Raw genomic sequence first — 57245 nt, forward strand, 5'->3', positions numbered from 1 at the left:
TGAAGTATCCCGTATTGGACGCAACATGATGGATGTAATTAGTAACATCAATATGCTCTGCAATGAGAAAGGATGCAATTTTATTGCAGTCAAACAGAACTATTATTTCAAGACAAATGATCTCAACAGTAAGGTCATGTTATTTGCACATACGATAGCAGCCGAGATTGAGAGAGATTTAAACTGTGCTAGGACCAGAGAATCTTATTTGAGGGTTAAGGCAGAAAGCAATGGAGATTTTGTTTGGGGGAGACCAAAAGATTCAGGGAAAAAACTGGTAATTAATCCTTATCTATCTATTGACGATATAGCCAGACAGAACAATGTACACAGGCGGACTGTTACCCGTTATGTGAGACAGTACAGAAAGGATTTATGCTACAAGCCAAGAAATCATTATTTAACACTGGCTCAATGTTAGTTAAAGAGCAAAGAAAAACCGGCAGGAAAAACCCTGTCGGTTCTATTTTTACTCGAAAGAACGTTTATCTTCCTATAACAGGAACCACAACGATTTCAACAGTAGTTTCATCGCTAATACCTTCTTTGTCCATCACACCCTTCTTATAGATAGCGTACATATCATCTCCAAGATCTACTTCATAGAATTCATTTTCTGCTACAGATCTATAACTTACTTGTTTTTTACTAAAAGGTTTTCCAAGAAATGGACATTCACGATGATGATCCCTTTCTTGTTTCACTTCTTCTGTCTGTGCAGGAAGAAGTTCAGGTTTTATTTCTTTTTTTGCCGCTTTAGCTTCTACTCCCCAAATTCCCCAAAAGAGAATGGAGAAAAAGATCAAGGTTAATAGTTTTTTTGCTTTCATATTCATAACAGTTGTTTTTAGTTTAACACTTTAGTTTAGTCTCATTCTTTGTCTAGAGACCGGACGATACAAATTTACTTGATTTAGAAATCAAATAAAAATAGATACATTTGCTGTATCTATTCCACTAAAAAACAAAAGGCTGATCCCATTGTTCTCCCCGTTCGCAATTTCGGGGAGTTTTTTTTTGTGCTAAACCGCATAAAACACAGGAGCGACAAGGCAATTACCTTCTACCGCTCCCATATCTAATAATCAACTAAAAATCTCTTCTTATTCTACGTAGTTGGATATGAACTCAACTATTTATTCAAAAAAACGTATCGTTTTTTCATAATCTTTAGACCGGATGCTATACCCCTATTACATCTTTTAAACTGTGAGTATAAAGAGTGATGTAGTCATAATGACAGTATTTCTTTACTTCCCCACCAATTATTTTAGCAATCCTTTCCATTTCTTTTAAGCATCCTTCTTGTGTTGGACTATTATCATACAATCCTATATTACAGTAGTTATCGCTACTATGATAGTAGTCACTAGTAAGAGGATCATCATATAGGCTGCATCCTGGGCTAAAATGTCTTCCGTAAGTCCCATATAAATTAATATGGAAAGTTCCCGGATGGCAAGTAGTGGTGCCTTCTAGAGACTGCTCATCAGGATATGGATAATCAGCACTAAGCCAACCTTCCAATCCATAATTAAGATTGTATTTGCAATCGATGTCAAATTCCTTCTTTGTTCCATCCTTAAAATACACTGTGCAATATTCTTTAGAACCCGAAACCCATCCCTTTTTGCATGAAGAGACAGACACTGTTACAAGCAACAGCATCAAACTATAGAAAAGAAATAATGTTTTTTTCATACTGAGCAGTTGTTAATCGTCATTTTATTTATCATCATAGTGTCCCAATAGCAAATGAACAATGATACAATCCCCTTTAATCTCATACACCATCCTATGATGTTTACTGATTCTCCTAAACCAAACCTCCCTTCTCTCGTAATGTTTCAATTGCTCTGGCTTCCCAATTCTACTTATTTTATCACGTGGTCTATTGATATTATCGATAACAGCACAGCAATCTTTTTATTAAGAGGACTGGCCAGCCTTAATATACTCTCTGTAGTCTTTTTTCGCCCTTCGAGATAACTCTACAACAAATGCCATCTATCTACATATTCCTTGTCCTTCCATTCCTCTTCTAGGCTTCCTCATTTCTTCCTTGTAAGCTTCGTCATAGGGTATGAGTTTGCCTTCTCGTTCGTCCTGATCAGCTTCTTCAATCCACCTATCAAGATCTTCCATAGTGTACACGAGTTTGATATCATCGTCTGAATCAACGTCCATACTTCCGTCAACCTTTTTTGTTTTTTCCTTTACTGTTTCCATAGCTTATAAAGATTATAATCCAATTATCTATTTTTTTTAACCCCTGCAATATACTCTATAATTTTGTCCGTTAATCTTTAGGAGTCAAATATTCCCTTATTGTAAGAACGCTCAAGCTCTCTTCGCCCGCTTCTTCTTATTCTTCTTGATGAAAGGATTTATTTTACTCAACTGTTCAATTCTTCTCTTAGTAAGTGGATCATTCTGAATAGCTTCCTTGCGTGCTAAAATAGCATCGTGTAGGAACTTGTCCATTCTCTCTGATCGTTCTTTTATACTGGCTATATAAATGTGCCGTTACACGTGGATGGATACCAATCAGTGAAGGAGAAATCCCTCCAGATGGTTTTACTGTATATTCACCGAGAGTAAGAGAGCTGTATAATTAGGACATCTATTTATACACGGACAATCGGAACGTTCTCCGTTGCACGATGGGTCCCAGTGTCCATAACACGCTTTCCGTTCTTTACAGGGAGATTTAAACATATCAGATCAAGTACTTAACTTGGCTTTTACCATTTAATGATTAACCAGATCACCAGAATAACGAACACAACAATAATAATCCATTCCAAAAGCATAGCGATTGAGTAGTTAATTTAGGATACAAACAGCTTCTCCTCATATTTTCTTAGCATACGGTCAAACACATGACACTCTGAAGAACGAGAACAAAATGAACAACAACGGCTATCAAAGGCTTCTAGCTTGCAATTCTTCTTCTCTTCCATCATACTCTATACCTTTTTATTTTTTTTATAGTTATTTGTCGTTATGATGTACACAGAGAGCTAAAATAGGGAACTATCTTTTCCCTTTCCTAAGTCTAATCGGATCAAAGGTGTCCTCTGCATAACTGTATTTATACCTGCATCCTTTTGAGTAGTCATCATTAAGAAAGAGTTTAAGTTGCCAGGACTTAAAACGAACCTGTTGTTTCGTGTTAGGCGCGATGACTAAGGAATCCCTAAGCTTGTCAAAGTTACATTGACTGATCAACTCATTACGGGATAAGCCTCTATCTTCTTCTATTTCAATAAAATAATCGTCCATCAGCAAAAACGATATAGGGTCCATTCTATTCATTAGAATTTGTCCAAAGATCTGAAATTATTTCGCTTTTTGAAATAGACTTTGATACTTGAGGAAGGTAATGGTTAATTTAAAAGGATAGATCTAACAACAAAGAAGCGGAAAAGCTATCATAACTTCCACGCCACCATTGTCTACAATGAATGAATAAGAAACGAGTATAGAAATCTTTAAAACAAAACAAGAAAAGCCAGCAAAACTATGCTGACTTCCCCTGACAAGAGCAAAAAATAAATTTGGAAATAATTGCTAGTCCGAAGGTAATAAAAATTATCGTACTTTATTTATCATCATAGTGTCCCCAAAGTGTCCCAAAGATTAGTTACCCTTACTTTGCCTGGTTCTTCATATTTCGTATGCCATACGGTAGCGTTCATCAATTCTGCGAGACCAAACATCTCCACCCCTGTGTTTTAAAGGTTTAGGCTTTCCAATTCCATATCTTCGAGGGTTAATAGCTAAATCATTTAGCATACGTTTGATTCTATCTAAACAAGATGGATTACTATCTTTTTCATGCCTTGCTAACTCCTCTATAGTATCTGAGGACAATCTCACAATATAAGTTTTCTTACCATTCACATTACTTTTCTCTTTCTCTTGCCTCCATCCTCTCTATCATCTGGTCTATCTCTTCCATCAAGGATTTGTCATAGGGTATGCATTTCCCTTCTCGAGATGCTTGACGGGCTTCTTCTATCGATTGATGAAGCTCTTCCATTGAATACAAGTACGGATCTTCTTGTTCTGCTTCAGCATTTCCTTTCATATCTAAATCAATCGGTAAAAGATTGGGGTCAATATTCAATTGATAATCCTTATCCGTTTTTTTTTCAGTTCTCTCTTTTACTATTCCCATGATATTGTAAAGATTTTATTTAGATGAAGGTCTAAAATTCTATTGAGAAAACCCAGAAGCAAGGGATTTCAAATTTTCAAAAAACCTATAAGCTCTTATAGAAGACTCTTATAGAAGAAAAGAGTTTAGGTAAGAATAGTAAAGTTTTACTTTAGATTAAAAACTTCCAATTAAGACTACAACTTTGAAAAATAAAAGCTATGAGATTTAGCTGGTATTACTTATTAAAAGTAGCAATATGAAATATTAAAACTATATGGTTGAAAACTGTTATTTTTTTACATTTATTAAAAGATAGCGTGGTATTTGTAAGATATAGCTTCTGTATTTATGGGTATTTGGAAAAAATGGAAAGGATTATTGTTGATATTTCGTAGGAATAAAAAGTTAGGAGGAATAGAAAAGTCTAAAGGGTTCCCCCTAACCACTATAACGACTCAAGGAAAAGACAATAAGAGTAGAGATATAATTCAATCTTATATTATCAGCAGTGCGAGGAAAGATTTTTCAACCTACGAGAAAAGATCTTATCCAGCATGATGGAAATGTTCCAATCTCAAGAGAAATTGGAAGAAGACTGTTCTATTCGTGAAAATCAATATGGAGATGTAGAGATTGTCATGCCTATTCCTCCATCACGGATAGAAGAAGGGCTTAATGATTGCCATAGTCTGGTAGAACAGGTTCTTGTTGATTTGCAAAAAAAGGTCATCCGTTATGAAAATGAAGAGAGATGGACTAGTATCTCTTTCATTGAAAGTCTAGAAATCATCAAAGAAAGTCATAGAATTCAACTTCGTTTGAACAGTAAGGTTTATGGAGCTTTAATAAGTCTTTCTAGTGGTCATCGAAAACAAGAACTAGAAGGAGCAATATCATTTCGAAGTACCTATGCACAACGTTTTCATGAAATTCTCAGGGATAAAAATATTCCATTTACCTACAGTATCGAAGATTTGAGGAATCTATTAAAGATTAAAGGTAGAGAACAAGTACAAATCAATATGGATTTTCATTGCTCACGTGATAGAACCAGCAAAGAAAGAACTGGATAAGAAGTCTCCATATAGCTTTACTTATGAGCCTATTTATGAGAAACAACGCAATCAGAAAGGTAGAAAGAAGATTATCGCTATCACTTTCACTCCATCTAGTCCATCGAGACAGCAGGATATCACTAAGGTAAAAGAAGAAAGCAAGCACGACATAATGCCTTTTGCAAAGAAGGAAATAGTACCCTCCACTTCCTCTGAACAGCAAGAGGAAAGATCTGACAGTAATAGAAAGGAGGAGAAGGTCCGTGATTTCTTAACGAACACACTTCATTTTTCAGGAGAAGAAATGGATGATTCGTCAGACCGAATAATGAAAAAGGGTGGAACCATCTACCTATTTCGTCTGTTTCGTTCCTGTGGCAGAGACTCAGAAAAGACAATAGAGAAACTGAAACAGTTGCCATGAGAACTAGCGTTCCTGTATTTCGCATTTTAAGGTATCCTCCTTGCATTTTCTCTGCTTGGCAACATTTTTTCTATGTCTTCGTTACAACGACATCATCTATGAGGCTTATTTTGCGTCAAATAGGATCCTGTTCTCATATGGCATTCCTACAATAGGAATAGGACATCGATCAATCTTTTCTTTTTAAGGGGAGTCACCGAAAGTAGGGGTAATTTTTCTTTTTAGTTGTTTAGATTCCATGATTTTTGATTTTGATTATTTAAAAATTTGCTACAATCTACTTATGATTGTTTTAACTTATTATTGATATAACTTATCACTTGCAAAAAAAAACAGATGTTAGCAACTGGTATTCAGTAAGTTATATCGTTAAAGTTGAATAAAAAAATCACGGATCGGATACATTTTTTTAATATTTGTGCACTCAAATTTATTTAAATGGAAATTTCGTCATCAGAACGAGAGGGTAAAAATTTAATTGCCTTAAAACCGTCCTTGATGAATAAGGACGTTATTCAGTCGTATATCCTGACAACAGCAAAGTATAATTTTTCTATATATCAGAAGCGTATTCTGTATAGAATTGTGGAGTACTTTCAAGCTTTACTTCAAGGGAAAAAGTTGGATAAGAATTTTTCAATTGAACATGATTCTTCGGGTTTGCCATTGATTAGCATGCCTATTTCTTGTTTTAGACCAAATGTAAAGGACAAGCATTATATCCACCAAATAAAAATGGCTCTAATGGATTTGCAAAGGGAAATTATACAATATGAAACCAAAGAAAGGTGGGAAAGTATATCACTGTTAGCTTTTCCGGTCATATTACATTACAGTCGTATCGTACAGTTTCGTTTGCATCCAAAAGTTTATGAATTTGTAATGGATTTTTCCAAAGGTTATCGTAAGTATGAATTGGAAACGGCAATGTCTTTTAGAAGTGTCTATTCAATGCGGTTCTATGAACTTCTTTCTGGGCAGAAGCATCCATTGACATATAGTATAGCGAATATAAAAGCTATGTTTCGGTTAGAAAATAAATATAAAAATGTAGGTGTTTTTATTTCACGTGTTATTGAGCAGGCTCAAAAGGAGTTGGATTTGAAATCTCCATACAGCTTCACCTATGAACTGGAATATGAGGAGGAACGTAAACAACATGTGGGCAGGAAAAAAATTACAGGTATAACTTTTATACCTGTTTATCGTTCAGAGAATCGTAATAGTATATTGGAATATAAAGACCTGTGTAGAACAGTTGTTCTTTCAGATGTACTCTTGCCAGAGGAGCAGCATTTCTTTGTTTCATTAGGTTTTACCGAACAGGAACTGAAAAAGTAAGTATTACAACTTGCTTATTGATATAGAAAAAGCAAGGAGACAAGGACGAATATTGATTACTCCTGTTCTTTTGGACTATTCCAAAAATAAGAAGAACCCGAGAAGACCTATGCTCTCAAAGCTTTGAGGAATGAGATTAGGGGGTGGAAAGAAGAATTGTCTAAACAGAATCAGGATAAGCTATCTAAGCAATTACAGCGGGAGGTCAAGACATATCATCAGGATAAGCAAAGTATCCATTACTTTCTCAAAGATTATTTAGGATTTTCAGGAGAAGAACTAGACAAGGCATTTGAATATGTTTCAACTCACGGAGATCATGACTGTTTGGATGAACTGATTCATTCTTGTAATAAGGATAAGGAGAAAATGAAGGCGTCATTACAAAAAATCATTCAATCCATCGGATCAGTTGGCCAACGAAAGAAAGCACTTAAGGCTGCTCCTAAGACTGCTCTTAAAGCTACTCATGAGGTTATTTCATTAGAACAGAAAGAGGATCAGACGAAAGATGAGCTAATTGTGAAGGAAGAAACAGTGAATGAAGAACAGATAGTCATCGTTTCCAATCAAGATCAAGAAAAACAGGAAGCGATTCCGCATAATGTCGTTCAGCCTAGTGGAAGGTCGTCTTATATAGGGAAATTCATCCGAAACGGGATGAAAAGGATAAGGAACTATTTTCATATCCATTGAACGTATACAGTAAGAGAACAAAATTGCTTTTGTCCTCTGATTTTACTGATTGCCATACCTAACCTATTTTCGGCAAGTGAGGAGCACACAGGTACTGATAGACCTAACGAAAGTGATTAGAACATATGAGCTACCAACTCAAAATCGATAAGATACATCCCAATTGGAAGAAAGATCTCTCAGATCGGACATCACATGAAGTTAACTTTCTACGTTATGTCATTGATGGTTACGGCGAAGATTACTATGTCATAGGCTTTGCTGGGGAGGACAGACAGTATCGTTATCACCACGATCTCTATTCATTTAGCAGCTGCAAACCTCCATCTTTCGATATCAGAGTGATGGATGGTAATAAAGTTTTTCTTCGTGTCTTCTACGTTAACATAGAGGTAGATCCATCTAATTGGAAGGATGTGATAAAGGAATACGGCTGTTACTATAGGCTTAGTTGGTCTTTTAATATTACAGTTGAGTATAGGCTTAACACAACTCAGTTCATGGAACATGTAGAAGATTTCTCACTACGGTTTTATGATCCACTCAGCATTGATACAGGACATAGCCCAATAGACATGGCTTCCAAATGTCTTACTTTGGAACCTTTGCAGAACATATTGGAGAGCTGGGACGAAGAAAATTGGAAGCAGAAATTGTCAAAATAGGCAAAGCTTCAGTATGCTTCCTATAGGGACACTGAACAGGAAGATAGAACGGCAAAGATAGATATGGATAAGAGATCAGACAGCTCCCTACAACGGATGCAATGTTGGATGAAAAATACGGCAAGAATGGAACTCCCATGAGGGATGCTTTTAACAGGGAAGCTGATGCTTGCTATCGAGATGTTATAGCAAAAGCCGATTCTAAAAAAGAGGAATGAATTGAAAAGAAGAATGTATTAATTTCATAATAAGACAGGCAAAACAGTGTTAGCCCTATTTGGAATAACCACTACATTTCAGTTTACCCCAAAAAGATTTCCATTTGTTGGCTAGTTTTCTTACACAAATAGAACATTTTCTACATGGGATACAGGCTTTGCTCATTTTATTTATTTTTGCTTGTCAATGTACGAAAAATATTGCTTGATTAGTGGTAAAGTCTACTCTTTTTTGATAAGTCATCCACATATTTCAAGTTATCATGAGTATCAAGTAAATAGTAACAGTATGCAGGATATATTGATAACCATATTTAAGACATTGGAAGGATTCTTCTCATTTAGAGGACGAATTAGCAGAAGGGAATTCATCATGAGCTTTCTAACTACTTTTTTAGGCTTTTGTATACTAGGGAAGATCGAACCGTCTTGCATATCTGATTCTGGTCTTATAACAGAACACTGCTTTGAATCGAGGTTATCCATTCTATGGATAATCTTGTTTTGGTTCATGTTTGCCCAAAGAGCTAAACGTTGCCACGATGTAGGACACAGCGGTTGGTGGCAATTTATCCCACTTTATGAACTATGGCTTTTGTATGCAAAGGGACAGGTAGGAAAGAATGAATATGGTGAAGATCCACAAGATTTGGAAGAAGATTTGTCCTCTCAAAAAGAGGATTAAGAATAATCAAATTCCATCCAATCTAAAGTGTGATGAATTGTTTCTCTATGTTCCATCTATTCAAATGCTGTTTCAGCAGGATGTTTTGAGGTTTTTCCAAATTAGGATCATCATCTAATATTCTACGGGCTAGATTTCTTGTATAATCTAGTATATCCCCGTCTTGTGATAGTCTAGCTATTTTTAAATTGGAATCGAATCCACTTTGTTTTATTCCGTTTAAACTTCCCGGCCCACGCAGTTTTAAATCTTCTTCAGCAATAATAAATCCATTGTTGAAGTTAGTCATGATAGTAATACGTTTTCGTGCATCTTCAGATAGCTCATGATTGGTCATTAGAATACATACGGCCTGTTCTGTACTACGTCCTACTCTCCCACGTAATTGATGCAGTTGAGACAACCCAAAACGTTCGGCATTTTTTATAATCATCACAGAAGCATTCCTGACATCTATTCCTACTTCTATGACGGTTGTTGAAGTCATTATCTGCGTCTCTCCAGAAATAAATTTTTGCATCTCCTGCTTTTTCTCCTCTGGCTTCATTTGCCCGTGAACCATACAAATATTATATTCAGGAAATACCTTGCTTACCGCTTGAAATCCATCCTGTAGATTAGTCAGATCTATTTTTTCATTATACTCTATCAGAGGATAAACAATGTAAACCTGCTTGCCTTTTTGTACTTCCTTTCGCACATATTCGTAGATTTTATCTCTTTGCTCATTGTGTCTATGATAGGTATTTACAGGTTGTCTTCCTGGAGGCAACTCATCAATAATAGATACATCTAGATCTCCATAGATTGTCATTGCCAGCGTACGAGGAATAGGAGTTGCAGTCATGACTAATACATGTGGAGGAGTAGTATTTTTGTCCCACAACTTAGCACGTTGTGTTACACCAAAACGATGTTGTTCGTCCACTACGACTAATCCCAGTTTTTTGAACTCAACCTTGTCTTCAATCAAAGAATGAGTTCCAATAAGGATTTGGATGTCTCCGCTTTTCACTTTTGGAAGCATATCTTCCCGTAGCTTGTTATTTGTCGATCCGGTTAGCAAGGCTACTTTTACAGCTGATCCTTTCATCAAACGATTAATTGTCTCGTAATGCTGCATTGCTAATACTTCAGTAGGAGCCATGATTGTTCCTTGAAACCCATTGTCGGTTGCTATCAAAATGGAAAATAATGCTATCAGTGTTTTTCCACTTCCTACGTCTCCTTGTAATAAACGGTTCATTTGTTTACCACTACTCATGTCCTGCCAAATTTCATTACCTACCCTTTTCTGTGCATAGGTTAGTTCGAAAGGAAGATGATCTTTCAAGAAGTAGAAATTCTCTCCTGTCTCTTTACATCTGAACCCATCTATATGCGTCTCTCTGTGTTTAGCAATAGAGAGGATACTAAGCTGGAGATAAAAGAGTTCCTCAAATTTTAGACGGTACTGAGCCTGCTGAAGAAGATCATTTGATTTTGGGAAATGAATGTTACGTATGGCTTCATCTAAGGATATTAATTGGTATTTATCAATGATTCCTTCTGGTAATGTTTCCCAAAGAGGCTCTTTGGTGTTTTCTAATATTTGTTTTATCATTTGATTTATAACACTGGAATCCAACAAAGCTTTTTTCATCTTTGCTGTTGTACGATATACTCCCTGCATACCTTGCCACTTTTTAGTCTTTTTTTCGCAAATATTCCAAATCAAACAATACGCATAGATACATAAAAGCTCTAGCAGGAAAGCATGCCAGAAATTCGATTCTTTTGACTAGCTTTATCTATATGGACATAATTAAGACCATATCGGACAAGATTGACGTAGAACAGTAATAGAATATACAATTCTCACCTCTGACAAGCTTGGGCACAGGTCACTGATTTCGCTCGCCAAATGGAGAACCAATTCAGGAAAGAGCTTACAACAGAGCTCTTTGACGATCTTGCTAAATTGTATGTACACATATAGATAAATTTAAATTTGAATGATATGAATAGACTGGATGAGATAAAGATGAGACTTGACAACTTGATTGAAGAAGCTCAAGAGATCAAAAATCTCCTTAACGACTTCAATGACGAGATAGAGTAAGGGACTATGTCAATAAAGATAAACTAACATAAGACGATCATGAAGCTTGACGATTTCAACCTGCGTAACTTCTTCCTATGGAAGGTCAAACTTATCATGTGGCTTTACTTTTTCCTTTTTGCCTATAAAAACGTATATACTGTTGCAGGCTTATGTGATAATTCAGATGTATTTCATCATTATTATCATAATGGTCATATAGTATATGGACATTGTGGTATTTTGGAATGGGGTCATATATGTATATGTTGGGACCATAGTATTCTTTATGCTTTGATTAGGAATGGCTGGACAACAGACATGGCTCTGCTTATTTCAGCATGTCTGGCAACACTCGTGCTATACGGACTTACCTATTGCTGTAGCAAAGACAGAATTTTCAGATTGATGAAAAGAATGTCAGATTATATAGGATAAACGCCATTTGATGCATTTTAAGGCACATTATAACGATTATCTGCTTTGAGCAGCAAAAAAACATATTCAAATAACAATCGTTCACTACAGGTCGATTTTGACTATTATACATGATATTTTCTGTTGGCACTCTGTTTTTTGTTTTCTACATTCCATCACTTACTATTTTAGTAAAGCCAAGGGTATATCATTATACTACATAGTAAAATGTTGACTACTGTATGCAGGTATAGATTCCGACGCCATTAGAATGATTGGATACATAAGATGTATATCTATTTTGTCCTAGATATATTACCAAAATTATAATATGTATGCGTTATGGACTCTGTAACGTGTTTTTATGAAGGTTGACTATTCTACTTATAAGTTAAGTGTATTTAGTTTGTCGACGTTATCATTCAGCTTTAGTTCCTCTTCATTCCAAAAAGCTTCACATTCTTCAATCGTTTTGTTATGATCAGTCCAGTCAACTAAATTTCCCAATCTATGTGTTTTGTTCACTACATCTATCCTGCGATTAAGTTCAGCATACCTACTAGAAATGGAATCATTTTTATTTTTAATATTATATATCTTATTATTTATGTTTTTTATTTCTTCATCATTGAAGTCCGTGATTTCACCTCTGTCAATTCTTTCCATGTCATGTATAAATACATCCACAATACATCACATCCACAATACATCCACTTCTAGAATCAACTTCCTTATGTCAGAGAGTAATATTTGCCATCCTTTTGTGATGTCATTACTTCATTCTGAATCTTTTGTACGGATGGGATGGGTTTTCACTTTACTGTTAAAGGCATTTACCTTATCGATGTAGACATTTGATTTCGCAACAAATTTTTTAGCAAAGGTGTTCCATTCTTTAACCTCCTTATAAAGGAGCATCTATGTAAACTAGATTTATCAGTCTTGGGTTATCATCCATTTGACAATCAATAACGGTTTTCTTGCGGTTGAATTCATCAATTTTATTTTCAGAATCAAAAAAAAATGTTGGCGAGAGTACTTATTTCCCCCCCCCCCCCTATATTATTGCAATCTTTAATTTGGCAGTTTTTAAGCTCCAAAAGGAGTTTGTCTATGTCGTTCGTCAAAATGTTCATTCCCAATAGTAATTTTTTACGATCGGATAGCAAATTTTTATTTCCTGTGTGATGGAAGAAACTTCTTTTCTAATTTTGTGAACGGTGGTGGCAAAATTTTCATCGGACCGAGCAGAGACACTATTGTTTGTAGTGGGCAAGAATACTCCCAAAGGCTATAACAGAAAATAGTAACAGGATTCTATGATTTCATTTTTATCCGAAATGAGGATATGAAACATTTTTTTTCGTTTTCATAAAACTTTCTTTGATTGCTACAGGTTGGATTATTTGCTTTGTAATCTTCTAACAATCCTTCCTTCAATATCCATCACTAAGTCAGTATTTTGTTTATTCATTGTATCCCAGAAGCTAGCCACTACATTATGGACAGCTCGTTGATTAGATTTTTCTTCTATCTTGATGATCCCTTTCCTTTTGAGCCAGTTAACTGCTGTTACCCATTCTTCATCTGCAATTTGCCACATGAAGGTCTCTTCCATGAGCTTGGAACGCAGTTCACTTAGTTGATCTAGAGTATAGTTTGTTCTCTTGGCTTGATGGCATAGCCGTGCTAATGTATTATAATCAATTCCTCCTCCCTGCATAATGAATTACCTTTTTTTTGATAAAAATAATTCATTTCAAATGGAGGTTGACAGGGATTGTGTCAATTTTCTTTACTTTGTTTCAGGTCAAATTGTTTTTTTTAGAATGACTATTCTAACAATTACCCCTAATACATGAGAAAAATACCAATACAATTACCATCTTTGTTTTTATCTATTTCCTTGACAAGAACAATAGGTCCTCGAATATAACAAATATCTTTGGTCCAAGCAGAACGTTTGCACAATCAGATGATGCGTTTGAGAAGATGGCATTAAATAAATTGAAACAAGTATATGAGATCTTGACATGTGTGTATACTAAATCAAGTGAGACATATGAAGAAGCTATGGAGACAGTATAGTTAAGCAATTCAATGAGTGTGATGTTTGGGAAAAAATAACAAATCGAGCCATTGAAATTTATGAAGATTGACTTGAGCAGCATATGGAAGTACACGGAACAAGAGACATTAATGTCAGTTAGATATTGGTTTATAACAATAACGATTGAGTGATATTGCTGATTCAACGTATACAAGCCTAACATTTACCCTACAGCCTTAATTGACCTTGAAGACAAAATCAAGTTTTTTACTATAAATGAGAAATATGACTGTTTCATACGTCAAAAAGACATACCAGTAATTGCAGACGATCTTGCCAAAGTTGATAGTTTGTTAGAGTTAGACACAAAGAAGATAGAAGTCTCTCAAACAGGGTTACCGTTTTAAGTTAAATCATAATAGTAAGAAGGGATAAGAGTAGGTAGTGAAAGCTATCTGCTCTTATTTTTTTATGTATGTACAATGAGATAACGAACTATTATAACTATGAGACTAATATTATTTTTTATAACAATATTTCCATAGATATCAATTAACAGGCATGATATATATGTAAATGTAAACTTTATTGAACCAGTTTTGAGAATGTTAACAGAGTTTATATTAAAACATATTTAAATATTAAAACTATGAAAGAATTCAGCTTTGACGAATTACTAAAAGAGAATAGGTACCGAAAGAACACACGCAATGGTTAAGAGATCATGGATGTGAGTATGATGAAGATTATGCTGATATGATGGAATAATGCTACTACGAGTAATCATCATTGTTAATGCTAGTCATCATCTATCCTTTATTGTATTTATTAAGACAATTAAGTATTATGGAAGAACTAGTAAAAAATATCAACAAGCAATGTATCGGTATTACAAATGAGACGGATGATGTATTAAGATCATTATCTCATAATATGTGGATAGCTTATCCAATATTCTCAAGTATATGGAAGCTGAGTATGATATGATAAGAATAATGCGTACGATGTAGATGTATAAGAGAAAAGAGTAAACCAAATACTAACAATTTAAATTTTAAGACAATGGCAATTATATCAGAAGAAATGATTATGGATTTCGTTGGTGGATATGAAGCATTAGAAGATCTTAGTGAAAACAAAAAATACACAGCAGTAGAAGCATCTATAGACTTCTAGATCCAGATCTAATAAAGAAAATAGAAGAAGACTGTTAGTTTAAGTTAAACTTGAAATTAAGGGTGAGTGTTATGCTTGGTTTGATTTTAAAAATCAAATCAAACCAAATGAAACATGAATTTATAGCTTACAAAGGTGGAATACAATTAGAGAATGATGTAGAAGAAACAGCAATGGTTGTTAGTTGGGCAATAATCAGAGATTTAGTCGAGAATGTTAAATACGAAGAGTATGAACGTTAATACATCCTTGAATACATTAAAACACAGTACTGTATTAGGATGAAGGAAGCGGGAATGAGATTTGATATTCCTATTTATGATTTAGAAGAGCCTAATCCTATGTATGAAGAAATTAGTTCTTTAGTAGAAGACAAAAAATATGGGATAGATTTAGAAGAAATAGACGATAAAGGTAAGAGACTTATCATTCAATTAAGTAGGTATAAAACAATATTATATGTTGCAGAATATCTTGTAGATAACGTAAGCTAAAATAATTATGAAAAAGGTAAAAGACTATTGGGACGACAGAAGCTATGTATTTAATCGATCCAATTTAGATGACATGTATAAGAATAGAAAAATAGTAAAAGAGCAATATGATGCATATATTGTAATATATGCCAGAAGTGTTATGATTAGAATTAAAGAAAAGTGTTAGAATAAAACTGAGTAAATAAAATTATGGCAAAACACGAATTTATAAAGCACGTATACCAGGAATTCCAAACATATAAGGATAAGGATAAGATAGGGATGGAATGTCCTAGTCTCGTTGCTGCTATATGGGAAATATCTTGAGACCAATTGTGATAACGAAGAATATAAAAAACGCGATATGATAAACTTTATTAAAGAATATTATATTATTCAAATGACAGATCCAAGTAGCGAGACAATAGTTAATATTCCTATTGACAACGAAACGACTAAATGCATTGACAATGATTTGGATGCTAAATTGTCGCTAGGGGTGAAAAAATAAACCTATGATAAAAACAATAGAAGATGACTTGTTAGAGGCCAAAGCAATTAAGAAAGCTTTGGCTTTTGCTATGAATGAGTTTGTTGGTTTAGCAACAGAATTGGAATATAACAACAAGAGAATGGGGAGATATACAGATCAACGGGGGAAGTTGAGTTTAGAGAGAAAATAGAAGTTAAATGTGCGTAAATAAAGAAAAGATATGTTTTGGTTTTGGGAAAGAATTGAGAAGTGGCATATAGATTTCTGGTATAAGTTCAGTGAAAAGACAGGACGTGATAAATTCATTGCAATCTATGCTACAATCTATCAAGTATTGAAATTAATAATTGTAGTACCACTATGGCTAGTATCAGTAGGATGGTTTATTCAACCAATGCTAAGCGAATCAGGAGGTAACTTTGGATTTGCATTTATAGCAAATGTTGTACTATACGTGTGGACTAACTGGGTTCTATTTATACCAAATTTATAAATTATGGACTTAGGAGATATACTACTAAGACTAGGACTAGGACTATTCATGACAATGTTCTATTACAGAGCAATGATTGTAATATGGGAAACACACTGGCATGACAAATTAAGAGGTCAATATCCAGATAGAAAGAAATTCTCATGGTGGAGAGGACATTATGTATGGATTTATGAAGACAAGAAGCCATACGTAGATGAATGGGATCAATGGGAACTAGAGAACAAATAGTTTTGATTACACATGACATAATAGTTGTGTGTAGTTAAAAGCCCGACCTTGCTCGACCACCGCTGGCCAAATCCAAGGGTTATCCTATTAGGAAATTGGAGGAGTCGTATATATGCTTGCTATAGAAGAATCTCTTTTGTTTTAATAGTGGTAATAATAATATAATTCTATCAAGGAAAGTGAAAGGAAACGGAATTTAATAAACAATTTTTAAAAAGTAAAATAATGGAAGCAGCAATAAAAGAAATAAAAGTTATCCAGCTGCTCTTGCAATCAGGTGTTATAAGAGCGAATAAGAATGAGAACCCAAGACTGATGGTTCTATACGAAGATAGAAAAGCAGGAAAGAGTACCCTCTGTGCTATGATTCCTGGAGATTTGATTATTGATCTTGCGGAGGAGTACAAATACATTGATGCCATGAAGGTTCAAATTTCTTCTATAGAAAAGATTATTCAGTTGGGGAAAGAGATATGTAACAGTGAAAAGAATTTCCCTGTAATTTCCCTGTAATTGTTATCGACAATGTCTCATTACTTTATGAGCTTGTGAAGCCCTATGGGTTTGTCGCTCTATAAGAAGACAGCAAAAGAGAAATACTATCAAGGCCCTGTTGAGGATATACCCTTTGGAGGTGTATGGTATTGGCCTAGGATGGCATTTATGAAGGTACTTGAATGATTTCTAGGCCTTTGTGAAAGCCTTGTATTTGGTTGGACATATGAAAACAGGAGATGGAGAAGATGGTACAGGAGATGCGAGCATGATGACCTTGGACTTGCCAGGTCAGTTGAGGAATGCTGTTCTGGGAGCAGCAGATACTGTAGGAAGATTATACAGAAGCCGTAGACAAAATATTTTGGATTTAGATGGAAGGAGGTAATGCTTTAGTAGAGTCAAGAGCTCCTAAACTCAGGGGGAAACAGATCGTTTTGGGAGAAGCTGATGAAAAAGGTGTGATAAAACACAACTGGAGAGAGGTATTTGAATAGGCAGGATTGGTGTCCTGCTTTTTTTCCTCTATTTTTGAGGGAATTCCAAATAAAAGAAATTTACAGGATGATCATGTTAAAAAAATTAAAAGGGTATTTCTCATTTAAGGGATGTATCGGAAGAAAGGGATATATCAATAAGTTTTATTGGCTTTGGTATTATGATTGCTATCATGAATGATATTATGAATGATAATAACAAGGATAGTATAAACCTTTATTGTCAGTGGATACACTCTATTGTCTTGGAATACTCTTTCTGTATTTTATCTTTGCACAGGGATCAAAGCGTTGCCATGATCTAGAACGTAGTGCTTGGTGGCAGTTTATTCCTCTTTTTCCTCTATGGCTTCTATTTGAAAAAGGGTATGGAGACCAATACAAAAGTAAAGAACGTATTAGCAGAAAAGAATACATTGTAAGTACTCTATTTAAATTTCCTCTATTTTTGTTTGGGTTTGTGTATTAACAGAGCCATACCATAATAATTCAGGATTATTATGGATATGTTCATGGAAAACTTCATATGATAAATGCTGCGAAGATTACGATGGACTCATAAATGGCTATTAATAATGCTAGAGAATGTCGTACTATCTTTGAGTATGTAAAGAAGTCATATATGCTCCATACATATATGGATGGAGAAATAATAATGACATTCTTTAATGATTCTGCAATAGAAAATATTATTAAGCACATTTACATGTTAACAATTGTTAACATAACAACATTTGAACCAGACGCGTATGTACAAGGGAATAGAAAATTTTTTAGACAAAATATCCTCATATCAATTCCCAATTTTTGTTTTGATTGGGATAATCGCTGTCATTATTTATATTCTATTCGAATGGCTTGTTTCACTTCTCGAAATATGCATATTCACCATAGGATTCTTCATTAAGAAAATATTTAAGAAAAGATCAGGGCATTCTCTCACCAATAGAAACTCTTATGAAAGAGTAAGTAATACAAAATCCAAGAAAGAAGAAAGTTCCTAAATTACGCTTTAGAATGCGACAAAAGAGAGTTAGATGGAATGGTCGATCAAAAGACTCCTCCAGGAGATTGACCAAATCTATAAAAAGATTTATAATAATTATAAGGATTATTGGTTTCAATGCCAGATCCAAGGTTTAGGCAATCCATATCTAAGTGATGAGAACACAAAACACTACATGGAAACAAACCAGCAATACGTATTACATCCAGAAAAAGGTGTTGGCTTGATTGACTACGAATACAAATACAGCATTCCACGCTATTTTCGTAAAAGGATCTGACCAAAGGACACAATAAAAGTATGAATTTACATAATCATGTGTTTTGTATAGACAAATAGCCAGTTTTTTTACAAAAACAAATGGAATATCAGCATATTTATCTGAATGAATAGAAAAATACTTGATTGTTTGAATGATAGAACAAAAGACAAATATAGTTTTTGAACTACTAAACAAATATCATAACGCTTGGGATGAAGTTTTTATATTGTATTTGCTCAGGATTTTGAATTTGGAATCAATATCGAACCTACAAGCAATAAATCGGCTTTTCAGCTTTTTTGTTTCGGATTTTCAGGGAACCAACCTCTCTTTACACGTTTGACTTGTTGAAAAATCTCAAATATACTCCAAAACGAAGTAAATGCCAATATACCACACAATGCGGATATAAAAAAATTAGGTGTGATAATAGATGCAATTGCACTTATAATGCTTATTGCTAAAAATACACGCCAAGGCTTAATCCCCCAATAATATTCAACTTTTATTATTAACGAATGAAGTAGGCCAATAATGATAAATGTAAACAATCCAATGATGAGTCCATTAAAATTAAGTGGTGCCAAAAATTCCATTTGTTATTACTTATATCTGTGTTATAATTTCTTTTCTAAGTTATAATTTCTTTTCTAAAAAGAACTAGATTAATACAACCCAGATCTCCCTGAATAATTAAATCAAATTAAGAAATTGAAAACATTCAAATTATAATAATATTCAGGTTATTCATAACCTGTTTTCGTATGTATATACATACGAAAATAGGTGTCATATCTCCTGCATCATATTTCACTTGATAAATCTCATAATCTTCGCATTCATCATAATTTTCACTTTTACCTGATTTATTATTCCAAAATATTTTGCATATATCATATATAATGATATGATCTTGAAACCTTGTGCATCCTTTCGTTTCAAATGCAACTAATCCAATTATTACCAGGATCTCTTTATTTGTCATATTTTCTCATAAACACAATTTGTTATTTTTTAACCAAAGATTCTTAATATTACCGTTCCTAGGGTTCAACCAAAGAGTACCTTTTCGAGTCTCAAAAAGTTGACATTTTATTACTTTGACTTGCGTAGGATTTTATCAAACATAAACTTTTATTATTGTGTTAAATAGAAGCCTGAATCGTTGGTAATCAATTTGTTGACGTTTTGGTGTCTTAATACACAAAATTCAGACAATTTGTAAGGAAAAGTGGTTAGAAGGCGGATTAGCTTGACAAAGTCAAATTGGAAAATACTGGAGTTTTTGCCAAAAATCTTCTAAAAATCAAGTAGATCATCAATCATTATATATAATTGTTCTTCTATTTTCTTCTATTAGATAATTCCAAAATAAACCACATGTATTGGTATCCAAGTATTATAAGCTTGGAAGGAAGTATCACTATACTATCTTAGTAATTATAAAATTAATTACACGATATTTGAATACACGTCTTGCTTTCCTTGCTGATGAGGATTATTAATCTCGCTATCTTCTATTTCATCGATTTTGCCAATATCTACCTTCCAAGCAATCCGTTTAGATCGTTTATCAGAGTATTTATTTCTTTTATCTCTTTTTAGAGATTGTAAATTAAAGTTTGGCCTTCTTTTGTGATGTCATCTACTTCGTTCTGAAGTTGTCGAAGGTGGTAGGTAGTGAAATATTGTCCAAATCTTCATATAGATAGGAGATAGAAGTACTGTTTGTGTTAGGCAAGAATAAACTAAAGGCCATAATAGATAAGCATCCTAGAACCATAATACAAAACATGTCAATCATCGATTGGCGTTTATTACGGATGTGTGTAGCATAAGATTATAGATGATTTGAAAGGGTAGCTGTTATACTCTTAACAGACTTCAAGCTTATCGTTATAGATCTTCTACTTTGGATTATCTTCTTCAGTCGTAAGAGTAAACCATTCATCAAGCACTTTATTATAGTCAGTAGAGTCAACTAAATATCCAACTCATGGAGTTTTTCTTACTGCATATTTCCTGTCGTCAAGTTCATCAGCCCTATGGTCAATATGTCATCACTTTTGTCGTAAAAACTACCTATCTTACTATTGATATCCTTTATTTCGTTATTACAGTCAGTTATCTCATATGCTTATCAATCTTCCCAATAGCTTCATCTATGTCGTTTATCAATGCATCCGTCTCAGGTATTAACTTCTTCATACCAGATAGTACGGTTTTCCATTCCTCTGTGATTTTATCAACTTCATCTTGATATATTATGAATACATGGGAACGATTGTACTTTGCTTACAAAGATTTTTGTTTTGTCCTTGTAATTATTCCAATTTGTATCCCATTCTTCATCAAAAGCGTTCCATTTTCCAATCGCTTTGTTAAGATCTCCCATATAAACTAGATCTTGCAGTCCTGAGTTTTCATACAGTTGGTAATCAACAACGGCTTTCCTTCTATTGAAATCATCAATTTTACTTGCAGAATCAAGACCTTTGTCGCGAACAGTCTTTATTCTTTTGGCTATATTTCTTATTTCGTTGTTGCAATCTTTAATCTGGTAATTTTTAAATTTCAGAAGGACTTTGTCTATATCGTTCGCCAGAGCATTTATTTCCAATAGCAATTTTTTATGATAGGAAAGGATGTATTTTAATTCATATGTGATAATTGTCTACTTCCTCTTTAGTCCTTATAAAGGGTTGTGGCGAAGTCATCATCTGTCTGAGCAAGCGACACTATGGCTTGTGCAAAGGTTATAACAGATAAGAGTAAGAGAATTTTATATTTCATATAATGCTTTTATTCTTGCAAACAGATATATAATAAATTTAAGATTTTCATGGAACTAAACAACTTCAAGTTTACGTGGATTCATGTGAATTCATGTTAGGTATTCTTAAGCTCACAACACTAGTTATCCTGTGAATGTCTTTGTTTCGCATGTTCTATTCGATGGGTGTATGGCATTGCTGATTTGATAGACAGCAGCTATCATTGTGGACTATATGAATGTTAGGATAGAGAATTATGCTTCAGCTTCTCTTGTGGGATCCTTTCAGCTCTCCATCATAATACCGGAGCAATAGTTGTTTCTGCATTACTGGCTTCACTGAAGCTTTATGGATGGATTTACTGTTGGAATAGACGGTACGCCATTTGTCAGTGGATGAAAGGAAAGTTCAAACAAAAAAACAAACATCTACTTTGAGCCACCACAAAACTATGATTCAAACATGGGACTAATCATCGATTGATGTTCATTTCCGATATATGCCCATAGTATAGATTATAGGTGATTTGAATAGTTATCTATTTTATTAGGATGTATCCACATTGTCTTCTTGTAGGCTATTCCTTTTATTTAAAATTCGATTCACTTCCTTCTCATATTGTCAATATTCGCTTTGAAAGCTTCATATTTCGTATCGTTATTGTCATATATTCGTTTGGAAAGCTCCATATGACTGAGCAATGGTATTGATGTTTTGTTGGAGAAAAGTGTTCCAAAAACTATAATAGAGAAGACTAATAGGATTTTGTATTTCACGTTAATATTTTTATTTATTGCAAGTAAAAGTATAACAAATTAAGATTTTAATTAATTGGACACTCCGAGTTAATAATACTGTTCATTAGGAGTTTCTCCGATATCTTTGGCTAATGCTTTTGTTTCTTATCAGCCGAGAAGATACCATTGCCTATCCATTGCCGATCTTATTCCTCTCCCGTATCCTAATCTTTTTTTAGATAGTTACATTTCTCTTTGATCTCTTTTAGGGTCTCCGTCATGAAATCGTGAAAATTTCTTGTTTTTTCTTTCCTTTCACGCAAGCTACTGGCAAAAGTTATTCGTATAAGTACAAGCATACATGAGATTGCACAGAAACAGCCAGCGAAGGTCACAGCAAAAATCTCTAAATGGTTCATAGTAGTTTTAATGATTAATTTATTATTTATTCTCGATTGTAGTATGATTATAAATTGAGGAGTTGTATAATTTTGTAGTCGTGAGCCTTATTTTTTCCATTTATCTTCTCATTCATCAGTCTGAATTGCTCTGATCTGAGCTTGTTCATTAGAAGATTAGCTTTGATAGTATTCTTTTAGCTACAATGCCCTTGTGTATGGCTTTCTCATTTGCTTTCAAAGTACCTTTGTATTTTTTGTAGGAATGTGCTTTATACGGTCCTGCTTTCCCTATAAGGGAAGCAGGACTGTTACCAGAAGGGTTCGATGTCCGCTCTGCAATGCTAAGAGATAGGAAGTCCTTCAGATTGATTTATTTTCCTTCTAATAATTTCTGTTTTATCTCTTCAATATACATCGCAAGAAAACTTTCTTGACTACTTTTTTCGTCTCTCCGGTACTTTTCTATACGCTAGAAACTATATCGCCGGTGCTAATCCTTGTGTTACTTTGTTTTTGCATAATGAATTGTTGCGATGCTACAGATAATAGTTAGTAGACCTAGTCCCCACAGAGTCCAATTCAGTTTTATGGCATCTTTGGCAGATTCAATATCACAGTGTATACTGTTCAGTTCTTTATAGATCAAAGCTAGAGTGGCTTGAGAATCTTGCGAATTATCTTTTACAAGACTTTTTTCTGTAGCGTTCATCTGATCAGGGGAGGATGAACTAACGGATGGAAAAGTTGCTTCCATACCTAGAATGAGCGATAGCAACAGAAAGATTTTTTTCATTTATGCTTAAAACTTATCATTATCAGTAAATAGTCTCCTTCCATTATCTTATATACAAATGGCTTTTCTTCCATATTACATATTAATTATAAGTTGCTTGAAGTAAGGGCTTTATACCTAGTCCCATTTGGGAGATCGTCCCAGGGGACTTGTATGCAGTTATCCTCGTAAGCAGCATGTTGTGCTTCCACAATGAAGGGGTTAACAAATGGTATTCCCAAAAATGCATAACTGCTATCAAGATAAGTGTTAATTTTTTTATATTCATCTACCTGAATAATGTGAGTAATGTGAACTATGCGAATAGTGAGAGGAATGTGAGTAGTGTGAAGAATGAGAGTAATTCACTCTATCATTTTCATGCGCTACACTTGTTAAGATAATATTGTTTGCAGTTTTTTTCTTCATCGCTTTAGCCCTATTCCCTTTGAACAGGAACCCACTAATAGCAAAAGCTGCACAAACCACATAATACAGAATTCTTTTAGGTTTCATAATGGTTAATGTTTATTAGTTATAAAATCGATTAGACATTCGTTTACTCTGAAGTTAGCACAAGACCGGCACTTGCTATTAACAATATGACGTTCTTGTTTAACACCCCCTATAATTTCCGTGATTCGCTCTTGTTCTTTCATATGTATCATATATTGATATGTATACCCACGTAATGGATTCTATGCCGGGCATATCGTTAGATCCCCTTAGTATACCAAACTACAGGTTCAGTATCAGTATCAGGATCAACACAGTATTTTCCCCCGTAATCTACGTGTATATAGTCTATCTTTTCAAGATCTTCGTGTACACTACAGTCAGTACACTTTGCTTAGTTTCCTTAATTGTCCATATTTTACTTCTTCAATATTTACGATCTGATTATGATTGTTGTCTTCCCACCATGCACTTGCTGGAAGTGCGAATCACACAAGAACAAATACCAAGATAAAAATCCTAAAAATTTCTTCATGTTGTTTAAGATTTAAAATTTAAAAATTAGGGTCCGTGATAACGTCTATTATGTGATCAATCACATCCAATTGATATCCTGCATATGAGCCGTTCTAATCTCATGTATACAATAGTAGTCTTTGATCATTTTGTCAGTTCTTCTGTCATCTCTGGCATGTATTGTTTAATTTAGTTTAATTTAATTTAGTTTAGTTTAGCTCTTCTGAGTCATAAGCAGGAATATGCTGTACTTCTTCATCTCCTAGAGTATGGATTAACGTAAAAGTTACGGTTGTAAATTATGCTCACATTATCTGCTCTCTTATATATGACAACAATAGTCTCTTTAGATGACGTAACCCCATCTTCTTTTCCTTTAACGTGCCAGTAGTGGCCATCATCCATCGTCATATAACCTTCACCCATCTAGTACTTCCCATACGTTATGTTAATCATCACTTGTGCTGCAACTCCGCTGTCTTTCAATCTCTGACTCAGATTCCTCTGCATGAAGGATAGGGTGGTAGAAAAATAGGAATACCACCAATACCGATAATAGTTTTGTCTCGTTCATATCAACAGTCTTCGTTTATATAGTTAACGTTGGTATATTCTCCGTACATATGTCGCTAGCAAGTAAGCTTAAACTTCTTTACATCAGTCTTCTTTATATAACAACAAGCATCATCTTTCTCATTCGTTTATCTGATTTAGCTATCTTGGTTATTTCAATGATGCAAACCAAGGCAAATTCAATACAGGTAAGGTTATTATTTCCTTGCTTTCTGCATACTTAAGTAAAGAGGTAACCGCACTCAACAGTAAAAGCTGTAGATGCTATATCCTTGATTGTTTGCCATACTCCTGCATTGACAAAAAGGATACTACAAGACAGGATGGTTGTTAAGACCAATTTCTTCATGGATCTGTAGATTTTAATATTAGTTACACTTGCAAGAATCGTCCTTACAAGGGGCTTCTTTAGGGCATTTTTCTTTCTCCATGATGAACAAATTTATTTTTTCTTATCTGTTAAATGTTAAATCTTCTGCATGTTAAATTTATCTGATACATATACTAGATTTAGTGTTGATTTACTACTTCATTTGGACAATGAGAAATCAAACGATCACGGAAAAGAACAAATGAAAAATAGAAAACATAGAAAATCTTATACCAGAAGTATTGAATGATATACTAAAACTCCTTCGCATTGGAATAGAATAGAGGATCAAGGATGGGAAGTATGATAAAATATGATTACAATTGTTGTCCCATATATACGGAGCAGCACCAACCAAAACCTTAGTTACACTCTAGTTTTTCTCATTCTCTCTCATGGAGACTGAATGATGTAGATTTACTTGGTTTTGGAATAATAAAATAAAAATAAATACATTTACTCGCCATTCATACCAAACCGTCCCCACTGTCGTAATAAAAAAACTTTTGCTATTCTCAACATTTATTCAGCTAACAACTATTCCTCCAAATTCTCCAAACATGGAATGTACCTTAGAAGACTATTTACTTTTTTATTAGATTTCTTTTCTATCTTCCTGAATGGCATCAGGACCAGGGTTGGATCTTTCCCATTCTCTATAGAGGTTATAAGCTTTTTATATTCTTGTATCGCTTTTGAAAAACTACTCTTTTCGTCAGAAACAGAGTTTTGCAGGGTTGGATATTTTTGCAATGTGTATTCAAGCTTTTTTGTCAAGAAGCTTATTGTCATATTGTCAGAACCCTAAAAAACACGGTTCTACGCTTTCATTCCTTATTTTTTTACATAGACTATAACAAGTATAGCAATTTATCTGTTTCGTAATTATAAATATCAAGTCTAACTATAAAAACCCTCGAATTTATGAATGTTGTGTATCTAAGAGTAAGTACTTGCCATCAGGATGTAAACAATCAGATGATGGGGATAGAGAAGTACATGGAAGAACATCAAATGACGATTGACCGTGTTTTCGAAGAAACTGTTTCAGGAAAAATAAAGGCAAAGGATAGAAAACTTGCCTCTGTTATGGACGAACTTAAAAAGGGTGATACCCTAATTGTAAGTGAAGTATCTCGCATTGGACGCAACATGATGGACATAATTAGTAACATCAATATGCTCTGCAATGAGAAAGGATGCAATTTTATTGCCGTCAAACAGAACTATTATTTCAAGACAAATGATCTCAACAGCAAGGTCATGCTATTTGCCCATACGATAGCAGCCGAGATTGAGAGAGGATTAAACTGTGCAAGGACTAAAGAATCTTATCTGCGAGTTAAGGCAGAGAGTGATGGTGATTTTGTTTGGGGAAGACCTCAAAAACTACAGGAAACGATGGAAATCGATCTTTCTCTTCCCATTGACGAGATAGCCAGACAGAACAACGTTCATCGGCGGACTGTTACCCGTTATGTGAGACAGTACAGAAAGGATTTATGCTATAAGCCAAGAAATCATTATTTAACACTGGCTCAGTGTTAGTTAAAGAGCAAAGAAAAACCGGCAGGAACAACCCCTGTCGGTTCTGTTTTTACTTGTTTTACACAGACCAGTTTCAGTCTAGTGTATCTATCTCTGAGAAAAGATGCGTTTATTCTTTCACAAGCTCAATGAACGTTACTTCTTTATCAGAAGTGATCCCTTCCATATCCGCTACACCCTTCTTGTAGATAGCAAATGTGTCGTCTTCAAAAAACACAACATAGAGATTGTTGTCTGCTAGAGATTCGTAGCTTTTTTGTGTCTTAGTAAAATGCTTACCAAAAAATGGGAATCCATGACAGTGCTGATGACATTCCTTTTTCACTTCTTCTGTCTGTGCAGGAAGGATTGCAGGTTTTACTTCTTTTTTTGCTACTTTAGCTCCTACTCCAAAACAGATAACGGAGAAAAAGACCAAGGTTAATAGTTTTTTTGCTTTCATATTCATAATAATTGTTTTTAGTTTAACACTTTAATTTAGCATCATTCTTTGTCTAGAAGATCGAACGATACAAATTTACTTGATTTAGAAATCAAATGAAAATAGATACATTTGCTGTATCTATTCCAGTAAAAAACAAAAGGCTAATCCCATTGTTCTCCCCGTTCGCAATTTCGGGGAGTTTTTTTTGTACTACATCGTATAAAACACAGGAGCGATAAGGCATTCACTCCATACCGCTCCCATATCTTAATAAGCAATCGAAAATCTCTTCTTGTTAATTCTGTCTTGGATATGAACTCAACTATTTATTTAAACAAACGTATCGTTTTTTCATGGTTCTTAAACCTATAACTATATCCTGTTACGTTCTTTGAACTGCATACAGAAAGAGTGATATAGCCATAATGATGGTGTTTTTTTATTTCACAATCTCCAATTTTTTTAGCAACTTTCTCCATCTCTTTTAAGCATCCTTCTTCTGTTACATTTTTTTTGTCTATTACACAACAACGATCCCCTGTACGAAAATAGTCATCCCCACCATTTTTCCATTCACCAGATAATTTTTGGGAAGAAGAATAAATATAATTTAAACAAATATGGAAAATTCCTGGATATTCATCACAATTTTCTAATCCACAATTAAGTTGATATTTGGAATCGATGTCAAATTCCTTTTTTGTTCCATCCTTAAAATATATTGTGCAATGCTCTGTACAATTCGAGCCCAATCCATTTTTACATGAAGAGACAGACACTATTATAAACAGCAGCAGCAGACTATAGAAAAGAAATAATGGTTTTTTCATATCGAGAAGTTGTTAATCGTTCTTTTATTTATCGTCGTAGTGTCCAAATAGCAAATGAACAATGATACAATCCCCTTTAATCTCATACACCATCCTATGATGTTTACTGATTCTCCTAGACCAAACCCCTCCCTTCTCTCGTAATGTTTCAATTGCTCTGGATTCCCAATTCTACTTATTTTACCACGTGGGTCTATTGATATTAACGATAACAGCACAGCAATCTTTTTATTAAGAGGACTGCCAGCCTTAATATACTCTCTGTGGTCTTTTTTCTCCCTTCGAGATAATTCTACAGCAAATGCCATCTATCTACATATTCCTTGTCCTTCCATTCCTCCTCTAGCTTTCTCATTTCTTCCTTGTAAGCTTCGTCATAGGGTATGAGTTTGCCTTCTCGTTCGTCCTGATCAGCTTCTTCAATCCACCTATCAAGATCTTCCATAGTGTACACGAGTTTGATATCATCGTCTGAATCAACGTCTATACATCCGTCAACCTTTTTTGTTTTTTCCTTTACTGTTTCCATAACTTATAAGTATTATTACGCTAATTATTACTGCAATATACGCTATAATTTTGTCAATTAATCTTTAGGAGCCAAATACTCCCTTATTGTAAGAACGCTCAAACTCTCTTCACACGCTTCTTCTTATTCTTCTTGATGAAAGGATTTATTTTACTCAACTGTTCAATTCTTCTCTTAGTAAGTGGATCATTCTGAATAGCTTCCTTACGTGCTAAAATAGCATCGCGTAGGGCCTGTCCATTCTCTTTGATCGTTCTCTTATACTGACTATATAAATGTGCCGTTACACGTGGATGGATACCAATCAGTGAAGGAGAAATCACTCCAGATGGTTTCACTGTATATTCACCGAGAGTAAGAGACAGGAAATCCTTAAGACTTACCCTCTTCCCAGACAGTAGTGTTTCTTTCATCTCTTCTATGCATTGCTGAAAGACCTCTTTCACCACTCTTCGAGAGTACCCAGAAGCTCGTGATGCACTCCTGATGATATCTCCAGCATTCATCTTGACTTTATCCATCTTCTTTTTAGATTAAATTAATTAAGGTTAAAATTTTGAATATACAACTATAACTAACTGCTGTCAGTTGATGCCTTGTTCCGTTTTTGTACGATGGTTCTTTTCTGTAGACGCTTAAACCATGTCATCAGCATAGTGAAAGGCTTCAAGAGCTTTAATATTTTATCTCTTCTTGCTGTATAATTAGGACATCTATTTATACACGGACAATCGGAACGTTCTCCGTTGCACGATGGGTCCCAGTGTCCATAGCACGCTTTCCGTTCTTTACAAGGAGATTTAAACATATCAAATTAAGTACTTAACTTGGCTTTTACCATTTAATGATTAACCAGATCACCAGAATAACGAACACAACAATAATAATCCATTCCAAAAGCATAGCGATTGAGTAGTTAATTTAGGATACAAACAGTTTCTCTTCATATTTTTTTAGCATACGGTCAAACACATGGCACTCTGAAGAACGAGAACAAAATGAACAGCATCGGCTGTCAAAGGATTCTAGCTTGCAATTCTTTTTCTCTTCAGGCATTGCTCTACCTTTCTATTTTTTTTATAGTTATTTGTCGTTGTGATGTACACAGAGAGCTAAAATAGGGAACTATCTTTTCCCTTTCCTAAGTCTAATCGGATCATAGGCACGATGACTAAGGAATCCATAAGCTTGTCAAAATTACATTGACAGATCAGCTCATCACGGGATAAGCCTCTATCTTCTTCTATTTCAATAAAATAATCGTCCATCAGCAAAAACGATATAGGGTCCATTCTATTCATTAGAATTCGTCCAAAGATCTGAAATTATTTCGCTTTTTGAAATAGACTTTGATACTTGAGGAAGGTAATGGTTAATTTAAAAGGATAGATCTAACAACAAAGAAGCGGAAAAGCTATCATAACTTCCCCGCCACCATTGTCTTCGATGAATAAACAAGGAACGAATATAGAAATCTTTAAAACAAAACAAGAAAAGCCAGCAAAACTATGCTGACTTCTCCTGACAAGAGCAAAAAATAAATTTGGAAATAATTGCTAGTCCGAAGGTAATAAAAAATTATCGTACTTTATTTATCATCATAGTGTCCCCAAAGATTAGTTACCCTTACTTTGCCTGGTTCTTCTATTTCGTATACCATACGGTGAAAATCGCTTATTCGGCGAGAATAGATTTTTCCATCCATGTACTTCAGTTTTTCAGAGTCCCCAGTTCCATTACGAGGATCAACTACTAGTTCTTTTTTTATTATACGTCTTATTTTTTTTTACAAGTTTAACGTTTCCAGCCTTAATATGCTTTTTATAATCCTTTTTTGCAGTTAAAGTCAATTTTACAAAATCTATATCTATCTCCTTGCCGTTTTTTACATCTTCTTCCAACTGTCTCATCTCTTCCTCAAAGGCTTTTCGTCGAATAAAATACATTTTCCTTCACGATCTTCCTGACGTCCCTGCTCTATTGATTGATGAAGCTCTTCCATTGAATACAAGTACGGATCTTCTTGTTCCGTTTCAGCATTTCCTTTCATATCTAAATCAATCGGTAAAAGATTGGAGTCAATATTCAATTGATAATCCTTATCCGTTTTTTTTTCAGTTCTCTCTTTTACTATTCCCATGATATTGTTACTTCTTTAGTTTATATACATGTAGTTTATATACATGCCCCGTTAAAGATAGGCATAATATTCATTACTCTTTCTACAGAAGAAGTGGATTAAAGTAAAACTTGAAGTTACATGGGAATTTATAAGGTTTAGATACGAATGTTAATAATAGATGTATTTACTTACAGCTTTTCTATCTATGTAAGGATACGTTTTAGTCCATTTCATTTCACCATATCAGTAGCTACATTTTGGGGTTTTATCGATAGATACACATCCCACTATAATTTGTCATATATAGGATATCCTTTATCTATCATCAGTTAATCATTATTTTATCATTGTATATATATACATACTTTCACATGTTTTCAGCGAATAGCAATAATGTACAGAATTCACCCATTCTGCTTCATTAGAAAGCACAGTTAAAGAATAATTTTAGGTGATTTAGCTTAAAGCCTCCCTGTATTGTATTCTATGCAAGCATAATAAAAAGTATTTCACTCACCATGTTACGATACATAGTACAATACTAGATGTAATTATCTACAACTTTTCTTTCTGTGTAATGATACGTTTTAGTCTGTTTTTATTATCAATAGCTACATTTTGGAATTCTACCAATGAATACATTCTCTTGTATTTGTTATTTTTGATAGATATTTATTTAATCAGACCCATTGATATTACAAATTATGAGTACATGGAGAGAATGGTTATTATCCTTCATTATGAGAAGGAAGCCGATAGAAGCTAAGGTTGTGGAAAAGGTTGATACCAATACTATCGATGACCTTTCTATGTCCCAAGAGAAGGTACATCTTCCTAGCAAATTTATTCAGTCCTATCTACTGTCAGTATCGAAGCACCCTTTCTCTGAAGATGAGAAACATGTTCTATATCGATTGGTCGAATACTTCCAACTGGATAAGGAAGAACAAAACAAGGATTTTATTCTTAGAAATAATACTAATGGATACGTAGAGATTGTCCTGTCCTTAAAAGAAGGAGAGAATTTTATACAGACAAAAAAGGCTATATATAACTTACAGAAGCGAATGATACAGCATGAAGACGGAGAGCGATTGATACGTTTCCCATTTATTTATTACATGGGAATAGATAAGAATACGAACGATATACACCTTCTCTTACGTCGAGAGATATACGAAGTATTGTTACATCTTCCACATGTGAATCAAAAGAAGGAACTAGAAGCGGTAATATCTTTCAGAAGCATCTATGCTCGTCATTTTTATGAACTTATCAAAGGGAAGAATGAACCCGGTAACTTACAATATAGAGAAGATAAGAACTGTACTAGAACTTGGCAACAAAATACATGAAAATGAATAATTCCCTTGCACGAGTTGTAGAGCAGGCAAAGAAAGAGTTGGATCAGAATGCTCCGTATAGTTTTGTCTATGAGTTGGATTATGAGAATAAACATAACCCCAAAGGAGGAAAGAAAAAGGTGATAGGAATCACTATTACCCCAGTGTATCAACCGGAACAATTATCCAATATTCCTTCAGGACAAAAAATAAGCCAACAATACAGAGAGGATGTGGAATTGGATAGTATTCGTATTGTTTTGGATAGCGTATATAAGTTTTCTGGAAAAGAATTAGAGAAACTAACAGATTCTGTATTAAGGAACGGCGGACATTCTTACCTGACCCAATTGCTTCAATCATGCAAGGGAAATATAGAAAAGGCGATAGAGAAACTGAAACAGTTGTCATGAGAACTAGAATTCCTGTATTTCGCATTTTAAGGTATCCTCCTTGCATTTTCTCTATTTGGTAACAAAAATTATTTTTATTTCGATTCCTTGCCTTTCCAATTATATCTTTTATTGTATCATTTCTTCCTGGTGAAGAGTATTGCGAATTTAAAAGTGCGTGGTTTGCTGATATTTGAGATTACATAACGATAATTTTACTTCTTGTATGTGTCTAACAACACTCATGTTATACGGATTGATCTACTGCTTCAATTGGGACAGAATTTCCCGATTAATGAAAAGAAAATCGAATAATAAGGGATAAACGCCATTTGACGCATTTTAAGACATCTTACAGCAATTATCTTCTTTGAGTAGTAAAAAACGTTCGTTACAGGTCAATTTTTTGACCATTATGCGATGTGTTCTTTGAAAGAAAGTGCGGTAGAGTTATTATGATAAATGTAAATTTAGGCACTAGAAATTGACATAATTGTCCCGTGTCAATTAGCTCATAAATTGTGCTCACAACTATTCCTTATAGCTTCCGGTAATGTTCTGAGTTAGTTCTGATGGCTCTTTTTACTATTCATACATGCACCTCTTTTTGGAAGAGCAAGTTTCAAGTAATATTATGAGATATATGAGTTACAGGAACTGTTGCTTGGTTTTATGGGTGATTTGAAAGGTTTGCTGTTATGCTATTGAAGGTCTCTACTTTTTTGTTGTAGATATCCAACTTTGGGTTAGCTTCTTCATCCATAAGAGCATTCCATTCACCTATCACTTTATTATAATCAGTCCAAACAATTAGATTTCCCACTCCTGGTGTTTCTTTTATTTTGTTTTTTCTGTTATTAAGTTCATCAAGCCTATGGTTATATCACATCACTAGCTTTATCTATAATACTACTTATCCTATTTATTGACATCCTTTATTTAGTTATTGTAATTTGTGATTTCTCGCCTATCAATATTCCCAATCACTCTATCTATATCTTTCATCAGATAATCCATCTCTGTCAGCAGTCTCTTATCATCAGAGAGTAAAGTTTCCCATTCCCTATAAACCAAATTTTTTAATCTTGGATTTTCGTCCAATTGGCAATCAACAGCGGCTTTTCTTTTATTGAAATCATCAATTTTACTTGCAGAATCAAAATATTTGTCTGCAACTGTCTTTATTCTTTTGGCTATATTTCTTATTTCGTTGTTGAAATCTTTAATCTGTTGATTTTTAAATTTTAGAAGAACTTTGTCTATATCATTTGTCAGAGTGTTCATTTCCAATAGCAATTTTTTACGATCGGAAAGTGTATTTTTTAATTCATATGTGATATCTCTTACTTCCTCTCTAGTCTTGTAAAGGATTGTGGCGAAATCTTCATTTGACTGAGCGAGGGCACTGTTATTTGCTTTGGGGAAGAATAACCCAAAAGTTAGAATAGAGAAGAGTAACAGAATTCTGTATTTCATATGATGTTTTTATTTTTGCAAACAGATATATAATAAATATAAGATTTTCATGGAACTAAATACCTCAAGTTTACGTGGATTCCTAATAGGTATTTTCAAGCTCACAGCACTAGCTATCATGTGGATGTCTTTGTTTCGCATGTTCTATTCGATGGTGTATGGCATTGCTGGTTTGATAGACAGCAGCTATCATTGTGGAATATATGAATGTTGGGATAGAGAATCATGTTTCAGCTTCTCCTGTGGAGTCCTTTCAGCTCTCCGTCATAATACCGGAGCAATAATTGTTTCTGCATTACTGGCTTCACTGAAGCTTTATGGATGGATTTACTGTTGGGATAAACGGTGCGTCATTTGCCAGTGGTTGAAAGGTAAGTTCAAGCAAAAAAAACAAAACCATGAATCTTGAGGTTGTTATATAGAACGTGTGTTTGTTTTGGGTGTTTTTCGCGCAAAGCTATGGATTGTCTGAAGGGTTAAGGTGGTTTACACTGCTGTTAAAGGCCGCAATTATGTTATTGTAAGTGTTGATCTTAGAATTCGCTTCTTTCAACAGGTCGTTCCATTCATTGATCAATCTAAAAAAATACTCCATAGAAACCATTTCCTTCAGTAATGGATTTCCCTCTAGTTGGGAATCGATAAGTGTTTGTTTCTCCTTCAGCTTATCTCGTCTGTAACGAATATTTCCGTTCTTAGTGTTCAGAATACCTATCCTACTATTGATAGTCTCTAGTTCTTTGTTCCAACAAGTAATTTTGCCACTACCCATCTTACCAATGGATTCCTCTAAGTCTCCCATTAGAATAGTTAGCTCCGATATATATTGATTTTCATCAGAAATCAATTGTTCCCATTGCAATGTTATATCTGACACTTCTTTCATTATCTGCTCTTTCTTTCGAAGTAGACAAAGTTCTGCCGCGTCGGGTTCAGTAATTTCACTTAGAACTTCTGTTTCTTCTTCCACTCCCGGTGTGTCAATAGGTTTAACATCTTCGATTTCTTCTTTCACAGATTCCTGCTCTATGAGATTCTCTTCTGTTTGACCTTTTCTATAAACATAGATATCATCACCGTCCAATGAAACATATATACTGTCTCCCGCTTGAAAACTTATATCGATTCCACAGCGAAAGAATTTACTACAAAGTTTATCCTCATGGGAGTAAATTTCCACAACAGCAGGCACTGTTAGTCCTGGGATAGATTCAACGAGTGGGTCCGGAACGGGAATACCTTCATATGCCTTCAAGTTTTTAGCGACAGACTTTTCCTCATATAGTTCATCTGAAGGAACGATTCCTGTATTAGATTTCCGCTCTAATAGACAAACTTCCGCTGTAATTTTTTTGCTTCTACCCTGTTGCTTTCCTTTCAGATTTATGCCCTTTACACCATATTTTTCTGCATGTACTGCTATGGGAAATAAAAACAGGATTATTTCAAATAAACTTATGATAAATACTTTAGCCAAATTTCTCATTCGTTACTGGATTATTATGATGATAGTTTATTGTTCTCGATGAGTAGTCTCATTAATACTTGGGGATCATTTTCCCTTGCTAAATAAGATTCCAAAAAATTCCAATAAAAAAATCAGATTCTTTTGAATGAGGACACTGCCAAAAACAACTCTCTATCGTTTTACATTTTAATTAAAAATTGCATACTGCAGAGTCTAACATTGGCAAAACAGTATTATACTGTCAATAAAATGATATTTCCGGTATTTTATCTTTATGTTACTTTGTTTTTGCATAATGAATTGTTGCGATGCTACAGATAATAGTTAGTAGACCTAGTCCCCACAGAGTCCAATTCAGTTTTATGGCATCTTTGGCAGATTCAATGTCATTATGGATACTGTTTAATTCTTTATAGACCAAAGCCAGAGTATTTTGAGAATCCTGCGAATTATCTTTTACAAGACCTGTCTCCATAGTATTCTTCTGATCAGAGTAGGCTGAACTGACGGATGGAAAAGTTGATTCCATGCCCAGAATGAGCGATAGCAACAGAAAGATTTTCTTCATTTATAATTAAGATTTAATTATAGTGGAATAGCTATTTATCTAAAAAAAACAAGAAGGACAGAAAAGAGTTTGCTGACTTTAAAGAGTTTGCTGACTTTCCTGCGAAAGATAAAACATTATCTCATTAAAATGTTTGCATGGAGATGATAAAAATATTTATACACTCTTTACGGAGTTACCAACCACAATTCTGATTAACTCGTATGCATACGTTCATGGTCTTCTTTTGAGATTCACTCAAAAGAACAATCGAAACACTCAGATACACCTTTATAGTACATGATAATAAAGTCCTCACCTACATTGATGAAGTAGTGTTCGTGCTCTTTTACTTCACTAAGTTTCTTTGCTACCATATGATATGGACACCTAAGAAGTGATTCGATTTTTTGTCAGCTGCTTTTGTAAGAAAGAGATTAATAAAAGGTATTCACCAGAAGTGTATAACTGCTATCAAGATAAGTGTTAATTTTTTTATATTCATCTACCTGAATAATGTGAGTAATGTGAACTATGCGAATAGTGAGAGGAATGTGAGTAGTGTGAAGAATGAGAGTAACTCATACCATCATTTTCATGCGCTACACTTGTTAAGATAATATTATTTGTAGTTTTTTTCTTCATCGCTTTAGCCTTATTCCCTTTGAACAGGAACCCACTAATAGCAAAAGCTGCACAAACCACATAATACAGAATTCTTTTAAGTTTCATAGTTCTATAATTTAAAATTATTAATATGTTTCACAGTCTTCCACTAACTTTTCATCCATTGATAATAATCAATCTAATATATCTACTAAGGATGCCTATTTCTATCTTTCAATCCACTCCCCCTTTTTTTAACTACAAAAAAGATAGAAAAACAGTAAAATTATGTATTTTAATACAATTAATAAGGTCTATTTAGTGTTTTTTTCCAATAAAATTAACTATTGCTTCCGATAATATTTTAGCAAATTCAAGCTGTTTTGTCTCAAGAAGAGTTGCAGCAACTGGATTAGTGATATATTCAATCCCTACCATTATTGCTGGAGAATTAATATTGCGTATTACATATAGATCTTTAAAATTTACTCCTCTGTTTGGTATCCCCATATCAGCAACCTGTTTGCCTATCTTTTCCATCATTGTATTAATGGTTTGACAAAATGGTGAACCTTTTTCCTTAGGATGCATAGTTATTTCTATTCCTCTAGTTGTAGTTGCTTTAGATACAACTGCATTACATTGAATGGAAATAAAAAGGTCTGGCTTAAGAGAATTAGAAAAATCAACTCTATCATCAAGAGAAACATAAGTATCTTCACTTCTTGTCAATGCTGACGTTATATTTTCCTTCTTTAATTCCTGTTGTAGCAATAGAGCTACTTGTAGATTTACATCTTTTTCCTTCAATTGATTGTGTAAAGCTCCAGGATCTTTCCCTCCATGACACGGATTTATTACCACATTTACTTGTTCTGCTATCCCTCTAACTCCGAATAGTATAGAGAACATGACAAGCATGATTTTAATTTTATTCATATCAATTAAGTTTTTTTTGTTATAAAATCGATTAGACACTCGTTTACTTTGAAGTAAGCACAGAGGACCGAGTATTCTTCTAAAAGATAACAAGGAGCAACACCTACCAAAATTTTAGTACATTTAGTATCTTTACTTATTCTCATTAGTCTACTTGGGGGGGTTAGATTGTCTGGTTTATCCCAATATATACAAGGTTATTAACCTTCCCTTGCTGTCTGCGTACTTAAGTAAGAGATGCCCGCACTCAACAGTAAAAACTGTAGATGCTATGTCCTTGATTGCCTGCCATACTTCAGCATTGGCAAAAAAGACACCACAAGACAGCACGGCTGTTAAGAGCAGCTTCTTGGCTTTCGCCGATACAGACATATTCATAGCTCTAGAATTTAACGAATGTTTTACTTTCAATTGCACTTACAAGGATCGTCCTTACATGGAACTTCTTTAGGGCATTTTTCTTTCTCCATAATAAATTTATATTCTTTCTTATATTATGCTATGTTAAATTTATCTAACACAGATCTCTCTGTTCTTCAAATATATATATCTTCATCGAATTTTTTCATAACATGCTAAATAGTTTAGATTTTTATGTAGAGAGGAACAGAAGCAATTCTGTCCCTCTCTTTTTTGTTATTCATGTCATTCAATCCCATTATAATCAATGTTTTATACTATGCTTTGTTAAAGCATTTTTTCACCATGGACAAAAGAAAGATAAATAGGAAAAAAGATTCAATTGATTTTAAATTATTGGTAGATATTGGCAAAAGAATGGTTGCTGTTCAAGGCAAGGTCTTCGATAAACAGGATCTGGAAGATCTAAAGAAGATATATTGTCAAAAGCAGGGAATTCTTTTCCCTCCTGAAGAAAATGAATGGAATAATGCCATATGCTGGCTCATAGAAAAAGAGTTAATCAAACGTGGTCGTCATGACTTAAAAAGAAAGAAGAAAGTCCCTCAAACAGATGCACAAGCCTGAAGTTATTCCTTTTCTAATCAGAGGAGATTTGCGTATTCCATTGGACAGACAGAGGAAGTGGCTTGGTAAGTTTAGGAAAAAACTTCATCACAGTCAATATCACGTTCATTAACCAAAATTTTCATCACTTCCAATAATGTAATGGCTAATGCAGCATTGGTATTGGTAAGGTACTGGAAGCATAAATGTCAAATGTCTTTTACAACTGCACAGCATTAAGAAAATAAACTTGGGAAAGTATCCAAAAACGCCTGATAAAATTGGGATCGTACCCCATATCCATTTTAAATCATGGTCAACGAAAGAAATTTTAATTATTAAAAATGATTTACAAAATAGAAATTTTAGGGAATAGAAATTTTAGGAAAAATTTTGTTGGAGTTTATGGCAGGCATAGGTATTCTATTACCTATGATAATTATGATATGTCTCCTTGTTATATAAGTTGATCAACCATAGCAACAAGGAGGATTAATCAAGAAGCATAAAGGTATTTACATTTACAATGAGCATGTATAGATTATGTTTATTCAATGGAAGCAATGAATAAACTAGGATAAATGAATAAACTAGGATAAAAGAGCTTTTTGATACAATTGAGTAAATTTGGACATCGTTTAAAATCGGAAGTGGACAGAATGTTTTTACTTGCTGAAAAAAGTAATGCATGAATATAGATCTAACCTGTTTATACAATCTAATGATAATGTTGAAAATATAACGAGAACGTGGACAACAGACTTTTATCGTAAGGGAATAAAGGAACTCGTACTTTTTTTTTACTAACCAACTTGGTATTAATCTTATGAACTGAGCAGTAGTAAAAACGTATTGAAAAAAAGAATTAGGCAACTTGCGCTTATAACGACAGAGAGTGTGTGCGTATACTGGGTGTGTATTGGATGGCTCCTTGGGGGGGCTCTACTGGGATGAAATGGAGATCACTTAGTAGAAAGCCTTATTCAATGAATATTTACCCGTTATCATTCATATCAATTGTTTCATATGCTATGAGTTGCAGCATATACGAAACAAAACAAAGGTAAGTGGCAGTGAATATCACCAGATAGATCTACAGAACTACCATTACACATAAAAATTATGATTATTGGTGCTGTTTCTACAAGACTGTTTATGGTAATGGAATTCAAGTGAAAGGGCTAATGGAAAATCAGCAAGACGTATTACGGGCGAATGTCATGCCGATGCTCTTGTTGTTTTCAAGAATTAATTGACTTTAAAGAATGCACGTGCCATACTATACTCTATTATTTTCATAGCAAGAATAATGATTTATAGAGGATTAAATTAAATAGTAGCATAAGGCTTTCTAGTCTTTTCCCTTTTAAATATTGTTTATTTAACTAGTTTAGTCATTGATGATGCCTTATAGACTTGGATTGATATTGATTCTGATGACGTATGTATATATGTATGTAATGTATGTATGTATACTCCAGACAAACTGGAGATCGTTGAGAAATATTTTATAAACGAAGTATCAGTAGGAGACAATGTTGAAAATTATGAGAATATAGGAGATGACTGCTGAAAAAAAATACAGCTGCTGTATTCAGGTAACAAATACGGATAATATTTGTGACAATACATATGAGAATATACAGTATTGCAGTAGATGGATAGAAATTAAATTAAACCAATTTAATTTAATTTAATTTAATCAGTTTTAATCTTAAGAAACAAGCGGGTATGAGAACGTATGAATTGGATTTAGAATCGATTATTGAAATGGCATTTAGCGCCAAACGATTACAGAGAAATATGACTGAATTTTTAGAAAAACACGATGAAGATATAAGATTGCTATTAACGCTCCATTCTTTTGGACTAAAAGAATGGAGCGTTTGGTAAAAACCAACGCAAAAGTACCAGAAAGCAAGTTTTGATTGCAATAAATTCAAGGATAACGTAGACAAAAAGGCTTTTGATTGAGATAAGTAAATGAAGGATTATGGAATTCTTTTGAAATATACGAGAGAGTTCAATAATATCATACAATCAAACGGTTAACAAATGAGAGGTGATGGAGCCTTTCATTTGTTAAAACCAGTAACCGAATCCGATCTTGTACGATATAAATCGTGAGCCTTCAAACAATCAGGATTAGGTCAAGCCCCCTGCACTCAAGAACTGAAAAATGGTACAGATGGTACAGAAATAACGTACAAAAGAAATGAAAAAATACTGTTGTGGAGAATCGTGAGACTTGAGTCACATGGATAACTTAATTGACGATTGATTTTTCTATTGTGTGTAATAACCCAATCTATGTCTCCTGTCTTCAAATACATGAAAACATAATAATTATGGAATTATCATTTGGGAGGAGTAAGTCATATACTTTTCCCAAAATTTGTCTATAAACAATCCCGTACTGATTACGTAAAAGCTTCATAGGCATTAATAATTTTTATTGGCTAAACACATCATACATGCTTTCCATAATATGCTTTCTTTGATATTCAGATCTATTATACCTTGTTGTCTGCTCAGGATATAGATGGTATATCATAGCAAAACATTCCAGTGCGGTAGAAAGTCTTTATGTCCTAATACTCTTGCATATAGGCAATCTGTATGAGATTTTTTTCACAAAATTATTTTTCATAAAAGAAGGAGAAAGTAGTTTGTGATAAGTTTCTTAAAGCATTTATGACATTTGACTTATGCCTATTATTCCTAATGTTAATTGTGAAATACAGTAGAATAAGAAAATGATTATCTTTAAACTTTTATGAGAACTATTACTATGACTGAATTAAATTATCAAGAACTGTTTTCCAGTTTCTTGGAGGCGGTTCATGAGAAAATGAAAGAAACAGGAGAAGACAGACATGGACTGTGGGATTTGCATAGAAATCTTGGACATTATAGGGAAGACTTGCAGGAGAAGATGGATAAGATCTACACGAAAATATCCAAAAAGTGATGTTAAGAAATGAGACAAAACTAGAGTATACACCACGAAATAATGGTTGGTTTTGAATACGAAGCAAAAAAAACTATTAACCTTAATCCTGTTGTTCATTATTTGTTTCGGGTAAAAGTTGTAGTTCCTACTCCAGTTTGGGAGTAAGAAAAATGGCAATGGCTTTGAAATAAAAATGTATTACATGGCTTTCCGTATTAACAGCCTGATACGTTAAACATAAAGATTAACTTATCATGAAAAGATAACTGAACCATTATGCTCTCTATCTACCTACTTTACTTACTATGAAAGTGGGAAGTTAGCGCGTAAAATTAGAATAGCCTGTCCAGATGTAACAGTGATGCCGAGCATGAGACAATATCCACTGCTATAATGGACAATATCCCTGCAGGAAAGAGAATATTTTGACCGCGTAATGTGGTTAACATTGTGTTCGGTAGACCAATGCAAAGATTAAACTGAAGTAGAACTATGATTATACGAAGGTATATTGAATGGACAAACTGTTCTGAATTAAAAAAAATAATTATTCTTTCGTAAAGAAAATGCAAATTTAGGAACAAAGGAATACACTGCTTAATATCCATATAAATACTATGAAAGCATATTTTGGATGGCAACGTGCCAATAAACTTGGCGGCAGTTCTTTCTATGCTGCAAGGATGGGATTGAACGGTATAGAATGCAAGATGATTCCGTATGCTGTAATCGACGATTGTGAGCATTGCTTTCTCAATGGGGAATTATGTGATTTCTGGAAAAATATTGATCCTACAGAAGAACAAGGATGGGAACAATTATCCGAAAATTACAGTGACTGGCTTGGATTGGCAAGTCCGCTCTTTGAAAGAGCAGAAGAATTGAGATATTTCATTCTGCATAATGACCATTCTAATATCACATTGGGAAATGTAGGTAAGCTATCAAAATAGCTCGCTTAAAAAACTTTGATGGAGTTTGAATATTTTCTATTTCAATACAAGTAGCTAGTTAATACTTTAAACTTCGCATTTAAATACTGTTTTGCATTTTTCTTCAGTTTAATTTTGGAAAAATCAACTACACAACCCGACCTCAAAAAAAAATCGTCTCTACTAGAAAACGTTGTCTATAGTACTTTTTTTGTGTAAAATACAATTTAGTCCTATATCAATATTAAGCTAGTCGGTAGTTCATTCTTTTTATCTCTTTTTATGAGAGTTGCCCGAAAATAGGAATGATTTTCCTTTTTTAAGTCGATAGTGTTTGTGTGTGGATTGTTATTCCATAATAGAGTTTTTATAGATACATTCATGTCTATGGAAGGGCTTGTTCTACAGTGTCGACAATTATCACAGCATTGTAGGTTTTCCCTGAACAAACGAACAGATCCCGTTCTCATATTAACACTAAACTAGTGCACACCTGTTGTATGATTGACTGAACTCGAAGTAACTGTCTCCTTGTCGACTCTGGGTTGGGTATGTGAATTTACAAACAAGAAAGAAACAATCATAACTGTCACAAGTATGAAAAATAGACTAACTTCAGCCTCTATTCTACTTTCTATTCATATTTCATATAAACACAGAGAGAAGCTCTGTGTTGTGTGTATTGTTTTATATACAAGAGTGTATTAAACTGATACAGAAGAAAAAAAAGAAATAAGAGTTGTTTCTATCCTATTAAAGTGTCAAATTCGTAAAAGTACGTGAAAGTATAAGAAAGGCATTTCAAATTTTTTATGATAAATAACAAAATCACACCATGAAACAAGTTCAATGTTCGTTGATTGCTCTCATTTTACTGGTTAAAATACCTGCTTTTAGCAATGGTGAAAATGATATGACTTTTTTCGTTTATTCAGGAATAAACAGAGAAGATTATTATAATTTTCATTGGGAAAGAGATCCTTCTGATCCAAAATGCAATCTTCCTTATACAAGGAAGTCTATGCTGTCAGAAGGAATAGGTATAGAATTGATGTACAAAGAAGTCTCACTTGATTGTAAAATCAAGTTTAATTTAGGTATGGATAATAATAAAATTGGTTATTCGGGTAATTCTATTGGTATTAAACATTATAATTCAGTATATAATAATTCCGACAACAATAAGATCTTTGCTGGTATCACTATGAATAATATTTTTGACACTAGCAATAGTTTGAATGATATTGTTAAAAAATTTTCAGTTGTAACTGGATTAAGATATTTTTCCCCCAGTGGAATTTATTTATCCCCGTATATAGGACTACAAGGGAACAATTATCATAATGATGATTCTATTAATTGCTATAAGCCTGATGCCCTACCGTTGTTTATCCCGTGTTGTGGATTAAATATGGGATTTCGGTACCATCTAAGAAGTAAACAGAAATTAAGCGATATGTTCTAAATTCATGATGGTGGTGAAATAGGACTAAAAGAGATGAGAAGTTTATTACACATCCGTTATACTATAACTAACTGATAAAGAATGAATACATATGTGCTAGCAAAAGAAAAAAACTACCGATATAACTCTATTATTTTTCATCATTTGTTTCGAAGTAAAGGCAAAGCAATGGAAATTGACGCCTACTTTTGTAATAACGAATTTGCTGAGGGCAAGTATTATGGTGGATGTAGGTGTGATAAGATTTACGAGCGTAAATATATATTGATTTAATAATATATAATTAATGATTATTGGTTGGAGAAAAAATATGAAGCCAAGAAGGTCTGTTGGAGAGAAATAGAGAGTAGGAATTCACCGGTAATTTGACCTGGCATGGCATGTTTGTACATAATATGTTAAGAATGACTTGGACAAAATTAAAATTATTGAGCAAGAAGTGCTCTTAAGAAAGAGCTCCCTTGATAGGATTATAATAAAAATTTCAGATGAAAAAACTTTCAATGATCGCTTTATTGTGTGGAATAATAGTGTTTCCAATAGCTGAAGGCAATGCTAAAAGAAATATTCCTTTTAAATATAAGGGTATGGATGAGATAGCTGATTTAAAGCATAGTAGGACTGTGAATGTTATGATAACTAGTGTCAAAACGATTGTTTCTGCTGCTATTATTTATAATGTGTACTATTTTTTAAAATTTCCTGATAGAGAAGATACTTGGTAAGTATCCCAAATAATAAACGCAATGCTTAGGAGAAGAGCAATAGTAATAAGGACTAAATTAGAATGATGGAGAATGATAAAGTCTTCCTTCGTGTCTTCTGCGCTAAGGAGGAAGTTAATCTTTCCCCCATTGGGGAAGATGTGATAAAGGAATACAGCTATTACTATAGGCTCATATGCTCAGTTGGTCTTTTAAATATTACATATGAAACATGTGGAAGACATTATGGTTTTTGCTCTGATCAGCATTGATACTGAATATAGTCAAATGGATATGGATTTCAAATGTCTTGCTCTGGAACTCTTGCAGGAATGTACTAGAGAATTGGGAAGAAGAAGAGTGGAAGCAGAAAACTGTTAGATAAAACAAAGATTCAGTATATCTCCTATATAGATACTGAGAGGATGATAAGGATCGATGTAGATAAGAAAAAACAAATCCCTACAACGGATGCAATACTTGATGAAAAGTATGGCAAGAAAGGGACACCCATGAGAGGGGGAAGCTCTTAATAGAGAAGCAATATGCTTACTATAGAGAAAGTATAGCCCAAAAAGACCGAGAAGAATAATAGAACGTTTAAAACATTTACTGTACTATGAATTAAAATCAACTAATACCACTAAGGCATTCAGTTTTATTTCCCATCTTTTTTCTTAATCAGTATACATTTAAACTGATGCGGATTGGATTACTGATGCACTATCCTGTCTCAAAATTCAATTCCTATTCTTTCTGTTTTTATGCGAGACTGATGTGGTCTCCTTTTAACATCCACGTTGATATTTGAAACTTTAGGATAGTGGGTTCTTTTGTTGAAGGTCTATAACAATTCCTTACAAGGAGTCTCTAGTTCACGAATCTCAGCTCCTACGAGCTATTTGATTTGATCTACTCCATCTTCGAATAATTCAGGATACTCTTGTTTCAATCTAAGTATTTGTTCCGGATAACTAGTAAAATATCCACCTGGACCAATAAGTTTCATAAATGCTTTTAGATTCTCTCTGTATGTCAAATTGTATGTCAAATTATTGATTAGATCCTGTTTTTTCCAGCTAAAAGCATGTAGCTATAAAGTCTCAAGCTCTCTCACGAGAAACTTCTTCTCGGCTAGTCTTAACATATGTTCCTTTTTTAGAGGATTTTTAAAGATAACTGTGATAAGTAAATTCCTCATCAAAGCCCTCCCCTCAGCTGGGTTCTTAAATGTAAGAGACCGTTCTAGTAATCACTCACATAGCAGGGATGTTGTTCAAATCAGCAAATCGATTAAACATTCGTTTACTCGAAAGTTAGCACAAGCTTGGCTTCTACTGTCCTTTAGATGCTTCTCTGATTTAACTCCTTCCATTATTGTTTGGACCACTATCTCGTTTTCTATATTAACAGTCTTCATATGTGAAGGAAAAAATCATTTATTAACAAATGACGCGAGTGGAGATAGAGTTACAAGTTTTATTCCTACTTTTTTTATTCCCGCCAGATCAGCGATAATTTATATGTTGCTCATGACGTTCGTATTATATATGTTATATGCAAGCAAATTTGGTTATAAATATCTAACTGCCTGATATTCAAATTCAATTCAATTCGATTCAATTTAGTAGCTTATAATTTAGTAGCCTATAATGAGAATAGTTAGTCATGATATTACTCATGACTGGATTTGTTATTATTATTTTTGTGGTGTGAGAGAAAGCCCAATAGTCACAGCTACTATTACATTACAGACTTGGAATATAGGTGTTGTGTGTGTGGTGAGTGGCCATGTATTATGTCTGTCTCGAGGCTAATATGAGTAATTTATAGATTATCCGAGATTGAATACTGTTTTTCCTTTTCTTTGGACTATTGGGAGTAAGGTTTGCATCTGTTCTTTGAGTATTCTTTCGCGTATTTATGCATCAGTTTTATTTTTCTTAATTCAGTCTCTGCATACCTCGTCTCCTTCAACCATTCGATTAGGAAAAGATTAGATTTTTCATAAGATTATCATAAGATTAGATGATACACTATTTGTTTAAACAATTAATTATTTAATACTCATAAATTATAATAAAATAAACGATTATGATAGTACACTTTCCATAACAAAGGTTGTTATGGAAAGTAGCTTGCTAAATTTGCATTAGCAAGAAGTAGTTTCTACTTTTGCATTGTAGAGTATGCTTAAGAAAATATTTTTGGTAGGAATAGGTGGAGGAATAGGTAGTGTTCTTCGTTTTGTGGTCTCTCTACTGATTGTCAGGATCAGATTTTCTATCTTTCCGTTAACCACTTTTGTTGTCAACTTATTAGGGTGCTTTTTTGTTGGGATTTTAGTTGGTTTATCTTTAAAAAATAATTGGTTGGATGAAAATGTGAAAATTTTTTTTATAACTGGATTTTGTGGGGGATTTACTACTTTCTCATCTTTTTCATTGGAAAATTTTCAGCTCTATCAAGCAGGGAATTACCATACACTTGTTTTATATATTCTAATTAATATTATTGCAGGATGTGCTGCTGTGTTGCTAGGTTATATTTTAACAGAATTTTTTTAAACTATAGTTGACGATGATAATTCAGCCTAGCTTTTCAGACGCCATCGACACTTTCAGTAGGCAATATTGATAAAAAATCTCAATATTCTTAAAAACAGCAAAAACGCTTAAATAAAAAAAATAATAAAATAAAAAGAGGAATCCTTTAGTTTAAAGGGACTATCAATCAATATATATAGGATATCTCTTAATGAGAAAGTTATTTCACTTACGATTTTATAGAAAAAAAAATAAATACGACGATTAATATCAACAAGAAAAATATTTTTTATAAGAGTTTTAAAAAAAAAAGATGATAATCACTAGATATTCCAGTGATTATCACCTAATGAAAAAATATTTCAATTTAGAAAGGAGCTGGTTCTGTAGTTGAATAGTGATTAATTATTTGATCTATGTCATCAACAAACTTTTCCTTTCCTAACTTCATAAATCTTTCGCTAGCAGTTTTGCCGTTCCCATCTTCCCTAAATGATGCTGTTCGAGCCGCAAACAATTTAATATTATTTCGCTTAGCAAACTCATTGAGATCTTTGGTTAGCTGAGGCATGTCCAGTACAGTAGCAGAAGAAAATTTATTTGTGATGTAATACATATCATTTTCATGCTCTTCTCTCTTTTTGCCAAACTGAAAGTTTTCATCTATAGTTCCTACGACATAACAATTTGGACAATTACAGTGAATAGTTATTACATCTTCAGGAGACTTTGCAATTATAAGAGGCATGTTTGCCGTTGATTCATCTTTTCTTTGCAAGTTTTTGTAAAGAATATTCATACCAAACAGGTATCTCCTAGAATTTGGAGAATCAGTCAGTTTACTGTTCCTATTTTGCCAATTCAAAATATGAAATTCATAGAAAAGTTCATATTTCCTTTTGTTTGAATCAAATTCTTGTGATACATCCAACTTAATAATAATAGAATCAGTTTTTTTATGCTTCCATATGTCCAATTCTTTAAGAATCTCTGCTGAAGCCCCAAATTTTCTTTGGGTGAACTGTAAGAACTCTTCGGGATACTTCTGCTCACATTCATCATTGATTTTAATTGAAATAAATCTTGATGATTTGATAGAGTTCTTAACTACATTATCTTTCTGTATAATATACTCCCCCTTATTGTCTATTAACTCTTCCTTCTGAAGAGTAGACTTAGCATTACTGATAAGTTGTTCAATTTCTGCTTTTACAGTCTTAACTGCTTCTGCTACCTCCTTACCTTCCAATACCATGTTATAGACCTTGTCGCTGATATCCTTTCTACACCTTCCTTCATTAGGAAGATATATACTTACAGCTTTTGATTCTTTACACAAATCATTCAGCTCTTTCACTCGTTCACGAGAATGGTTTGTTCCAGCTTTGTCTTCATCATAAAAGACAACAATTTTTTTGTAGCAACATACCAGTTTTTGCATTATTTCTTTTGGAAGCTCGAATTGCTCACTCATCGGGGCTATTGTATCGAATCCCATAGCTAAAAGGACTAATGCATCTTTTGGGGACTTAGCTATAATACACGCCTCTTTGATCTCCTTTTGTTCAATTCGCTCTTTTAGTTTTTTCCATCCAAAAACGAATTCCTTTAGTTCATCTCCAGAGCTATGCTTCCCCCTCTTCCAGATATTAAGAGAATCTATATACTCTTTCCATTGATACTTTTCTGAGTTTTCATCTCTGTTCCGATGAATATCAACCACCCATTGCCAAATATCGTATATCTTATACTGATAAGCTGCTTTCCCAGTGTAAGCAATACGATGGTATTTGGTTTCCCTTACATCGTATTCTGCCAGCAACTTCCAATCTACTCCAAGTTTATTCCATGTATCCAACATTGGTATTGAAAATCCATCAATAAGTTCTGGAGGAGTTTTAGTAGCACCGTTATATGGCTGTTTGTCCATATTTGAATACTTTGGTTGTTGTTTTTTCACTCCATTCCAGCCAGTAGATGCGTTAACTTCAGCAGCCACTTCTGGAGTAAGTTCTACAATAGTAGGATTTTTACAAATACTCATCCAACGTAATGCTCTATGAAATTTATTGAGAGTGTAATCTTTCAGAGAAAATTCAGAGAAAAACTCTTGAGCAATCTCTTTATCTTCCAGTATGGGCTTTTCATAAGGTAATCCATGCTTTTTCTTTATTTTCCAAGCTACACTTGCTTCATATTGACAATCATTTTTATAATCCGAAGATTGTGTATTAGATTGTTTATTTACACCTAAAAAGTCAAAAAGCATTTTCATAGCACTCTTCTTTTCAACTCCATAAAATAGCTTGATAAGCTCAACGATATTCCCTTTCTTGCCCGTACTATTGCAAAACCAACTTGCTCGTTTATATTTTTGTGACATTAACACAGACACAGCAGGTGACTACATCAAACGTCTAAAATGTCATTAGACATCTGCAGTCCCTTGCACTGGCAAAGAATTTTTAACAAAATATTAATTAAATATTCAAGTGGACCGCTCTAAATTGCTTTGCATTAACTACTTATCCTTTTAGAATATTTATGTCAGTTCACTACTATCATGGAACAGATAGCTGATCAAATACATCTGTGTAACACTGAAAAGAATGCCATGCGTGATGGTTAACCTAAAATTAACAATCACCTTACCAATTGCTTTGTACATAAGTTCCAACAAGAGAAAAAAATAATTAAACTCTCAATAAGTATGGAGTTGGATCAACTCCAACTCTCTATGATACCATCTATCTACGACAAGCAAACTTCCGTTACGACAACGTACATTGAGGTTTTATGTATGATAAGTGTGATTTCATTCTATGAAAGCACACTTGTATGTATTAAAAAAAAAAGCGTGGGTGTATTATTTAATACGATATCTTAGTTAACAATATTCTTCTGTTGTAATTACAATATTTAACTAAATAAAAAAATAATAACATATTCGAAAAATGCAAATTAAAATGATAAAGGTTTCATGCTTTTTTTTTATCATTTTTTTTTTTAGATATGTAGATTAACTCATACCCTTTTTTTGTTCGTATTTGTATACAAGTAAGAATAGTAAGAATTGAGTATGCATTTTCACCCAGCTTTTCATAGCTCACCTCCAGTGATTATCTTTGTTTTGCTAAAGAAAACAAGATTATGCTTGAGAAGGGATTCTACCTTGAACACGACTATCCAATCATAACCGAAAAAGCTCTTCATCCACGTAGCTATCGCAACAAACATTGCAGTAATCAGCATGTAATGGTCCATTGTCAGGACTACTACTACAAATATGGATATGAGAGAGTACAGCGAAGAACCGACTTGCTTCTACGATGAGATGAAAAAACGCTTATATCATCATTTAGTTCGTGAAGGGAGAACTCTGTTTATTGTTTATGGGATCACCAATGGGCTGTTTCTACATGAGTATACACAATGACGTGCCGATGGTATCTAGGGAAGGACGTAAAATAAAGGAAGCCTTCTTTAGCAAGAAAACGAGCATACGGCATCCGGGAGTAAAGCTTTACTGCATCGCATTGTGGCGACCAATAGCCTTTAGAAACCGTGTACGCTACATGAATCAGAAGTTTGGCGTAACAGAGAGGACATTATCCTTAAGCGGATGGAATTACGGGTGGAAGTTAAAGAATAAAGCTAGACAGCTTGAAGGATAAATATGTAGAGAGAGAGAAAGAGTTCCATATGCCACTTTTTATCCCTTTTTCTTGCAAATATTCCACTTCAAACAGCACCCATATGATAAAGTTATCCAATTTGGTAAAAAGCACTAGAAGGAGTGTATCTTCGAAATCCAATTCTTTTGCCTAGCTTTACCTCCATGAAGATAACTAAGTCCACCCCGGACAAGATTGAAGTAGAGTACCCAGAGTTAGTAATAGACTATGAGATTCTTACCTCTGAAGAGTTTGAACACAAATGTACTGACTTCAAGAATGTGATGGAGAATCAACGCAGGAAATGTAACTTAAATACAAGCGATACGATGTACAAGGATAGACTAGACGAGATAAAGGTGAGACTTGACAACCTGATTAAAGAAGCTCAAAAGATCAAGCATCTCCTTGACTACTACGATGACGAGACAGAGGAAGAGACTATGTCAATAAGGATCAACTAACATAAGACGATCATGAAACTGGAAGATTTCAATCTGCGTAACATATACCTATGGATAGTCAAGCTTATCCTTTGGCTTTACCTGTTTCGATTCGCCTATAAAATTGTGTATTATATTGCAGAATTATGTGGATTAAGTTATGATTATTGGGATAGGAATTTGGGTGTTTGCGAATGGGATAGTATGCACATATACAGAGATGGCAGCATTCTTTATGCTTTGGATCGGAATGGTTGGGCAACCAACATGGCTCTGCTTATTTCAGCAAGTCTTGCAACATTCATGCTCCACGGGCTAAACCATTACTGCAAATGGGACATGATCTCCAGACTGTTTAAAAGAAAGTCAGATAATAAGGGATAAACGCCATTTGACGCATTTTAAGGTATCTTACAGCAATTATCTTCTTTGAGTAATTAACCCCCCCCCCCCCCCCCCTTACATTCAAATAACGATCGTTCGTTACAGGTCAATTTCGGGCTATTATACGATGTGTACTATTTTGAGTGTTTGGGTTTGAGTTGTGAGGATTTGAAAGGCTCGGATTAGTTCGGCATATCTTATGTAGATCTCATTGTTTTTTGTTCATTAAGCATGATGATTTGTGTATTTGGAATTGGTTACAATCCGGACAGAGCCTTGATATCTCATAGGATTGTTTTCACTTGAATAAACCAACAAGTATGGGTGTTTTGTGCAGTAAAAACTAACAACTAGGGGGGGGGGGAGAATAGTTATACGGATTTTTATCCGTTTTGGTTAAGCTGGGCTAGCTCGATATTGGGTTTAGATGATGGGCGGTTTTAGCTAGACCAAAGTTGTTAATGATTATAAATTGTGCTCACGACCATTTCTTCTAGCTTCCGGCGTTTCATATATCACATGGAGGGAGTTGCCCATCATATGATTAAGATGGAAGGTTATTTATTTTACTGATAAAGAGTTTTGCATTGTTATTATAAATAGTAATCTGATCATCTTATTTATTACGATCTAGCCAATTGTTATACCCGTTAATCTTGTCGTAAAGACGATCCATATAGATCAAGTTTTTGAGTTTTGAATTTTCCTCTAATTTGGCATTCAACAGCCAATTTTCTTTTGTTAATCTAATTGACAATTAGATCGCGTCATTTGCCAGTGGTTGAAAGGTAAGTTCAAGCAAAAAAAACAAAACCATGAATCTTGAGGTTGTTATATAGAACGTGTGTTTGTTTTGGGTGTTTTTCGCGCAAAGCTATGGATTGTCTGAAGGGTTAAGGTGGTTTACACTGCTGTTAAAGGCCGCAATTATGTTATTGTAAGTGTTGATCTTAGAATTCGCTTCTTTCAACAGGTCGTTCCATTCATTGATCAATCTAAAAAAATACTCCATAGAAACCATTTCCTTCAGTAATGGATTTCCCTCTAGTTGGGAATCGATAAGTGTTTGTTTCTCCTTCAGCTTATCTCGTCTGTAACGAATATTTCCGTTCTTAGTGTTCAGAATACCTATCCTACTATTGATAGTCTCTAGTTCTTTGTTCCAACAAGTAATTTTGCCACTACCCATCTTACCAATGGATTCCTCTAAGTCTCCCATTAGAATAGTTAGCTCCGATATATATTGATTTTCATCAGAAATCAATTGTTCCCATTGCAATGTTATATCTGACACTTCTTTCATTATCTGCTCTTTCTTTCGAAGTAGACAAAGTTCTGCCGCGTCGGGTTCAGTAATTTCACTTAGAACTTCTGTTTCTTCTTCCACTCCCGGTGTGTCAATAGGTTTAACATCTTCGATTTCTTCTTTCACAGATTCCTGCTCTATGAGATTCTCTTCTGTTTGACCTTTTCTATAAACATAGATGTCTTCTTTGAGACAAAGCTTATCAAAATCGATTATTTCAGCCGGATTAATAGCATTACACAGAATGCGAATTTCAAAATGAAGATGAGGACCGTAAGCATTTCCTGTACAACCACCTAACGCTATTGGTTCTCCAGCATTTACATTTTGATTTTGTTCTACCAGAAATTGAGAAAGGTGTCCATAGACAGTCTCCAATCCATTGGGATGTCTCAATACAAGATAATAACCATAACCATTAGGATCATAATTTCTTACCCTTACTTTCCCCTCAAATGCCGCACGAACAGTATCTCCTACCTGAAGCTTGATATCAGTCCCATAATGAAAGTGTTCTCCATGATATTCACGAGGTCCATAAGGAGAAGTTACTTTCCCTTCTACAGGCATTACAAAATTTGAAACATCTATAACAAGTGAATCTGGAACAGGAATATTTTTATATGCTTTCAAAAATTCAGTATTCCAGCTTTCTTCATACAATTCGTCTGCAGGATACTGTTTTACTACTATTCCTGCACTCAACTTTCTCTCCGAATAACTTCTTGCATGTATCTCCATTACAGGAGATAAAAACAGGATTATTCTTAGTAAACCTATGATAAATACCTTAGGTAATTTTCTCATTCGTTACCGGATCATTTGACGATTATTTATTGTTCTTGATGGACATCATTTAATTTAAGACACTACAAAACTATGATTCAAATATGACTAATCATCGATTGATGTTCATTTCCGATATATGCCCATAGTATAGATTATAGGTGATTTGAATAGTCATCTATTTTAGAGATGTATCCACATTGTCTTCTTGTAGGCTATTTCTTTTATTTAAAAGTTGATTCATACATTCATCCAATTCTTCCAGATTTTTTGGGAGGTTAGCTATTTTTTTGTTAAAGCTGTCTACTTTGTTATAATAGACATCCATTTGCTTAGTAGCCTCTTTATCAAAATCGTTCCATTTTTTAACTATTTCATAGAGTTCATTCGTATGAACTATATCTTTTCGTATTGGATTTTCGTCCAGTTGGCAGTCAATAACTGATTTTCTGCGATTGAGTTCATCAATTTTACTTTTAAAATCAGGATATTTACGAGAGAGAGTACTTATTCTTTTACTGATATTTTTTATTCTACCATTGCAGTATTGAATTTTGTTAAATTCAACCTTCAGAAGAATGTTGTTTATGTTTTTTGTCAGAATATTCATCTCCGATATCATTTTTTTACGATCGGTAAGTAAGGTTTTCCATTGAATTGTGATTCGATTCACTTCCTTTCTCATATTGTCAATATTCGCTTTGAAAGCGTCATATTTCGTATCGTTATTGTCAATATTTGTTTAGAAAGCTCCATATGACTGGGCAATGACATTGATATTTTTGTTGGAAAAGAGTGTTCCAAAAACTATAATAGAGAAGACTAATAGAAGTTCCGATGTTTTGGCTAAAGACTCTTATTTTTTATAAGACTGAATAGCAGTTTCCTTCCGATCTTATTCCTCCTCCGTATCCTTATCTTTTTTCAGACAGCTACATTTCTCTTTGATCTCTTTCAGGGTCTCCGTTATGAAATCGTGAAAGTTCCTTGTTTTTTCTTTCTTCTCTCGTAAACAACTAGCAAAAGCAATACGTACAAGTAGGATTGTACATAGGATTGCACAGAAACAACCAGCGAAGGTTACGGCAAAAATCTCTAATTGATTCAATTGATTCATAATTTTAATAATTATTTATTATTCTTAGTTGTAGTTAGTCCTATTCACATTTGCTGTAGCTGCATTTCATGCAATGAATACAGCCTTCTTGATAAATGACTCGATCACTTCCACATGTCTGGACAGACATCTTTTTCCATATTCGTTCTGATAGATATGATCTAAGTTGAGTAGTTGTATAATTTGGAAAGCGTGAATATTGCTAGAAGATTCCAAAAGATTTCAAGATATACTCTGTAATAGTAAGAGATAGAAGTCCTTCAGATTGATTTGTTTTCCTTCTAGTAATTTCTGCTTTATCTCTTCAATATACATTGCAGGAAAACTTTCTTGACTACTTTTTTTGTCTCTCCGGTACTTTTGTTGATACGCTAGAAACTATATCGCCGGTGCTGATCCTTGTGTTACTTTGTTTTTGCATAATGAATTGTTGCGATGCTACAAATAATAGTTAGTAGACCTAGTCCCACAGAGTCCAATTCAGTTGATCAGGGTAGGCTGAACTGACGGATGGAAAAGTTGATTCCATGCCTAGAATGAGCGATAGCAACAAAAAGATTTTCTTCATTTATACTTAAGATTTAATTATAGTGGAATAGCTATTTATCTAAAAACTATTTATCTAAAAAAAACAAGAAGAACAGAAAAGAGTTTGCTGACTTTCCTGCGAAATTTGAAGTGTAAAGTCATTCTTCCAAAGCTTGCAGGTCTTCCTCGTATTGATTTCTTCTTGTGCCCATCTCTTTGCGTACAAAAGCCACATTTCATAAAGAGAAATCATTTCTCACCAACACCACTGTGTTCCACATCATGGAGTGGAATACAGAATATTTTTTTAATACATAGACCCAATCTCCAATTTTGTATATCGACAAATAAAGGTAAAACAAATAAATAAAACTTGTGTCCCCTGTAGGAAATGTTCTGTCTGTGTAAGGAAACAACAACTAGCCAATAAATGGAAATCCTTATGGAACAAACTGAGAGAAGAGATAGTAATGTTTCTAAACAGTGCTGAAACTTTTTTCTGTTTTATTTTTCTCCTACAACTAACACGTTCTGTTTTTTAGTCCCGACTTTATCTCCACACGTCCTCACACACCCATTACTACAATAGTACTTTGATAGTAAGCATCTGCTTTCCTATTAAAATGCCTCTCTTGTTGGTGTCCATTTCCTTCCCATATGTTTGCACCAACATATCATCAACTGTTGGAAGCCTTTCTTCTTTCTCCTCCCAAATCAACGACTTTTTTCATCTTGTTCTTATTGTTGTTCATATTCATATTTCGTAATTGGTTTTGTGTAATGCAAATACATGTGAATACTAGATTATCCTCATAATATAACAGTTAATATTCTAATATTCTTTTCTATGCTTTCATATAACCCGTTTTTATCTATGGATATATTAGCTTGCTTAAATACGAAACAGGCATCTCTACCAATATCGGGATATTCTTTATTGGAAACTTCTGTGATCTTCTCACATACATCGATTCCTTTTTCTTCTTCTACCCATTCTATCCAATTTTTTATTGCCTGATAACTTTCACTATTTGTTACATATATGTCTGGAATACGAAAAACGAACTCCCCATTATTTTCTGTGCTATAAGTATACTTATCGATACTATAGACTATATCGCTCTGTTCTATCGTTTCCCCTTCTGAATTGACTATTACTATTCCGATTTGACCATTTGTTGGTATATTTCCATATTTCCCTGACGTAAGCGTAAGGCATATCAATCCTAATAGTGCACACTTAACTATCTTCACAATTTTTTATTTGTAAATATTTACAAAGGCTACTGTCCATCCTACGAAATTCATCCTGCAAGTAGCAATACAAATTTAATACAAATATTGTGGTATTATTTCTATTTTCCTTAAGATTTACTACTATAAATGGTAAAAAATAAGTGTGTATCCCAATTATAAACGGCATTGTTTTAATGCATTTTAATACACTTCTCAAGTGCGTTTCTTTTATAGGAAGTGAAATCCTCTTTGGAAGTTAGAGAAAGTTAGTCTATAGTACTGGTATCAACCTTTTCCATAACCTTATCTTCTATCAATTTCCTTCTCATGATGAAGGACAACAACTACCAATCTAACAACTACTAATTTTTCGATATACCAAAAAGAAAAGAAAATCTATTTCTATATATAGATGTATCTATAAAAGTAGCAATTGGTAGTAAAATTTGACTTAAGT

Annotated in this window: 70 protein-coding genes (1 of these 70 only partly in view); 33 read left to right on the forward strand and 37 right to left on the reverse strand. The window is 33.9% G+C overall.

Going from position 1 to position 57245, the window contains the following annotated elements; all coding sequences use genetic code 11:
- On the forward strand, positions 1–421 hold the 3' portion of the coding sequence (locus CFPG_RS03885; protein ID WP_012573696.1) for a recombinase family protein. The gene continues 203 nt to the left of window position 1, outside the view; 421 of the gene's 624 nt are visible here — the last part of the coding sequence; the start codon falls outside the window, past its left edge; the stop codon is at positions 419–421.
- Positions 422–485: 64 nt separating this feature from the next.
- On the opposite strand, the gene CFPG_RS03890 is transcribed toward CFPG_RS03885, so the two are convergent.
- The 7 genes from CFPG_RS03890 to CFPG_RS03915 all read right to left on the reverse strand — a co-directional run bounded on the left by CFPG_RS03890 (position 486) and on the right by CFPG_RS03915 (position 4183).
- On the reverse strand, positions 486–830 hold the full coding sequence (locus CFPG_RS03890) for a hypothetical protein (RefSeq protein WP_265347984.1): 345 nt from the start codon (positions 828–830) through the stop codon (positions 486–488).
- Between the two features lie 352 nt (positions 831–1182).
- Positions 1183–1701, reverse strand: coding sequence for a hypothetical protein (locus CFPG_RS03895; protein ID WP_012573698.1), 519 nt, complete (start codon positions 1699–1701; stop codon positions 1183–1185).
- Positions 1702–1725: 24 nt separating this feature from the next.
- A complete protein-coding gene (locus CFPG_RS05345; RefSeq protein ID WP_407637764.1) occupies positions 1726–1851 on the reverse strand; it encodes a hypothetical protein in 126 nt (41 codons plus the stop codon).
- 156 nt (positions 1852–2007) lie between these two features.
- Positions 2008–2187, reverse strand: a complete 180-nt coding sequence (locus tag CFPG_RS03900; protein WP_265347985.1) for a hypothetical protein — start codon at positions 2185–2187, stop codon at positions 2008–2010.
- A 153-nt stretch (positions 2188–2340) separates the two neighbouring features.
- Positions 2341–2484 carry a hypothetical protein gene (locus tag CFPG_RS05570; protein ID WP_265347986.1) on the reverse strand — a complete coding sequence of 48 codons (144 nt, stop codon included), beginning with the start codon at positions 2482–2484 and terminating at the stop codon, positions 2341–2343.
- A gap of 1185 nt (positions 2485–3669) precedes the next feature.
- Positions 3670–3906 carry a type II toxin-antitoxin system YoeB family toxin gene (locus CFPG_RS03910; protein WP_012573699.1) on the reverse strand — a complete coding sequence of 79 codons (237 nt, stop codon included), beginning with the start codon at positions 3904–3906 and terminating at the stop codon, positions 3670–3672.
- A gap of 1 nt (position 3907) precedes the next feature.
- Positions 3908–4183 carry a hypothetical protein gene (locus tag CFPG_RS03915; RefSeq protein WP_041572436.1) on the reverse strand — a complete coding sequence of 92 codons (276 nt, stop codon included), beginning with the start codon at positions 4181–4183 and terminating at the stop codon, positions 3908–3910.
- 330 nt (positions 4184–4513) lie between these two features.
- Between CFPG_RS03915 and CFPG_RS03920 the strand changes: the two genes are divergently transcribed.
- The 7 genes from CFPG_RS03920 (at position 4514) to CFPG_RS03950 (ending at position 9249) form a co-directional block, all read left to right on the forward strand.
- The gene (locus CFPG_RS03920; RefSeq protein WP_041572437.1) at positions 4514–4723 is read left to right on the forward strand and encodes a hypothetical protein; all 210 of its coding nucleotides are present in this window, start codon (positions 4514–4516) and stop codon (positions 4721–4723) included.
- On the forward strand, positions 4720–5238 hold the full coding sequence (locus CFPG_RS03925) for a replication initiation protein (RefSeq protein WP_041572438.1): 519 nt from the start codon (positions 4720–4722) through the stop codon (positions 5236–5238). The genes CFPG_RS03920 and CFPG_RS03925 overlap by 4 nt, the downstream gene beginning before the upstream one ends.
- Positions 5207–5644, forward strand: coding sequence for a hypothetical protein (locus CFPG_RS03930; protein WP_041572439.1), 438 nt, complete (start codon positions 5207–5209; stop codon positions 5642–5644). Before CFPG_RS03925 ends, CFPG_RS03930 begins: the two co-directional genes overlap by 32 nt.
- 438 nt (positions 5645–6082) lie before the next feature.
- Positions 6083–6985, forward strand: coding sequence for a replication initiation protein (locus CFPG_RS05575; RefSeq protein WP_050720679.1), 903 nt, complete (start codon positions 6083–6085; stop codon positions 6983–6985).
- A 123-nt stretch (positions 6986–7108) separates the two neighbouring features.
- The gene (locus CFPG_RS05580) at positions 7109–7681 is read left to right on the forward strand and encodes a hypothetical protein (RefSeq protein ID WP_041572440.1); all 573 of its coding nucleotides are present in this window, start codon (positions 7109–7111) and stop codon (positions 7679–7681) included.
- A 125-nt stretch (positions 7682–7806) separates the two neighbouring features.
- Entirely contained in the window at positions 7807–8346 is a 540-nt protein-coding gene (locus CFPG_RS03945) for a hypothetical protein (protein WP_012573700.1), read from the forward strand.
- A 591-nt stretch (positions 8347–8937) separates the two neighbouring features.
- Positions 8938–9249 carry a DUF805 domain-containing protein gene (locus CFPG_RS03950; RefSeq protein ID WP_407637765.1) on the forward strand — a complete coding sequence of 104 codons (312 nt, stop codon included), beginning with the start codon at positions 8938–8940 and terminating at the stop codon, positions 9247–9249.
- A gap of 22 nt (positions 9250–9271) precedes the next feature.
- On the opposite strand, the gene recG is transcribed toward CFPG_RS03950, so the two are convergent.
- The 3 genes from recG to CFPG_RS03970 all read right to left on the reverse strand — a co-directional run bounded on the left by recG (position 9272) and on the right by CFPG_RS03970 (position 13469).
- Entirely contained in the window at positions 9272–10921 is a 1650-nt protein-coding gene (recG, locus tag CFPG_RS03955) for an ATP-dependent DNA helicase RecG (protein ID WP_407637766.1), read from the reverse strand.
- A gap of 1209 nt (positions 10922–12130) precedes the next feature.
- A complete protein-coding gene (locus CFPG_RS03965) occupies positions 12131–12433 on the reverse strand; it encodes a hypothetical protein (protein WP_012573703.1) in 303 nt (100 codons plus the stop codon).
- 715 nt (positions 12434–13148) lie between these two features.
- Positions 13149–13469, reverse strand: coding sequence for a hypothetical protein (locus tag CFPG_RS03970; protein WP_012573704.1), 321 nt, complete (start codon positions 13467–13469; stop codon positions 13149–13151).
- 1610 nt (positions 13470–15079) lie between these two features.
- Here CFPG_RS03970 and CFPG_RS05585 point away from each other — a divergent pair.
- The 10 genes from CFPG_RS05585 to CFPG_RS04000 all read left to right on the forward strand — a co-directional run bounded on the left by CFPG_RS05585 (position 15080) and on the right by CFPG_RS04000 (position 18564).
- On the forward strand, positions 15080–15214 hold the full coding sequence (locus CFPG_RS05585; protein WP_265347988.1) for a hypothetical protein: 135 nt from the start codon (positions 15080–15082) through the stop codon (positions 15212–15214).
- 54 nt (positions 15215–15268) lie between these two features.
- The gene (locus tag CFPG_RS03975; RefSeq protein WP_265347990.1) at positions 15269–15466 is read left to right on the forward strand and encodes a hypothetical protein; all 198 of its coding nucleotides are present in this window, start codon (positions 15269–15271) and stop codon (positions 15464–15466) included.
- 346 nt (positions 15467–15812) lie between these two features.
- Positions 15813–15959: a hypothetical protein gene (locus CFPG_RS05590; RefSeq protein WP_265347991.1), complete on the forward strand. Its 147-nt coding sequence runs from the start codon at positions 15813–15815 to the stop codon at positions 15957–15959.
- Between the two features lie 4 nt (positions 15960–15963).
- Entirely contained in the window at positions 15964–16131 is a 168-nt protein-coding gene (locus CFPG_RS05595) for a hypothetical protein (RefSeq protein WP_265347992.1), read from the forward strand.
- A 30-nt stretch (positions 16132–16161) separates the two neighbouring features.
- A complete protein-coding gene (locus tag CFPG_RS03980) occupies positions 16162–16434 on the forward strand; it encodes a hypothetical protein (RefSeq protein WP_041572443.1) in 273 nt (90 codons plus the stop codon).
- A 3-nt stretch (positions 16435–16437) separates the two neighbouring features.
- Positions 16438–16665, forward strand: coding sequence for a hypothetical protein (locus CFPG_RS03985; protein WP_041572444.1), 228 nt, complete (start codon positions 16438–16440; stop codon positions 16663–16665).
- Positions 16666–16890: 225 nt separating this feature from the next.
- Positions 16891–17178: a hypothetical protein gene (locus CFPG_RS03990; RefSeq protein ID WP_041572445.1), complete on the forward strand. Its 288-nt coding sequence runs from the start codon at positions 16891–16893 to the stop codon at positions 17176–17178.
- 181 nt (positions 17179–17359) lie between these two features.
- Positions 17360–17548 (forward strand): hypothetical protein, encoded by a 189-nt coding sequence (locus CFPG_RS05600; RefSeq protein WP_265347993.1) that lies wholly within the window; start codon positions 17360–17362, stop codon positions 17546–17548.
- On the forward strand, positions 17535–17657 hold the full coding sequence (locus tag CFPG_RS05605) for a hypothetical protein (protein WP_265347994.1): 123 nt from the start codon (positions 17535–17537) through the stop codon (positions 17655–17657). The genes CFPG_RS05600 and CFPG_RS05605 overlap by 14 nt, the downstream gene beginning before the upstream one ends.
- 562 nt (positions 17658–18219) lie before the next feature.
- On the forward strand, positions 18220–18564 hold the full coding sequence (locus CFPG_RS04000) for a hypothetical protein (RefSeq protein WP_012573705.1): 345 nt from the start codon (positions 18220–18222) through the stop codon (positions 18562–18564).
- A gap of 651 nt (positions 18565–19215) precedes the next feature.
- Here CFPG_RS04000 and CFPG_RS04010 read toward each other — a convergent pair.
- The 7 genes from CFPG_RS04010 to CFPG_RS05620 all read right to left on the reverse strand — a co-directional run bounded on the left by CFPG_RS04010 (position 19216) and on the right by CFPG_RS05620 (position 25503).
- Positions 19216–19521 (reverse strand): DUF4491 family protein, encoded by a 306-nt coding sequence (locus tag CFPG_RS04010; RefSeq protein WP_012573706.1) that lies wholly within the window; start codon positions 19519–19521, stop codon positions 19216–19218.
- A gap of 125 nt (positions 19522–19646) precedes the next feature.
- Entirely contained in the window at positions 19647–19910 is a 264-nt protein-coding gene (locus CFPG_RS04015; protein WP_041572447.1) for a hypothetical protein, read from the reverse strand.
- Between the two features lie 1266 nt (positions 19911–21176).
- The gene (locus CFPG_RS04020) at positions 21177–21545 is read right to left on the reverse strand and encodes a hypothetical protein (RefSeq protein WP_012573707.1); all 369 of its coding nucleotides are present in this window, start codon (positions 21543–21545) and stop codon (positions 21177–21179) included.
- Between the two features lie 1794 nt (positions 21546–23339).
- Positions 23340–23630 carry a hypothetical protein gene (locus CFPG_RS04025; RefSeq protein ID WP_265347995.1) on the reverse strand — a complete coding sequence of 97 codons (291 nt, stop codon included), beginning with the start codon at positions 23628–23630 and terminating at the stop codon, positions 23340–23342.
- Between the two features lie 264 nt (positions 23631–23894).
- Positions 23895–24125 (reverse strand): hypothetical protein, encoded by a 231-nt coding sequence (locus tag CFPG_RS05610; protein WP_265347997.1) that lies wholly within the window; start codon positions 24123–24125, stop codon positions 23895–23897.
- A 5-nt stretch (positions 24126–24130) separates the two neighbouring features.
- On the reverse strand, positions 24131–24268 hold the full coding sequence (locus CFPG_RS05615) for a hypothetical protein (RefSeq protein WP_265347998.1): 138 nt from the start codon (positions 24266–24268) through the stop codon (positions 24131–24133).
- 1106 nt (positions 24269–25374) lie between these two features.
- A complete protein-coding gene (locus tag CFPG_RS05620) occupies positions 25375–25503 on the reverse strand; it encodes a hypothetical protein (RefSeq protein ID WP_265347999.1) in 129 nt (42 codons plus the stop codon).
- Between the two features lie 945 nt (positions 25504–26448).
- On the opposite strand from CFPG_RS05620, the gene CFPG_RS04035 reads away from it, so the two are divergent.
- Positions 26449–27072, forward strand: a complete 624-nt coding sequence (locus CFPG_RS04035; RefSeq protein WP_012573708.1) for a recombinase family protein — start codon at positions 26449–26451, stop codon at positions 27070–27072.
- A gap of 109 nt (positions 27073–27181) precedes the next feature.
- On the opposite strand, the gene CFPG_RS04040 is transcribed toward CFPG_RS04035, so the two are convergent.
- The 8 genes from CFPG_RS04040 to CFPG_RS04070 all read right to left on the reverse strand — a co-directional run bounded on the left by CFPG_RS04040 (position 27182) and on the right by CFPG_RS04070 (position 30995).
- Positions 27182–27514: a hypothetical protein gene (locus tag CFPG_RS04040; RefSeq protein ID WP_265348000.1), complete on the reverse strand. Its 333-nt coding sequence runs from the start codon at positions 27512–27514 to the stop codon at positions 27182–27184.
- Positions 27515–27822: 308 nt separating this feature from the next.
- The gene (locus CFPG_RS04045) at positions 27823–28326 is read right to left on the reverse strand and encodes a hypothetical protein (RefSeq protein WP_041572449.1); all 504 of its coding nucleotides are present in this window, start codon (positions 28324–28326) and stop codon (positions 27823–27825) included.
- 24 nt (positions 28327–28350) lie between these two features.
- Positions 28351–28419 (reverse strand): hypothetical protein, encoded by a 69-nt coding sequence (locus CFPG_RS05375; protein ID WP_083754412.1) that lies wholly within the window; start codon positions 28417–28419, stop codon positions 28351–28353.
- 199 nt (positions 28420–28618) lie between these two features.
- Complete coding sequence (locus CFPG_RS04055; RefSeq protein ID WP_041572450.1) at positions 28619–28855, reverse strand: hypothetical protein; 237 nt, start codon at positions 28853–28855, stop codon at positions 28619–28621.
- A gap of 98 nt (positions 28856–28953) precedes the next feature.
- On the reverse strand, positions 28954–29376 hold the full coding sequence (locus CFPG_RS04060) for an HU family DNA-binding protein (RefSeq protein ID WP_012573712.1): 423 nt from the start codon (positions 29374–29376) through the stop codon (positions 28954–28956).
- Positions 29377–30443: 1067 nt separating this feature from the next.
- Positions 30444–30635, reverse strand: coding sequence for a type II toxin-antitoxin system YoeB family toxin (locus CFPG_RS05380; RefSeq protein WP_083754411.1), 192 nt, complete (start codon positions 30633–30635; stop codon positions 30444–30446).
- Positions 30601–30765: a hypothetical protein gene (locus CFPG_RS05625; RefSeq protein WP_265348001.1), complete on the reverse strand. Its 165-nt coding sequence runs from the start codon at positions 30763–30765 to the stop codon at positions 30601–30603. The genes CFPG_RS05380 and CFPG_RS05625 overlap by 35 nt, the downstream gene beginning before the upstream one ends.
- Positions 30762–30995, reverse strand: a complete 234-nt coding sequence (locus CFPG_RS04070; RefSeq protein ID WP_041572452.1) for a hypothetical protein — start codon at positions 30993–30995, stop codon at positions 30762–30764. The genes CFPG_RS05625 and CFPG_RS04070 overlap by 4 nt, the downstream gene beginning before the upstream one ends.
- Before the next feature lie 686 nt (positions 30996–31681).
- Here CFPG_RS04070 and CFPG_RS05630 point away from each other — a divergent pair.
- Together CFPG_RS05630 and CFPG_RS05635 are read left to right on the forward strand one after the other, a co-directional pair.
- Positions 31682–32332, forward strand: a complete 651-nt coding sequence (locus CFPG_RS05630; RefSeq protein ID WP_041572453.1) for a RepB family plasmid replication initiator protein — start codon at positions 31682–31684, stop codon at positions 32330–32332.
- Between the two features lie 2 nt (positions 32333–32334).
- Positions 32335–32733, forward strand: coding sequence for a hypothetical protein (locus tag CFPG_RS05635; RefSeq protein WP_265348002.1), 399 nt, complete (start codon positions 32335–32337; stop codon positions 32731–32733).
- Positions 32734–33382: 649 nt separating this feature from the next.
- On the opposite strand, the gene CFPG_RS05640 is transcribed toward CFPG_RS05635, so the two are convergent.
- On the reverse strand, positions 33383–33535 hold the full coding sequence (locus CFPG_RS05640; RefSeq protein ID WP_265348003.1) for a hypothetical protein: 153 nt from the start codon (positions 33533–33535) through the stop codon (positions 33383–33385).
- 116 nt (positions 33536–33651) lie between these two features.
- Positions 33652–34188: a hypothetical protein gene (locus tag CFPG_RS04085; protein WP_012573713.1), complete on the reverse strand. Its 537-nt coding sequence runs from the start codon at positions 34186–34188 to the stop codon at positions 33652–33654.
- A gap of 49 nt (positions 34189–34237) precedes the next feature.
- Here CFPG_RS04085 and CFPG_RS04090 point away from each other — a divergent pair, with 49 nt between their 5' ends.
- Positions 34238–34597 carry a hypothetical protein gene (locus CFPG_RS04090; protein WP_012573714.1) on the forward strand — a complete coding sequence of 120 codons (360 nt, stop codon included), beginning with the start codon at positions 34238–34240 and terminating at the stop codon, positions 34595–34597.
- 48 nt (positions 34598–34645) lie between these two features.
- Here the strand turns inward: CFPG_RS04090 and CFPG_RS04095 are convergent, their stop codons facing one another.
- The 5 genes from CFPG_RS04095 to CFPG_RS04110 form a co-directional block, all read right to left on the reverse strand.
- Positions 34646–35674 (reverse strand): hypothetical protein, encoded by a 1029-nt coding sequence (locus CFPG_RS04095; RefSeq protein ID WP_012573715.1) that lies wholly within the window; start codon positions 35672–35674, stop codon positions 34646–34648.
- A gap of 259 nt (positions 35675–35933) precedes the next feature.
- Positions 35934–36224: a hypothetical protein gene (locus tag CFPG_RS04100; RefSeq protein ID WP_041572462.1), complete on the reverse strand. Its 291-nt coding sequence runs from the start codon at positions 36222–36224 to the stop codon at positions 35934–35936.
- A gap of 480 nt (positions 36225–36704) precedes the next feature.
- Positions 36705–36935 (reverse strand): hypothetical protein, encoded by a 231-nt coding sequence (locus CFPG_RS05645; protein ID WP_265348004.1) that lies wholly within the window; start codon positions 36933–36935, stop codon positions 36705–36707.
- Positions 36936–37127: 192 nt separating this feature from the next.
- Complete coding sequence (locus tag CFPG_RS05185; protein ID WP_012573716.1) at positions 37128–37748, reverse strand: N-acetylmuramoyl-L-alanine amidase family protein; 621 nt, start codon at positions 37746–37748, stop codon at positions 37128–37130.
- 177 nt (positions 37749–37925) lie between these two features.
- On the reverse strand, positions 37926–38126 hold the full coding sequence (locus CFPG_RS04110; protein ID WP_041572456.1) for a hypothetical protein: 201 nt from the start codon (positions 38124–38126) through the stop codon (positions 37926–37928).
- Between the two features lie 327 nt (positions 38127–38453).
- Between CFPG_RS04110 and CFPG_RS05650 the strand changes: the two genes are divergently transcribed.
- The 9 genes from CFPG_RS05650 to crcB all read left to right on the forward strand — a co-directional run bounded on the left by CFPG_RS05650 (position 38454) and on the right by crcB (position 47335).
- Positions 38454–38735, forward strand: a complete 282-nt coding sequence (locus CFPG_RS05650) for a hypothetical protein (RefSeq protein WP_041572373.1) — start codon at positions 38454–38456, stop codon at positions 38733–38735.
- 1710 nt (positions 38736–40445) lie between these two features.
- Positions 40446–40607 carry a hypothetical protein gene (locus tag CFPG_RS05655; protein WP_265348005.1) on the forward strand — a complete coding sequence of 54 codons (162 nt, stop codon included), beginning with the start codon at positions 40446–40448 and terminating at the stop codon, positions 40605–40607.
- A gap of 883 nt (positions 40608–41490) precedes the next feature.
- Positions 41491–41685: a hypothetical protein gene (locus CFPG_RS04120; RefSeq protein ID WP_041572457.1), complete on the forward strand. Its 195-nt coding sequence runs from the start codon at positions 41491–41493 to the stop codon at positions 41683–41685.
- A gap of 599 nt (positions 41686–42284) precedes the next feature.
- Positions 42285–42620 carry a hypothetical protein gene (locus tag CFPG_RS04125; protein WP_012573717.1) on the forward strand — a complete coding sequence of 112 codons (336 nt, stop codon included), beginning with the start codon at positions 42285–42287 and terminating at the stop codon, positions 42618–42620.
- Between the two features lie 814 nt (positions 42621–43434).
- Positions 43435–44064 (forward strand): hypothetical protein, encoded by a 630-nt coding sequence (locus CFPG_RS04130; RefSeq protein WP_012573718.1) that lies wholly within the window; start codon positions 43435–43437, stop codon positions 44062–44064.
- A gap of 81 nt (positions 44065–44145) precedes the next feature.
- Complete coding sequence (locus CFPG_RS04135) at positions 44146–44337, forward strand: hypothetical protein (RefSeq protein ID WP_041572458.1); 192 nt, start codon at positions 44146–44148, stop codon at positions 44335–44337.
- A gap of 215 nt (positions 44338–44552) precedes the next feature.
- Positions 44553–44789 carry a hypothetical protein gene (locus CFPG_RS04140; RefSeq protein WP_265348006.1) on the forward strand — a complete coding sequence of 79 codons (237 nt, stop codon included), beginning with the start codon at positions 44553–44555 and terminating at the stop codon, positions 44787–44789.
- 204 nt (positions 44790–44993) lie between these two features.
- A complete protein-coding gene (locus CFPG_RS05660) occupies positions 44994–45149 on the forward strand; it encodes a hypothetical protein (RefSeq protein ID WP_265348007.1) in 156 nt (51 codons plus the stop codon).
- Between the two features lie 1808 nt (positions 45150–46957).
- The gene (gene crcB / locus CFPG_RS04145) at positions 46958–47335 is read left to right on the forward strand and encodes a fluoride efflux transporter CrcB (protein WP_012573720.1); all 378 of its coding nucleotides are present in this window, start codon (positions 46958–46960) and stop codon (positions 47333–47335) included.
- 346 nt (positions 47336–47681) lie between these two features.
- Here the strand turns inward: crcB and CFPG_RS04150 are convergent, their stop codons facing one another.
- Positions 47682–49697, reverse strand: a complete 2016-nt coding sequence (locus CFPG_RS04150; RefSeq protein ID WP_012573721.1) for a hypothetical protein — start codon at positions 49695–49697, stop codon at positions 47682–47684.
- A 1575-nt stretch (positions 49698–51272) separates the two neighbouring features.
- On the opposite strand from CFPG_RS04150, the gene CFPG_RS05665 reads away from it, so the two are divergent.
- Both CFPG_RS05665 and CFPG_RS04165 read left to right on the forward strand, forming a co-directional pair.
- Positions 51273–51452 carry a hypothetical protein gene (locus tag CFPG_RS05665; RefSeq protein WP_265348008.1) on the forward strand — a complete coding sequence of 60 codons (180 nt, stop codon included), beginning with the start codon at positions 51273–51275 and terminating at the stop codon, positions 51450–51452.
- 12 nt (positions 51453–51464) lie between these two features.
- Complete coding sequence (locus CFPG_RS04165) at positions 51465–51815, forward strand: hypothetical protein (RefSeq protein ID WP_012573724.1); 351 nt, start codon at positions 51465–51467, stop codon at positions 51813–51815.
- 874 nt (positions 51816–52689) lie between these two features.
- Here the strand turns inward: CFPG_RS04165 and CFPG_RS05190 are convergent.
- The 4 genes from CFPG_RS05190 to CFPG_RS04185 form a co-directional block, all read right to left on the reverse strand.
- A complete protein-coding gene (locus CFPG_RS05190; protein WP_050720681.1) occupies positions 52690–53928 on the reverse strand; it encodes a M23 family metallopeptidase in 1239 nt (412 codons plus the stop codon).
- 157 nt (positions 53929–54085) lie between these two features.
- Positions 54086–54592 carry a hypothetical protein gene (locus CFPG_RS04175; protein ID WP_012573726.1) on the reverse strand — a complete coding sequence of 169 codons (507 nt, stop codon included), beginning with the start codon at positions 54590–54592 and terminating at the stop codon, positions 54086–54088.
- 210 nt (positions 54593–54802) lie between these two features.
- Positions 54803–55024 carry a hypothetical protein gene (locus tag CFPG_RS04180; protein WP_041572460.1) on the reverse strand — a complete coding sequence of 74 codons (222 nt, stop codon included), beginning with the start codon at positions 55022–55024 and terminating at the stop codon, positions 54803–54805.
- Positions 55025–56362: 1338 nt separating this feature from the next.
- Positions 56363–56806 carry a hypothetical protein gene (locus CFPG_RS04185; RefSeq protein WP_012573233.1) on the reverse strand — a complete coding sequence of 148 codons (444 nt, stop codon included), beginning with the start codon at positions 56804–56806 and terminating at the stop codon, positions 56363–56365.
- Positions 56807–57245: the final 439 nt, after the last annotated feature.

The sequence above is a fragment of the Candidatus Azobacteroides pseudotrichonymphae genomovar. CFP2 genome, assembly GCF_000010645.1.
GTDB lineage: Bacteria > Bacteroidota > Bacteroidia > Bacteroidales > Azobacteroidaceae > Azobacteroides > Azobacteroides pseudotrichonymphae.

What these genes read in the sequence shown, in the direction of transcription:
- CFPG_RS04025 (WP_265347995.1), bottom strand. Translation starts at nt 23,630, where the DNA reads ATGAAAAAAATCTTTCTGTTGCTATCGCTCATTCTAGGTATGGAAGCA.
- CFPG_RS03915 (WP_041572436.1), bottom strand. Translation starts at nt 4,183, where the DNA reads ATGGGAATAGTAAAAGAGAGAACTGAAAAAAAAACGGATAAGGATTAT.
- CFPG_RS04045 (WP_041572449.1), bottom strand. Translation starts at nt 28,326, where the DNA reads ATGAAAAAACCATTATTTCTTTTCTATAGTCTGCTGCTGCTGTTTATA.
- CFPG_RS05650 (WP_041572373.1), top strand. Translation starts at nt 38,454, where the DNA reads ATGGACAAAAGAAAGATAAATAGGAAAAAAGATTCAATTGATTTTAAA.
- CFPG_RS04015 (WP_041572447.1), bottom strand. Translation starts at nt 19,910, where the DNA reads ATGACAAATAAAGAGATCCTGGTAATAATTGGATTAGTTGCATTTGAA.
- CFPG_RS03985 (WP_041572444.1), top strand. Translation starts at nt 16,438, where the DNA reads ATGGACTTAGGAGATATACTACTAAGACTAGGACTAGGACTATTCATG.
- CFPG_RS04180 (WP_041572460.1), bottom strand. Translation starts at nt 55,024, where the DNA reads ATGAATCAATTGAATCAATTAGAGATTTTTGCCGTAACCTTCGCTGGT.
- CFPG_RS04060 (WP_012573712.1), bottom strand. Translation starts at nt 29,376, where the DNA reads ATGGATAAAGTCAAGATGAATGCTGGAGATATCATCAGGAGTGCATCA.
- CFPG_RS04100 (WP_041572462.1), bottom strand. Translation starts at nt 36,224, where the DNA reads ATGAAGAAAATCTTTCTGTTGCTATCGCTCATTCTGGGCATGGAATCA.
- CFPG_RS04130 (WP_012573718.1), top strand. Translation starts at nt 43,435, where the DNA reads ATGAAACAAGTTCAATGTTCGTTGATTGCTCTCATTTTACTGGTTAAA.
- CFPG_RS05615 (WP_265347998.1), bottom strand. Translation starts at nt 24,268, where the DNA reads ATGAAAGAACAAGAGCGAATCACGGAAATTATAGGGGGTGTTAAACAA.
- CFPG_RS03980 (WP_041572443.1), top strand. Translation starts at nt 16,162, where the DNA reads ATGTTTTGGTTTTGGGAAAGAATTGAGAAGTGGCATATAGATTTCTGG.
- CFPG_RS04085 (WP_012573713.1), bottom strand. Translation starts at nt 34,188, where the DNA reads ATGAAATACAGAATTCTGTTACTCTTCTCTATTCTAACTTTTGGGTTA.
- CFPG_RS03920 (WP_041572437.1), top strand. Translation starts at nt 4,514, where the DNA reads ATGGGTATTTGGAAAAAATGGAAAGGATTATTGTTGATATTTCGTAGG.
- CFPG_RS04095 (WP_012573715.1), bottom strand. Translation starts at nt 35,674, where the DNA reads ATGAGAAATTTGGCTAAAGTATTTATCATAAGTTTATTTGAAATAATC.
- CFPG_RS04120 (WP_041572457.1), top strand. Translation starts at nt 41,491, where the DNA reads ATGAGAACTATTACTATGACTGAATTAAATTATCAAGAACTGTTTTCC.
- CFPG_RS04090 (WP_012573714.1), top strand. Translation starts at nt 34,238, where the DNA reads ATGGAACTAAATACCTCAAGTTTACGTGGATTCCTAATAGGTATTTTC.
- CFPG_RS05190 (WP_050720681.1), bottom strand. Translation starts at nt 53,928, where the DNA reads ATGAGAAAATTACCTAAGGTATTTATCATAGGTTTACTAAGAATAATC.
- CFPG_RS05635 (WP_265348002.1), top strand. Translation starts at nt 32,335, where the DNA reads ATGAATAATTCCCTTGCACGAGTTGTAGAGCAGGCAAAGAAAGAGTTG.
- CFPG_RS05575 (WP_050720679.1), top strand. Translation starts at nt 6,083, where the DNA reads ATGGAAATTTCGTCATCAGAACGAGAGGGTAAAAATTTAATTGCCTTA.
- CFPG_RS03890 (WP_265347984.1), bottom strand. Translation starts at nt 830, where the DNA reads ATGAAAGCAAAAAAACTATTAACCTTGATCTTTTTCTCCATTCTCTTT.
- CFPG_RS04175 (WP_012573726.1), bottom strand. Translation starts at nt 54,592, where the DNA reads ATGAGAAAGGAAGTGAATCGAATCACAATTCAATGGAAAACCTTACTT.
- CFPG_RS03900 (WP_265347985.1), bottom strand. Translation starts at nt 2,187, where the DNA reads ATGGACGTTGATTCAGACGATGATATCAAACTCGTGTACACTATGGAA.
- CFPG_RS05645 (WP_265348004.1), bottom strand. Translation starts at nt 36,935, where the DNA reads ATGAAACTTAAAAGAATTCTGTATTATGTGGTTTGTGCAGCTTTTGCT.
- CFPG_RS03895 (WP_012573698.1), bottom strand. Translation starts at nt 1,701, where the DNA reads ATGAAAAAAACATTATTTCTTTTCTATAGTTTGATGCTGTTGCTTGTA.
- CFPG_RS04000 (WP_012573705.1), top strand. Translation starts at nt 18,220, where the DNA reads ATGGCTATTAATAATGCTAGAGAATGTCGTACTATCTTTGAGTATGTA.
- CFPG_RS03970 (WP_012573704.1), bottom strand. Translation starts at nt 13,469, where the DNA reads ATGCAGGGAGGAGGAATTGATTATAATACATTAGCACGGCTATGCCAT.
- CFPG_RS03925 (WP_041572438.1), top strand. Translation starts at nt 4,720, where the DNA reads ATGATGGAAATGTTCCAATCTCAAGAGAAATTGGAAGAAGACTGTTCT.
- CFPG_RS04135 (WP_041572458.1), top strand. Translation starts at nt 44,146, where the DNA reads ATGAATACATATGTGCTAGCAAAAGAAAAAAACTACCGATATAACTCT.
- CFPG_RS04070 (WP_041572452.1), bottom strand. Translation starts at nt 30,995, where the DNA reads ATGGGAATAGTAAAAGAGAGAACTGAAAAAAAAACGGATAAGGATTAT.
- CFPG_RS04150 (WP_012573721.1), bottom strand. Translation starts at nt 49,697, where the DNA reads ATGTCACAAAAATATAAACGAGCAAGTTGGTTTTGCAATAGTACGGGC.
- CFPG_RS04035 (WP_012573708.1), top strand. Translation starts at nt 26,449, where the DNA reads ATGAATGTTGTGTATCTAAGAGTAAGTACTTGCCATCAGGATGTAAAC.
- CFPG_RS05570 (WP_265347986.1), bottom strand. Translation starts at nt 2,484, where the DNA reads ATGGACAAGTTCCTACACGATGCTATTTTAGCACGCAAGGAAGCTATT.
- CFPG_RS04055 (WP_041572450.1), bottom strand. Translation starts at nt 28,855, where the DNA reads ATGGAAACAGTAAAGGAAAAAACAAAAAAGGTTGACGGATGTATAGAC.
- CFPG_RS04040 (WP_265348000.1), bottom strand. Translation starts at nt 27,514, where the DNA reads ATGAAAGCAAAAAAACTATTAACCTTGGTCTTTTTCTCCGTTATCTGT.
- CFPG_RS05585 (WP_265347988.1), top strand. Translation starts at nt 15,080, where the DNA reads ATGAAACATGAATTTATAGCTTACAAAGGTGGAATACAATTAGAGAAT.
- CFPG_RS05590 (WP_265347991.1), top strand. Translation starts at nt 15,813, where the DNA reads ATGATAAACTTTATTAAAGAATATTATATTATTCAAATGACAGATCCA.
- CFPG_RS05185 (WP_012573716.1), bottom strand. Translation starts at nt 37,748, where the DNA reads ATGAATAAAATTAAAATCATGCTTGTCATGTTCTCTATACTATTCGGA.
- CFPG_RS05655 (WP_265348005.1), top strand. Translation starts at nt 40,446, where the DNA reads ATGAGAACGTATGAATTGGATTTAGAATCGATTATTGAAATGGCATTT.
- CFPG_RS03975 (WP_265347990.1), top strand. Translation starts at nt 15,269, where the DNA reads ATGAGATTTGATATTCCTATTTATGATTTAGAAGAGCCTAATCCTATG.
- CFPG_RS05625 (WP_265348001.1), bottom strand. Translation starts at nt 30,765, where the DNA reads ATGAGACAGTTGGAAGAAGATGTAAAAAACGGCAAGGAGATAGATATA.
- CFPG_RS03950 (WP_407637765.1), top strand. Translation starts at nt 8,938, where the DNA reads ATGAGCTTTCTAACTACTTTTTTAGGCTTTTGTATACTAGGGAAGATC.
- CFPG_RS05620 (WP_265347999.1), bottom strand. Translation starts at nt 25,503, where the DNA reads ATGAAGAAATTGGTCTTAACAACCATCCTGTCTTGTAGTATCCTTTTT.
- recG (WP_407637766.1), bottom strand. Translation starts at nt 10,921, where the DNA reads ATGCAGGGAGTATATCGTACAACAGCAAAGATGAAAAAAGCTTTGTTG.
- CFPG_RS03945 (WP_012573700.1), top strand. Translation starts at nt 7,807, where the DNA reads ATGAGCTACCAACTCAAAATCGATAAGATACATCCCAATTGGAAGAAA.
- CFPG_RS05595 (WP_265347992.1), top strand. Translation starts at nt 15,964, where the DNA reads ATGATAAAAACAATAGAAGATGACTTGTTAGAGGCCAAAGCAATTAAG.
- CFPG_RS04110 (WP_041572456.1), bottom strand. Translation starts at nt 38,126, where the DNA reads ATGAATATGTCTGTATCGGCGAAAGCCAAGAAGCTGCTCTTAACAGCC.
- CFPG_RS05610 (WP_265347997.1), bottom strand. Translation starts at nt 24,125, where the DNA reads ATGAAACCTAAAAGAATTCTGTATTATGTGGTTTGTGCAGCTTTTGCT.
- CFPG_RS04165 (WP_012573724.1), top strand. Translation starts at nt 51,465, where the DNA reads ATGAAACTGGAAGATTTCAATCTGCGTAACATATACCTATGGATAGTC.
- CFPG_RS04140 (WP_265348006.1), top strand. Translation starts at nt 44,553, where the DNA reads ATGAAAAAACTTTCAATGATCGCTTTATTGTGTGGAATAATAGTGTTT.
- CFPG_RS05630 (WP_041572453.1), top strand. Translation starts at nt 31,682, where the DNA reads ATGAGTACATGGAGAGAATGGTTATTATCCTTCATTATGAGAAGGAAG.
- CFPG_RS05605 (WP_265347994.1), top strand. Translation starts at nt 17,535, where the DNA reads ATGGAAGGAGGTAATGCTTTAGTAGAGTCAAGAGCTCCTAAACTCAGG.
- CFPG_RS04125 (WP_012573717.1), top strand. Translation starts at nt 42,285, where the DNA reads ATGAAAGCATATTTTGGATGGCAACGTGCCAATAAACTTGGCGGCAGT.
- crcB (WP_012573720.1), top strand. Translation starts at nt 46,958, where the DNA reads ATGCTTAAGAAAATATTTTTGGTAGGAATAGGTGGAGGAATAGGTAGT.
- CFPG_RS05660 (WP_265348007.1), top strand. Translation starts at nt 44,994, where the DNA reads ATGAAACATGTGGAAGACATTATGGTTTTTGCTCTGATCAGCATTGAT.
- CFPG_RS05665 (WP_265348008.1), top strand. Translation starts at nt 51,273, where the DNA reads ATGGAGAATCAACGCAGGAAATGTAACTTAAATACAAGCGATACGATG.
- CFPG_RS03990 (WP_041572445.1), top strand. Translation starts at nt 16,891, where the DNA reads ATGGAAGCAGCAATAAAAGAAATAAAAGTTATCCAGCTGCTCTTGCAA.
- CFPG_RS04010 (WP_012573706.1), bottom strand. Translation starts at nt 19,521, where the DNA reads ATGGAATTTTTGGCACCACTTAATTTTAATGGACTCATCATTGGATTG.